This window comes from Virgisporangium ochraceum (assembly GCF_016863655.1).
In the GTDB taxonomy this organism is placed as follows: Bacteria; Actinomycetota; Actinomycetes; order Mycobacteriales; family Micromonosporaceae; genus Virgisporangium; species Virgisporangium ochraceum.
Window position 1 is genome coordinate 1 of sequence record NZ_BOPH01000043.1, and the last position, 57,671, is coordinate 57,671.

Sequence of the window (57,671 nt, forward strand, 5' to 3'; positions counted from 1 at the left end):
GGGGGGGGAGCCAGTGGCGGGCGGCCCGGGGCAGGTCGCCGGCGCCGGCCAGCACCCGGGCGGTGGCGGCGTGCCGGCGGGCCCGGCGGGTCGGCGGGATGCCGTCGTGCACGGCGTCGCGGACCAGCGCGTGCGAGAACCGGAACCGTTCCGGCCCGGTCTCCACGACCAGACCCTCGGCGAGCGCCGGCTCCAGGCGGTCGAGCGCGTCGTCCTCCGTGCCGCCGGCCACGGCCGCCAGCACGCCGAGCTCGAACTCGCGGCCCACCACGGCGGCCGCCCGGAGCAGCTCGCGGGTCGGCTCGGGCAGCGTCGCGGACCGCGCGGTGACCACGTCGGCGACCGCGGCGGGCACCTCGTCGGGACGGTCGAGCCGGGCCAGCTCGGTGAGCAGGAAGGCGTTTCCGCCGGTCCGGTCGTGCAGCGACGCCGCGTCGCCGGCACGCCCGCCGGCCGCCCGCACCAGCTCGCGCACCTCGCCCATGTCCAGCCCGGCCAGGTCGAGGCGGGTGCCGCCGTAGCGGGCCAGCGTCTCCAGGATCTCGGCCAGCGCGCCGGTCGGCTCGGGCCGGGCGCGGCGCGTCCCCAACAGCGCGATGCGACCGGATCCGGTGGCCACGACGTGCCGCAGCAGCTTCAGCGAGGAGGCGTCGGCCCAGTGCAGGTCGTCCAGGATCAGAAGGAGCGGGCGGACGGTCGAGGCGTGCGCCAGCGCCGAGGTGACGTCCTGCCACAACGCGAAGGAGCTGTCGGCGGCCGGCAGCGGGATCCGCAGGGCGTCCAGCACGGCGAGCCAGGGCCACAGTGGTGGAGCGCCGTCGTCCTGCGAACAACGACCCACCGCGACCGCGAACCCGCGCGTGGCGGCCCGGGCCGCCATGGCCTGGCCCAGCCGGGTCTTGCCGATTCCCGGCTCGCCGACGAGCATCGCCGCCGCGACCGCGCCGCCGTCGGCCCGCTCCAGGACCGCGTCGAGGGCGGCCAGCTCGGCCACCCGGCCGATGAGCGGCAGTTCGGCGGGACGGGGCGCAGCAGGCGCGACGCGTGCCGTCCTGGTCACCGACGCGTCCTGGCGCAGCACGGCCAGCTCGAGGTCGCGCAGCACCGGGCCGGGTTCGATGCCGAGCTCCCCGTCGAGGCGGGCCCGCATCTCCCGGAGCAGCTCCAACGCCCGTCCCTGCTGACCCGCACCGGCGTGCGCCGCCACCAGCAGCGCGCACAGCGACTCCCGCAGCGGGTGCTCGACGGCATCCACGGCCAGCTCCGCGGCCACGGCCGCGTGTTCGCCGGCGGCCAGCCGCAGCCGCGCCCGGTCCTCGACCGCGACCAGGCGCAGCTCGCCGAGGCGCACGCGTTCGGCGGTGACGGCGTCGCCGTCCGGTAGGTCCGCGAACGGTGTGCCGCCCCACAGCTCGAGCGCGGTGTCGAGGTCGGCGCGCAGGGCCTCGGGCGGCGCCGAGTCCAGCCCCCGGTGGGCGCCCTCGACCAGTTCGGCGAACCGCGTCACGTCGACCGGCGCCGTCAGCCGGTACCCGAGCGACGTGGTCACCAGCACCGACGCCTCGGCGCGCGCGGCCCGGTCGGGTTCGAGCGCGCGGCGCAGGTGCGCCACGTACGTCTGGAGGGACGCCCCGGCGGCCGGCGGCGCGCCGTCGCCCCACATCAACCCGATGAGCGTGTCGGCGGAGACCGGGCGGCCCGCGTGCAGGGCGAGCGCGGCCAGCAGTGCACGGTGTTTCGGCGCGCCGAGCGGAACCGGCCGACCGGCGCGCGTCACCCGGGCCGGACCCAGGACGGCGACCTGCACGGGCCGACCTTAAGCGGGCCGGGCCGGACGGCGTCACCGCCGAACGCCCGATATCACGGCTCGCCGTTCAGGTCGTCTGCCGGTCACCGTCGTGGAGGCCGGCCAGTGCGCGGTCGATCCACTCGGCCATCAGCGCGCGCTCCGCGTCGGTGAGGCCCGGGAGCCCGGGCAGCACGGTCGCGAACGTCACCGCCACCGCGCCGGCGTCGTTCGCCGGCGCGACCGGCGCACGGGTCAGGATGCTCGCGGTCACGGCGTCGAACATCTGCTCGGAGAGGTCGGGGTCGCGCTGCTCCGGCGGCATGCCGAGCAGCGTGCGCACCGTGCCGGAGCCGGCCGCGTGGATCATCGCGACGGCCCGCGACTCGTCGACGCGCAGCAGCCCCGCCGCGGCCAGCCGGTGCACCTTCGCGCGCAGCACCTCGATGCCGGCGGCGGTGGCCGGTGACCGCTCGGCCCGGTCCGGGGTGTTCATCAGCGCGTACAGCCAGGGGTTGGCCAGCCCGAACTCCACCTGGGCCTGCCAGCCCGCGCGCAGGTCGGCCACCGGGTCGGCCACCGGGTCGGCGTCGGGACCGGCGGCCGACTTGGCGGCTACGTAGGTGGCCATGACGTGCTCCGCGACGGCGTCGACCAGACCGTCCTTGTCGCCGAACAGGCGGTAGATGGTCGGCGCCTGGACCCGCGCGGCCTCCGCGACGGCGCGCGTGGTCACCGCGCGGGGGCCCTGCTCCCGCAGGATCCGCGCGGCCGCGGCGATGATCCGCGTGCGGGTGTCGACTCCTTCCGGCGAAGCCATGTAGCGATGATAACAGCCCGTTGTTATCGGCAGAATATCTACGCTACCGTCGAGGTGTTAGCAACGGAAACATGGAGGAGCAGTCATGATCGTCATCACCGGCGCCAGCGGCAGGCTCGGCTCCCGGATCGTCGACCGGTTGCTGTCGCGGGTGCCCGCGTCGACCGTCGGGGTGAGCGTCACCGACGTGGCGAAGGCCGCGCACCTCGAAGCGCGCGGCGTCCGGGTGCGGCACGGCGACTTCACCGACCCGGCCACGCTGGCGCACGCCTTCGAGGGCGCCGACCGGGTGCTCGTCGTCTCCGCGGCGATCGCCGGCGCGGGCGGCGCGTCCGCCAATATCGCCGCCATCGACGCGGCGCGCGCGGCCGGAGCGGGCCGCATCCTCTACACCAGCCACCAGGGCGCCTCGGCGGACTCGCTGTTCCCGGCGATGGTCACCCACGCCCGCACCGAGGAGCACCTGGCCGGCACCGGCGTCCCGTACCTGTGTCTCCGCAACGGCTTCTACGCGAGCACGCTCGACCCGCACCTCGACGCGGCCGTCGCCACCGGCCGGCTCGTCGCGCCCGAGGACGGCCCGGTCTCGTGGACCGGCCACGACGATCTCGCCGACGCGGCCGCGGCTCTCCTCGTCGGCGGCGAGCCGGGCGTCACGCCGCCGCTCACCGCTCCCGACATGCTGGACCTGGCGGCGGTCGCGGCCATTCTCAGCGGGATCACCGGGCGCGAGATCACCCGCGTGGTCACCGGTGACGAGGAGTGGGTGGAGGCGTCGGTCGCGCGCGGCATGCCGAGGGCCTACGCCGAGTTCGGCCTCGGCGTCTACCGGGCCGCACGCCGGGGCGAGTTCGCGGTCACCGATCCCACGCTCGAGACGCTGATCGGACGCCCGGCCGAGTCCGTCCGCACCAGGCTCGAGCGGACCGTTGCCGGGTGACCGGTGGGCCGCCGGACGTCACCCGAACTTCGTCCACTGCCCTTCGGACACCACCTCGACGGAGCCGTCGACCACCGTGATGGCCGTCTGTTCGTCGATGGCGTAGGCCGGGACGCCGAGGTCGGCCGCCCACCGCTCGGCGTCGGCCGGGGTGTTGGTGGGGAACAGGTTCAGGTGCGGGAAGATCGAGAAGTCGACCACCCCCAACGCCCGGTCGTCCGGTGCCGACGGCCATTCGACGAAGTACGACCCGATCCGGGGTGTCATCACCATGCTGCCCGCGCTCACCCCGACCCAGACGGTGTCGGGCAGGGAGGGCAGCAGTTCGGCCAGCCCGGACTCCCGCATCCAGTGACACAGGTAGGTCGCGTCGCCACCGTCGACCAGCAGCACGTCGGCCTCGCGCACCCAGGGAACCCACCGCTCCGCGCCGATGCTGGGCAGGGCCGTGAGTTCGAGAACCCCGAGCGACGCCCAGCCCAGTCCGGTCAGGTGCCGCCAGTCCGACGCGGGGTCGGCGGCCACGAGACCCTGCACCGATGCCGGTCCGCACATCGGGTGACCCCACTGCGCCGTCGGGACGCAGAGGGCGCGGGCCTCGGAGACGGGCTTGCCGAGAAGCCGCACGAGCGCCGAGTGGATGCTGGGGTTCGTGACGCCGCCGGACGTCAGGAGAAGCTTCACGATGTCTCCATGGTGGTGAGCCGGAGTTGACCAGGTAGCCCGGATGGAGGCCCTTGCATGCGGGGTCGCCGCAGCAGCGACCATATCGGTCGCCCGCCCGACCCGGCGCCGGACCACGGGTCACCGCGACACCGCGGACCCCCGGTAGCGTGCCGCCGTGTCCTCCGATCATCACGCCCTGCCCGACCTCCCGAGAGCGCCCGCGCTCAGGGACGCCGGTCCCCACATCCGTGGAACCAACAGCCTGGCCGTGGCGTCGTTCGTCTGTGCGCTCGTGGGATGCACGGGCCTCGGCGTGCCACTGGCGATCGCCTTCGGGCACATCGCACTGGTCCAGATCCGACGCTACGGGCAGGAGGGCACGGGGCTCGCGGTCACCGGCCTGGTCGTCGGATACATCAGTCTGGCGTTCTGGATCCTCATCGTCATTCTCATGCGCACCAGCCCGGGCTGACCCACTCCCGCAGTATTCCCGCCCTTCAACCTTTCCGGCGGCTCGCGCATCTATCTGGTGACGGGGTCGCTGGCGGAAGGCGCGAGGTGAGCAGACAGTCGATGGCGGAGTTCGTCCGGATGCGGTACGCGGAGCTGGCCCGCACGGCGTACCTGCTGACGGGTTCGCCGGAAGCGGCGGAGGACCTGCTGCAGTCGTGCCTGATGCGGGCGGTGCCGCGGTGGGACCGGATCGACGATCCGGTCGCGTATCTGCGCCGGGCGATGGTCAACGAGCGGACGGGCCGGTGGCGGCGCCTGCGTCGGGAGCTGCTGCGGTCGGATCCGCCCGATCGCGTCATGCCCGACGCCACCGTGCCCGTGGCCGAGCGGGTCGCGGTGCTCGCCGCCCTGCGGACCCTGCCCGAACGGATGCGGGCCGTCCTGGTGCTGCGGTACTGGGAGGACCTGTCCGAGCAGACCACCGCCGACCTGCTCGGGTGCTCGGTGGGGACGGTCAAGAGCCAGGCGTCGCGCGGGCTGGTGCGGCTGCGCACGGCGCTGGCCGACTCGTTGGGCGAGGCCCTGAACGAGACCTTCGCGCCCGGAGGAGGAACGCGATGACCGACCTCGACCGCACCGCCGACGAGCAGTTGGCGCGGCGCCTGTTCGAGCGGACGGCGAGAACCATGGTGCCGGCCCCGGCCCCGATGACCCGGCTGACGGCGCGCCGGCGCCGGTTCCGCGCCCGCCGGCTGATCGGCACCGCGTCGGTGCTCGTCGTCCTGCTCGGCGGCGGCGCATTGGCCCAGACCGCGGCCCCCCACCTCCCGATCCCCGGTCCCTTCAGGATTCCGAGCGAGGGCGACGTTCCCGGACAGGAGATCCGGTCGGAGTGGACCCGGCGGCTCATCGAGTCACCCACCCGCGGCAACCTCGCGACGGACCGCGCGCTCGTCGACACCGTCACGGCCGCCTTCGGCAGGCACTGGTACGGCACGGGCACGCGACGCCCGGACCGCGCCCGGATCTCGCGCGATCTGGACCGCGTGCGGCTGCTGTTCCTGCACGAGGCCGGCCGGCAACGACAGGCGGTGGCGGTGTTCTACAACGACACCCACGCCGCCGTCGTGTCCCTGATCGGCGCCGCGGACGCCGACCCGGATCGGATGGTCGCCACCGCGGACACCTACAGCGGCGGTGTGGCCGCGGAGCCGTTCCTCCTCCTGAACGAGGCGCCGGTCGCCGACAGCGTCGTGGCGCTGGCCCCGGCCGGATGCGACATCGCCGTCTCCGACGCGGTCGACGTCGACCCCGGCGGTGCGGCCCACCGGAACTGGACCGGGCTCGGTGACTGGACGATCCGACCGGCAGGCTCCGGACAGGACTGGTGGCAGGTCACCTGCGACGGCCGGGTCCAGTACCGCCAGCCGGTGTCGCGCTACCCGGAGGTCGCACCCGACCCGGCGACCCCGACCACGCCGCAACGCGGGACGGTCGAGCCGGCCATGGCGGCCCGCGCGGCCGGAGCGTGGCGGATCAGCGGGCACGGCCTCGGCTCCACCGCGGTCCTGTTGTGGGGCGGAGTGCCGCCCGGTGGCACAGAGCCGGTCGTGGTCGTCGCCACCCCGACCGCCGGCGGCGGCGTCGCGGTACTCGCCCTCACCGGCGACGGCAGCTTCCCGGTCTTCGCCGACGGACCCGCCTCGCGCCGCATCGAGGGTCCCCCGGACACCGAAACCGACACGGCGGTGACCACCGGTACCGCGACGGCCGGAATCACCGTCGTCCGGCTCCCGGACCCGTCCGGCGCGGTCAGCGACCGGCTCCTCGTCATCGCCCCGCCGGACGCCCGGTCGCTCCGGTCGACGGCCGCCGCCGATCCGGTACCCCTCGTCGACGGCGTCGCGGTACTCACCGCACCCCGACCACTCCACGCCCAGATCGACGCGGTCAGCGACGGCGCGGTGCTGGCGTCGATCCGGTTGCAGGAGCCCACCTCGGGCCCGTCCCGCTTCGGCATCGAGCTGATCGACCGCTGGTAAGGGTGACGCTCAAGACTGCTCGGGAACGGTGCCGGCGGCCACGGCGGCGCCGAGTTCGGCGCGCGAACGGATGCCCAGCTTGCGGTAGACCCGCGCGAGGTGAGCCTCCACCGTCTTCGGGCTGATCGCCATCGCGGCGGCGACCTGCCGGTTGGTCGCCCCGGAGGCGGCCAGCCGGGCCACCCGGACCTCGCTCGGCGTCAGCTCCGCACCGCCGGCGTGCCGCAGCCCCAGCCGGGCCCGTTCCTCTGCCGTGCGCCGGGCCCAGGCCGGCGCGCCGAGACGGGTGAACGTCTCCTCCGCCGCCTCCAGCGCCACCGCGGCGTCGGTGTTCCGGCGCGCCCGGCGCAACAGGGCGCCCCGGGTCAGCAGCGTGCGCGCCCGGTCGAACGGCAGCGCGTCCGGCGGCGGCTCGGCCAGGTCGAGCGCGGCGGCGACGTCGCCGCGGGCGAAGGCGACCTCGGCGGCGGCCCGGCACCACGCCGCCCGCAGCCACGGCCGGGGAACCACCGCGAGCCGTCGCGCCACGACGTCCAGCGCGGTCGCGGCCGCGTCCGGGTCGGTGACGGCCAGCGCCTCCATCCGCTCGGCCATCGGATCCAGGCGGCCCACCGGCTCGACCATGCCGATGGCCGACAGGTGACCGGCGCTCTCGGCGGTGATCCGCAGGACGGCGTCGCGGTCGCCGGCCGACGAGGCCACGAACGCCGCCACGGCCAGGTACGCCGTCGCCAGCAGGCGGTCGTCGGCCGCGGCGAGGGCGGCGGCGCGGGCCTCGACCACCGGGCCCACCTCGGCCAGCCGGCCCTCGTAGGCGTCGAGCAGGAGCCGCTGCCTGATGCTGGGATCGGCGGTGCTGTCGCCGAGCAGCCGCGCCGAGCGCACCGCCGCCTCCGCGTGCTCGCGAGCGGCGGCCCAGTTCCCCGCGTGCAGCTCGGTCTCCGCGAGCCGGGTCAGCAGATCCGACTCGGCCGACAGGTCGCCCCGCGCGCGGTCGCGCCGCAGCAGGGTCCGGAACCGCTCACGCGCGTCGTCGACCCGGTCGAGCGCGAGGTACCAGATCCCCGGGATCGTGCTCTGGTCGGGCGAGCCGGCCGGGCTCTCCAGGCTGAGAGCGCGGGTCAGGAGGTCGGGCCTGGGCTCCCGGCCCAGCGTCACCTCGCTGTAGAAGGCGTTGCAGAGCGCCCCGGACAGCGCGTCGCGGTCGGTCGTGCCGTCCAGCGCGACGATCGCGCGCAGGCTGTAGTCCAGTGCCAGCGGGGCGTCGTCGTCGCAGAAGATGGCCAGGCGGTAGTAGATCCGCCCGAGCAGCACCGCGACGGTGGCGGCGTCGTCGGCCGCGGCCCGCAGGTCGTCACGGGCCGCGGTCACGTCGCCGCGGTACCAGGCCGCGGTGCCGCGCAGCAGCAGCGCCTCGGCCCGCAGCGGCCCCGGTTCCAGATCGGCCAGGACGCCGTCGACGGTCTCGGCCGCCGCGGCGGCGTCGCCGAGGTTGACGAGGCAGTCGGCCAGCCGCACGGCGTGGCGGGGCCGGTCCGGCGCGCCCCGTTCCAGCGCGAGGGCGAGCAGTTCGGCGGCCACGCCGTAGGCGCCGCGCAGCCGCGCGTCCCCGGCCGCCGTCACGAGGCTGCGGGCCACCCGCTCGTCCGGGCCGACCGTGCCGAGCGCGAGGTGCCGGGCCCGCGCCTCCGGCTCGGGTTCCACCTCGGCGAGGCGACGGTGCAGGGCCCGCCGGTCTGCCGGCGTCCCCTGCCGGTAGACCACCGAGGCGACGAGCGGATGGTCGAAGCCGAGCCGGCCATCGGCGGCGACCGTCAGCAGGCCCGCCGCTTCCACGCCCGCCAGGGCCTCGTCGGCCCGGTCGTGCGCCGCCCGCAACCGCTGCACCGTCGGCACCGCCAGGGTGGCCGCGACCCGCAGCACGTCGTGCTCCTCGGGCCGCAGCGCGTCGAGCCGGTCGGTCACGAACGACGTCAGCGGCTGCGGCAGCGGGGCCGCGTCGCCGCGGTCGCGTTGGGCCCGGGCGACCTGCAGCGCGTAGTACGGGTTGCCGCCGCTGATCGCGTGGATCTGCGCGACCTCGCTGCGGCCGAACCGGCCGCCGAGCCGCTCGGTGAGCAGTTCGTGCACGGTGTCCGGATCGAGGCCGCCGAGCCACAGCCGGCCCACCGTGGCGGGCGGGAGCTGCCGGTCGAGGTCCCACGGCAGGTCACCCGGCCGGGTCGACCGCCGGGCCAGCAGCACCCGTACCGGCGCGTCGGCCAGCCGCCGGACCGCCCCGCCGACCACCTCGGCGGTCGGCGCGTCGAGCCAGGGCAGGTCGTCGACCACGAGCAGCGCCGCGCCGGACAGGCAGGCGACCGTCGCCAGGGTCACCGCATGCGCGTCCAACGGGGTCTCCGCCTCCACCCGACGCAGCGCGACCTCCAGCGCGTGCCGCTGCACCGACGGCAGCTCGGGCAAGGGCCCGTCGAGCAGATCGGCCAGCCCGGCGTAGGCGAAGCGCGCCTCGGTCTGGGTCGGCCGGGCGCGGTGCACCCGCAGGCCGGCCGCCGTGGCCGCCCCGACCGCCGCGGCCAGCAGCGTCGACTTGCCGACACCGGCCTCACCCTCCACGAGCAGCACTCGCGTCCGCCCGTCGAGCAGTGCGGACACCGCGGCCCACTCGTCGCGGCGGCCCACCAACGTGGGGGGCGGGGTGTGCGGCATAGGGAAACACCTGATGGTTGGGTGACCTGGGCTCCATACGTTACGTGCATGACTGATGACACCTTCGACCCGACCCCGCCGCCCGACCTCCGCACCGAGGAGACCGGCTTCGCCACCCACGACGTCTCCTACCACGAGGGCCAGCGCAGAGACACCTTCGACTTCGACGGTGACGGCAACGTCGACCTCCTCACCATCGACCGGGACGACGACGGCCAGGCCGAGATCATCGCCCGCGACCGCGACGACGACGGCCGGTTCGACGAGCTTCAGTACGACTGGAACGAGACCGGCACCGCCGAGTTCACCGCGCGCGACACCGACGACGACGGCCGCTACGACACCTTCTCCCACGACACCAACGAGAACGGCCACCCGGAGCGGGTCGAGGTCGACACCGACGGCAACGGCCAGGTCGACCACTGGGAGTACGACCGGAACGACGACGGCCGGGTCGACGACATCTACGACGACACGAACGGCGACGGCCGGCCCGACCGGCACACCACCACGCACGTCCGATCGAGGCTGTGAAGGGAACGACCATGACCGACCACATCGACCTCGACGGCTACGACCGCGACCTGTTCGTCGACGACCGGCCCGGCGTCAGCGACCACGTCGACCCGGACCCGCCGCCCCGCCTCGTCCCCGAGATCGACGAATACGACACCAACGGCGACGGCAGCGTCGACGTGGTCACCGTCGACACCGACGACGACGGCAGGGCCGACATCTGGCAGTACGACCTCGACGGCAACGGCGTGATCGACATGACCGGCTACGACCTGAACGGCGACGGCAGGATCGACCAGAAGGAGTACGACCACGACGAGGACGGCCGCGTCGACGTCGTGCGCGTCGACCTGAACCACGACGGGCGGCCCGAGCTCGTCCAGTACGACTCCGACGGCGACGGCGCGCTCGACCGTCTCCTCCGCGACACCGACGGCGACGGCATCCTCGACCGGAGCGACCCGATCCACGACACCTCGCACACCGTGCCGCACTGGGGCCCCAACGCCCGGTACGGCGGCGCCTGAGCCCGTCGACCCGGCGCGCGATGCCGCCACGCCGGCCCCGGTCGGAGGTGGCGGCGTCCCGCCCGCGCCGGATGTCGGCCACCGCTGGACAACGCTCCGACCCGGCGATGAGAGAGCGCTCTCCAAGCGGAATCAGGGTGACCGGTCAAGCGGGCCGATGTCAAGCGATCGTCGTCGAACGATGCGACTTCTATCGAGACTGAATGAAAGTACGGGACATCCGCATCCGACTATTGACTGCGACATCGACGCCGGTGCACGATGCGACCAGTTTCGTTGGCGTGATCGGCGCACGCCTGTCTGCAACTCGTACGACAGGAAGCGAGATCACCACGATGTTCCGACGATTGACGTTCTGCCTTGCCCTGCTCCTGGCCACTGTCGGCGTCACTGTCGGCGTCACCGTGGTGCCGGCGCGGGCCGCGGCGGACTTCACCGTGCTGGTCTTCAGCAAGACGGCAGGGTTCCGGCACGACTCGATCCCGGCCGGCATCGCCGCGATCCAGCAGCTCGGCGCCCAGAACAACTTCACCGTCGAGACCACCGAGGACGCCGCCCAGTTCAACGCCACCAACCTGGCCCGCTTCCAGGCGGTCATCTGGCTCTCCACGACCGCGGACGTGCTCAACGCCAGCCAGCAGACGGCCTTCGAGCAGTACATCCGTGGAGGCGGCGGGTACATCGGTGTCCACGCCGCGTCCGACACCGAGTACGACTGGCCGTGGTACGGCAACCTGGTCGGCGCGTACTTCGCCAGCCATCCGGCGAACCAGAACGCGACGGTCCGGATCGAGGACACCACGCACCCGTCGACCGCCGGCATTCCGGTCACCTGGAACCGGTACGACGAGTGGTACAACTACCGCACCAACCCGCGCGCGCAGGTGCACGTTCTGGCCACGTTGGACGAGAGCACGTACACCGGTGGTTCGATGGGCGGGGACCACCCGATCGCGTGGTGCCGCGGCTACGACGGCGGCCGCTCCTGGTACACCGGCATGGGCCACACCATCGAGAGCTACGCCGAGGCGAACTTCCGCACGCACCTGCTCGGTGGCATCCGGTACGCGGCGCAGGGAACCGGCAACTGCTCGACCGGCCAGCCACCGCAGGCCGGCTACAACCAGGTGACCCTCGCCAAGGGCGTGGGCGAGGTCGGCGAGCCGATGGGGCTGACCGTGCTGCCCAACCGCGGCGCCCTGCACACCTCGCGCGACGGCACGGTCCGGTACACGGACCCGGCCGGCAACACCAAGGTGGCGCTGACCATCCCGGTGTACACCCACGACGAGGAGGGCCTGCAGAGCATCAAGGCCGACCCGAACTTCGCCACCAACCGGTGGGTGTACGTGTACTACGCCCCACCGCTGTCCACCCCGGCCGGCGACGCGCCGGCGACCGGCACCGCGGCCCAGTTCGCGCCGTTCAACGGGGTGAACCGGCTGTCCCGGTTCACGGTCAACGCGGACTTCACCCTCGACCCCAACTCCGCCGTCACGATCCTGGACGTGCCGACCAGCCGTGGCATGTGCTGCCACGTGGGCGGTGACATCGACTTCGACGCCGCGGGCAACCTCTACCTGTCGACCGGCGACGACACGAACCCGTTCGACTCCAGCGGATACACGCCGATCGACGAGCGGACCGACCGCAACCCGGCCTTCGACGCCCAGCGCACCTCGGGCAGCACCAACGACCTGCGCGGCAAGGTGCTGCGGATCCGGCCGAACAGCGGCGGCGGGTACAGCATCCCGGCGGGCAACATGTTCGCGGCCGGCACCGCCAACACCCGTCCCGAGATCTACGCGATGGGCTTCCGCAACCCGTTCCGGATGAGCGTGGACAAGGCGACCGGCGCCGTCTACCTCGGCGACTACGGACCGGACGCCGGCACCGCCAGCGCCACCCGTGGGCCGGCCGGCACCGTCTCGTTCGAGCGGATCACCCAGCCAGGCAACTTCGGCTGGCCGTACTGCTCGAACTACAACACGCCGTACATCGACTTCACGTTCCCGTCGGGTCCGTCGGGCGCGGCGTTCAACTGCACCGGTGGACCGGTGAACAACTCGCGCAACAACACCGGTCTGACGCAGCTGCCACCGTCACAGGCGGCCTGGCTGCCCTACGGCGGCGGGCAGGACCCGCCGGCCCTGTGCTGCGGGAGCCTGTCGCCGATGGGCGGGGTGGTCTACAACTACAACGCCGCGCTGGCCTCCGACGTGAAGTTCCCGGCGTCGATGAACGGCCGGGTGTTCCTGGGCGAGTTCGGCCGGCGCTGGATCAAAGCGGCCACCGTGACCGGCTCCGGCGGGGTCGGTGCGATCGACGCGTTCCCGGCGTACACCGGCACACAGGTGATGGACCTGGAGTTCGGGCCGGACGGCGCGCTCTACGTGCTCGACTACGGCACCGGCTGGTTCGGCGGTGACGCGAACTCGGCGCTGTACCGGATCGAGTACAACAGCGGCGGCGGACGGTCGCCGGTGGCGTCGGCGTCGGCGACACCGACGAGTGGGAACGCGCCGTTGACCGTGCAGTTCAGCTCGGCCGGATCCAGCGACCCGGACGGCGATCCGATCACGTACGCGTGGGACTTCACCACAAACGGCAGTACGGACTCGACGGCGGCGAACCCGTCGTTCACGTACACGTCCAACGGTGACTTCACCGCGACGTTGACGGTGCGGGACAGCACCGGCCGCACCGCGACGGCGAGCGTGGTGATCGGTGTGGGCCGGCCGACGGTCACGCTCAACCAGCCGCTCAACGGGAGGATGTTCACCTTCGGCGACGCCATTCCGTTCCAGGTGACCGTGAGTGATCCGAGCGGGGCGGCCGTGGACTGCGCACGGGTGCGGGTGAGCTACATCCTCGGTCACGACAGCCACGGTCACGAATTGTCCAGCGCGACCGGGTGCTCAGGCACCATACAGACCCCGGTCGACGGTGAGCACGACGCCAACGCCAACATCTTCGGCGTCGTGGTCGCCGCGTACACACCCGTCGGCTCGACCACGCCGGTGACCTCACCGCAGGCGGTCCTGCAGCCACGCACCCGCCAGGCCGAGCACTACAGCGGCCAGCAGGGCACCACCGTCGTGGCCAAGCCGTCCGCCAACGGCGGCAGCGCGGTCGGGTACATCGAGAACGGCGACTGGATCTCGTTCACGCCGTACAACCTCAGCGGTGTCACGTCGTTCACCGCGCGGGTGGCGTCGGCCGGCACCGGCGGCACGATCACGCTGCGGACCGGGTCGGCGACCGGTCCGGTGGTCGGCACGGCGACCGTCGCGCCCACCGGTGGCTGGGAGACCTGGGCCGACGTCACCGGCACCGTCACGCCGCCGACCGGCACACACACCCTGTTCCTCGTGTTCACCGGCGGCGCCGGGTCGCTGTTCGACATCGACGCGTTCACGCTCGGCTCCGGCACGCCGCCGCAGTCGGGGAACCTGGCGCTGAACAAGCCGGCGACGGCGTCCAGTGTGGAGTCCGCGGCCTACCCGGCGTCCGCCGCGGTGGACGCGTCGGCGACGACCCGGTGGGCCAGCGCGTTCTCCGATCCACAGTGGATCCAGGTCGACCTCGGCGCGACCTACAGCATCGACCGGGTGAGACTGGTGTGGGAGGCCGCATACGGCTCGGCGTACCAGATCCAGACCTCCACCGACGGCACCACCTGGACCACCGTCCGATCGGTCACCGGCGGAAACGGAGGAGAGGACGACAACACCGGCCTGACCGCGACGGGCCGCTACGTCCGCATCAACGGCACCACCCGCGCCACCGCGTGGGGATACTCACTGTTCACCTTCGAGGTCTACGGCAGGTGACGGCACGGCGGCCCGGGAGCGGCAACGCACCCGGGCCGCCACCGCCTCTCCCCGGTGGATCGGGAGGCGCCGGTCGGCGGCCGGTAGGGTGCCGGTCGTGGACGGGTTCGAGGGGTTCATGCGCACCGCGACGGGTCACGATCCCTACCCGTACCAGGCGCGGCTGGCCACCGACGGGCTGCCCGAACTGCTCACCGCGCCGACGGGTGCCGGCAAGAGCGTCGCGGGCGTGCTGCCCTGGCTCTACCGGCGGCTGGTCACCGCGCCGGAGACCACGCCACGCCGGCTGGTGTACGTACTGCCGCAGCACAGCCTCCACGACCAGCTGTACGAGCGGATCGGGCGGTGGCTCGACCGGCTCGGCCGCGCCGACGAGGTCGGCCTGCACAACGTCTCCGACGGCGGGTGGCGGCGTCACCCCGAACGCACCGCGATCCTCGTGGGCACCCATGACCTGATGCTCAGCCGCGCCCTGATGCGCGGGTTCGGCGACGCGACGGTGATGGCTCCCGTCTCGTTCGCGTTGCTCCACACCGACACCCAGTGGGTCTTCGACGGGATGGACCCGCACGGGCCGGCGCTCCCGGTGGGCGTCGAGCTCCAGCGGCTCCGCGACGAGGTCGGCACGCCGTCGCCGACCGCCACGATGTGGATGTCGCCGGAGCTGTCCCTTCCACGGGTCCGCACCACCCGGCTCGACATCGACCCCGCCCGCTACATCGGCGGGCTCGTCGACGCGTTGACCGCCGCGCATGTTCCGGGCACACAGACCATCGCCGTGCTCAACACGGTGGAGCGGGCGCGGGCGCTCTACGCCGCGCTGCGGCAGCACGGACGGGACGCGCTGCTGATCCATCCGCGGTTCCGGCCCGCGGACCGTCGGCGCCTGCTGTCCGAACTCGACGAGACCGGGACGGACCGGATCGTCGTCTCGGCGCGGGCGCTGGAGGCCGGGATCGACGTCTCCAGCCGCACCCTCCTGACAGAGGTCGCCAACGTGACCTCGATCGTGCAGCGGGCCGGGCGCTGCAACCGCTACGGCGAGCACCCCGAGGGCGGAGACCTGCTCTGGTGCGAACCGCCGACCGGCGGAGACCCGGACGCGACGCGCTGGCTCCTCGCTCCGGAGAGGCAACCGGCCCGCCCGGCCGCACCGGTCCGGCCGGCCCTGCGCCTGCCCGAGCTGTTGGAGCTGTTCGACACCGGCGGGCCCGACATCGACGTCAGCCCCTGGATCTGCGACGAGGCCGACGTCACGACGACGGTCGCCTGGCGCGACGGCGAGCCCTCCGACGAGAGCCCCGGACCCGGCTGGAGCGAGCTCTGCCAGGTCCCGCTCGCCGACCTGCGGCAGCGGGACCACGCCTGGGTCCGGGACCGGGTGGACGGCCACTGGCGGCCGGCGCTGGCCGGGGACCTCCGACCCGGTGTGACCGTGGTGCTGGAGGCCGGCCACGGCGGCTACCTGCCCGACGAGGGCTGGGCGCCGGAGAGCCGCGCGCCGGTGGCGGACCTGGCACCGCCCGCCCGCACCCACACCGTCGCCTGCGTGGCGTGGGTCGGCCTCGACCGGCACCTCATGGAGACCGAGGAGGAGGCGCGCCTGCTCCTCGACGCCCTGCCCGGCCTCCCCACCCGGCAGCGGGACGCGGTGACCCGGGCCGCCCGGTACCACGACCTCGGCAAGTGCCACGAGGTGTTCCAGGAGATGCTGCGCGCGAGCGGCGGCGACTTCCCCGACGGCCTGCTGGCCAAGTCCCGGGCCCCGTACAACACGGGCCGCTCCCGCCGGCCGTACTTCAGGCACGAGCTGGTCAGCGCCCTGATGCTCCCGGACGAACCGCCGCTGGTCACCTACCTGGTCGGCGCACACCACGGCACGGTACGGATCACCGTCCGTTCTGTAGGGGAAGAGGCGCCGTTCCTCCGGGGCGTACGCGACGGCGACCGCACCCCGCCGGTCGCGCTGTCCACCGGCGAGCGCTTCCCCGCCCGGTCCCTCCGCACCGACATCTTCACGACCGGCTCCTGGACCGCACGCGCGGAGGCCCTCCGCGACGACCTCGGCCCCTTCCGGCTCGCCTATCTCGAGACCCTGGTCCGCGTCGCCGACTGGCGCTCCAGCGCCCGCCACGACGGCCCGGTCCCCACCGCTCCGGCCACCGTGGGGACGCCCGACCGGCCCGACTCATCCGGCACCGCCGTGGTCGACGAGATGGCGGAGCCAGGTCAGTAGGCGGGCGAAGTCGGCGTCCCGGACGGACGCGGGATGGTGGGCGAACCGGCCGGCCGCCTCGCTGGCGGCGCCCACTCACCGGACCCGCGGTGCCTGTGCCGGTTCACCCGCCACGTGCGCAGGATCCATCCGGTGCCGGCGTACGGCGTCGACCCGTTCCCGGGTCCGCGCCGCCGGACACGCGGACCTGCCGGCCGACCTCGTCACGCGGCTGAGCACCGACCCGGACCGGCTGGTGCGGGTGGCCGTCTCGATGCGTCCGGGGCTCACCGACGCGCAACGCGCGGCCGTCGACCACGAGGTCCCGCCGGGTGACCGGCTGGTGCCGGCGGAGTGGGCCCGGACGACAGTCGACCCCGCCGTCCAGCGGGCGTGCGCCACGTCTGTCCACATTGGACTTCACCGCAGCGTCGCGATGAACCGGAACCTGGCGGTCGACCAGCCTCAGGCGCGACCCGCTCGGCTACCTGGCCGACTCGCCGAACGCCCGGCTGCGCGGCTTCGCCGTCCTCGATCCACGCGTTCCGGCGGCGGTGATCGAACGGCTCGGCACCGACCCGGACCCTGGTCGTGCGCGGCCGGGTCGCGCCGGACGGCCGGCTGTCGACCGAACGCGTGCTCGCTCTCTTCGCGGAGCCGGAGCTGACCGGACGGGCCGCGGCGAACCCACGGTTGCCGGTCGACACGCAGGAACGCATCCTCCACGACGCCCGCGCCGAGCTGACCGACGACCCACCACCCACCGGGCACCTGTTCCTCGGCAGGTGGTGAAGCGGTAGATACGACGCTGGACCGCCGCACACCGTGGTCATACGATCACATGGACCATCGACCACCCTAGCTGAGGGCGCGGGCCTGTCCTCGACCCACGCGGAGGAGATGCGCGGACCATGCCGCACCTGGACAGCACCACCGGGAAAGCACACCGGATCCTGCTCCGAAAGGCGTTGGTTCTCGCCGTGGTCGCCGCGGTGGCCGCCGGTTGCGACTCCGGTGGGTCGGGCACCGCGGAAGGACAGTCGGCGCAGCGGTCGGCCGGCGCCGCCGACTCCCTCAAGGGCGTCTGCCCCGACACGGTGGTGGTGCAGAAGAACTGGTGGCCACAGGCCGAATACGGCTTCCTGTTCCGGTTGCTGGGCAAAGAGCTGAAGATCGACAAAGACAGGAAGACCGTCTCCGCGCCGCTCGTCGCCGGCGGCGCCGACACGGGCGTGCGGCTGGAGCTGCGGTCGGGTGGACCGGCGAACAACTTCACCCCGGCATCGAAGCTGCTCTACACCGACGACACGGTGACGATCGCCGGTTCCGACATCGACCAGGCGGCCGAGTTCAGCAAGGACTCCCCCGTCCAGGGCATCTTCGCCGGGGCGGAGAAGTCTCCGCTGGTCCTCATGTGGGATCCCGCGACGTACCCGAACTTCAGGACCGTCGCCGACATCGGAAAGTCCGACGCCCGGGTGCTGACGTTCCAGGGCGCCACCTACGTCGAGTACCTGACGGGGTCGAACATCCTGCGCAAGGCGCAGGTGGAGGGTTCGTACGACGGAACGCCGGGCCGTTTCGTCGCGGAGAAGGGGAAGGTCGTCCAGCAGGGCTACCTGACCAACGAGGTGTACGCGTACGAGCAGGAGATACCGCAGTGGAAGAAGAAGGTCGGGTGGACGCTGGTCAACGACTCCGGGTATCCCAACTACCCGGAGGTGCTGACCGTACGTCCGGACCGTAAGGCCCAGCTGGCGCCGTGTCTGAAGAAGCTGGTGCCGATGCTCCAGCGGGCGACGATCGAGTACGCCGGCGACCCGCAGCCGACGAACGAGCTCCTCTCCCGCCTGACCCAGGACTTCGGCGCGTACCCGTACAGCACGGCGCGGGCCGGGTACGCCGTCAAGGCCATGCGGGACAACGGCATCCTGGGCAACGGGTCGAACTCGACGCTCGGAGACTTCGACCGGGCGCGGGTACAGCGCATCGTTGACGTCGTCACGCCGATCTTCGCGAGCCGGAACAAGCCCACCCGCGACGGGTTGAAGGCCGAGGACCTGTTCACCAACGAGTTCATCGACACGTCGATCGGTCTGACGTGACCGCGCTGTTCGACCCGATCGCGGAGCTGTACGAGCGGTACGCCGACATCAACGACGCGCTTTTCCGCCCGTACCTGGAAAAGGCGCTTCCGGACGCCGCCACCAGGTCCGTCGATCTGGGGTGCGGTTCCGGCCGGTTCACCGGTCTGTTGGCAGACCGGTCGGCGCAGGTGCTCGGTGTCGACATCGCCGAACGCGAAATCGCCATCGCCGCGGAGAAGCGGAGCCGGCCGAACATCGAGTACCGGGTCGGCGACCTGCTCGAAGTGACGGCCGAAAAGGACGGTCCTTTCGACGTCGTGTTCTCGGTCAACACGATGTTCCATCTCTTCGCCGGTCACGACGTCGACACGGTGATCGGTCACGTCCGGTCGTTGGTGGCACCGGGTGGCGCCGCGGTGATCGTCGACGTCGTCACGCCGGGACCGCGGGCGATCCTGTTCCACCGGTGGTGGGGGGTCACCGACGCGGTGCGGACCCTCCGGCGCCGGCGGTCGGTCGCCGACGCCTGGACGGTGCTGCGCCTGCGGCAGCACCCGACGTGGATGCGACACGCCCGCGTCAACCAGCCGCTCACCAGGCCCGACTTCCACCGGTACTACTCGGCGCACTTTCCCGGCGCCACGTTCGTCGACGACCTCGACCCGTTCATCTGCGCCCTGTCGTGGCGCTCCCCCGCGGGCACCGGCGACGGGACCTGATCAGCCCCAACCGCTCCCGCCGCGGGCCGACTCGTGCCAGCGGCCGACGAACCACCGTGACAGCAACCCGAACGCCCAGAACACGACCAGACCGAACAACGACGACAGGATGACCGCGGCGAACAGCTGTTCCGACTGCAGCCGCTGCCGGTACAGCTCGATCAGGATGCCGATGCCCGGCTGGCCCTGCTTGAAGAAGAAGTCGCCGACGATCGCGCCGATCACCGACAGGCCCGCCGCGATGCGCAGCCCGGTGAGGATGCTCGGCAGCGCCGCCGGAAACTGGAGCTTGAGCAGGCGGGCCACCCGGCCGGCGCCGTTCTGCGTGAACAGGTCGTGGTGCTGGTCGGCGACCGACCGCAGCCCGAACAACGTATTGGCGATGATCGGGAACAGCGCGATCAGCACGCATACCAGCACCCGGCTGAAGAACCCGAACCCGAACCAGAAGCCGAACATCGGCGCCAGCGCCAGGATCGGCACGGTCTGCAGCACGACCGCGTACGGATAGAGCGAGCGTTCCAGCCACCTCGCCTGGCTCATGACGACCGCCGCGGTCACGCCGACGGCGGTGGCCACGGCGAGGCCGAGCATCGCCACCCCCGCCGACAGCCGCAGCGCCCGGAGCAGCTCGGACAGGTTGTAGCGGTCGAGGAAACCCACCCTGACGACGTCGTGGGGCGGCGGCAGCAGGAACCGCTCGTCGGGCGACAGGACGAGCAGGCTCACCGCGTACCAGGCGCCGATGGCCAGACCGAACACGACCACCGGCGGGGCCGCCCGGCGTACCGCTCTCACGACATGCTCCCGCGCAGGTGCCCCTCGATCTCCAGGGCGATCGACGCGTAGCGCGCCTGCGCCCCGCGGGGGAAGTCACCCGGCACCGCGACGTCGGCCACGATCCGGCCGCCGCGGGGCGACATGACGAGCACCCGGCTGGACAGGAAGACCGCTTCGGAGACGGCGTGCGTCACGAACACCGCCGCGAACCGGCGGGCCGCGTACAGGGCCTGCAGCTCGTCGCCGAGCCGCTCCCGGGTGATCGCGTCGAGCGCGCCGAACGGCTCGTCGAACAGGAACAGCGACGGGGACATGGTGAGCGCCCGGGCCAGCGAGACCCGCATCCTCATGCCTCCGGACAGCTGCCGCGGGCGGTAGCCGGCGAACTCCTCCAGGCCCACCATCGCGATGGCCTCGGTCGCCCGGCGGCGCCGTTCGGACCGCGGCAGACCGCGCAGCTCGGCCGGCAGCTCGACGTTGCGCCGGACCGTGCGCCAGGGCAGCAGCGTGGGGTCCTGGAACACGAAGCCGACGTCGTCGGTGTCGCAGACGACGTCGCCGCTCGTGGGCCGGGTCAGCCCGGAGATGACCCGGAGCAGCGTGCTCTTGCCGCATCCGGACGGTCCGACGACGCTGACGAACTCACCCCGCTCGACGGTCAACGACAGGTCGTCCAGGGCGGTGGTGCCGTGGTCGAACGTCTTGCGGACGTGGCGCAGCCGCAGGGCCGGAGCCGTCAAGGCTTCCTCGCGACCCCGCAGAACACGTCGACCTCGGCCGGGGGCTGCGCGCCGTCCGCGAGTCGCGGCCGCCACCGCGGGCTCGACACCACCCCGGGTTCGACGAGGTCGAGGCCCTCGAAGTACCCCGCGATCTCCTCCGGACTCCGCGAGATGTACGGCGTTCCGATCTCGATCGAGGTCCGGGTCGCCGCGTTGCGCCCGTCGGGGTCGATGACGTTCGCACCGTCGTTGACGACGAGGAAGCTCCCGGACGGCAACGCCGCCATGAACTCGCGGACGACGGCCCGGGCACGGTCGTAGTCGACGACGTTGCCGAGGATGCCGAGCATCATCAACGCCACCGGCTCGGTGAGATCCAACGTGCGGGCCGCCTGGCGGAGAATCTCCGCCGGATCGTTGACATCCGCCTCGACGTAGTTGGTGGCGCCCTCCGGACTGCTGGTCAGCAGCGCCCGCGCGTACACCAGGACGAGCGGGTCGTTGTCGACGTACACCACCCGCGACGAGGGTGCGACGGCCTGCGCCACCTCGTGCGTGTTGTCGGCGGTCGGCAGACCCGTGCCGACGTCGAGGAACTGCCGGATGCCCGCGTCCTCGGCGAGGTACCGCACCGCACGCACATGGAACCGCCGCGACTCGCGGGCGATGGTCACGATGTCAGGGAAGACCTCCCTGATCCGGTCGCCGACGGCCCGGTCGCACTCGAAGTTGTCCTTGCCACCGAGCCAGTAGTTCCAGACCCGGGCGTTGTGCGGAGTCGAGGAGTTCAGCGCCGGTTCAGGACCGGCCGGGGACGGGACTGGCAACGACGGATACTCCCCTCGGTGCGGCTGCGCGGGGCGGAGGCTCCGCCGAATCGTAGTGTCCGCCCGCGGACGTCGCCACCCGCCCTCCCCCCGCGCCGGCGCACCGACCGCCGAACCGGCGCGTGGCGGCGGGGCATCGACGCCGGTCAGCGCGGTGCGGGGATCGGTTCCACGCCCGGGGGCAGGTTGCCGCCGTGGAGCTGGGTGATCAGCGTGTCGCGCAGGGCCCGGGCGCTGTGCGGCAGCGCGAGGTCGCGGCGGTGGGCCAGCGCGACCGTGCGTCGCAGCCCCGGGGCGGCGAACGGGGTGACGTGCAGGCGGGGGCGGCCGGCGACCACGATGCCGGGGACGACGGCGGCGCCGAGGCCGGCCTCGACGAGGCTCAGCACGGCGTCCATCTCGCCGCCCTCGACGGCGAAGGTCGGGGTGAAACCGGCCTGGCGACAGGCGTCCAGGGTGGCGTCGCGCAGGTCGTAGCCGGCGCGGAACATGACCAGCTGGTGGTCGGCCAGGTCGGTGACCCGGATGGTGCCGCCCACGCCGGGCAGGGGTCCGAGGGACGCGACGACCAGGTTCTCGCGGAGCAGCGGCTCGGCGGTCAGGCCGGCACCGTCCAGGTCGGGACCGGCGTTCGGGAGCACGACGAGGGCCAGGTCGAGTGCGCCGCGGGCCAGGTCGCGCACCAGGTCCTGTGATCCACTTTCCTCGATGTGGATCTCGACGCCGGGATGGTCGGCGTGGAAGCGGCGCAGCAGCGGCGGCACCAGCGACACGCACAGGCTCGGCGTGGCGCCGAGCCGGATCCGGCCGCGGCGCAGGCCGATGAGGTTCTGCACCTCGCGGTGGGCGGTGTCGAGGTCGGCGAGGATCCGGGTGGCGATCGGCAGCAGCACCTCGCCGGCCGGGGTCAGGGCGACGGCGGTCCCGCGCTCGAACAGGGCCGCGCCGAGGTCGGCCTCCAGCGCGTGGATCTGCTTGCTCAGCGACGGCTGCGTGATACCGACCCGGTCGGCAGCCCGGGTGAAGTGCCGCAGCTCGGCGACGGCCACGAACGATCGCAGCTGGGGAACCTGCATAGCCTGAGGCTATCGCACGGGCGAACAAGATGCATTGGACGAATCAGCGGTGCGTGCCTACCGTCGCAGGATGGCCATTGCGACCGCTCCCCTGCGCAGCTCCGTCGGCCTGAAGATCATCATGGCGGTGACCGGCGGGCTGCTCGTGCTGTTCCTGGTCGCCCACATGGTCGGCAACCTCAAGGTCTTCGTCGGGGAGTCCTCGTTCGACCACTACGCCCACTGGCTGCGGACCATCGGCGCGCCGGTGCTGCCCGCGTCGGCGTTCCTGTGGATCCAGCGCGTCGGGCTCCTCGTCGCGGTCGGCGCGCACCTCTGGTCGGCGACCGTGCTGACGGTGCGGGCGCGCCGGGCCCGCCCGGTGCGGTACGCCCACCGGCGGCCGGTGCAGGGCTCCTACTCCGCGCGCACCATGCGGTGGGGCGGGGTGATCATCGGCCTGTTCGTGGTCTACCACGTCCTCGACCTGACCGTCGGCACGCTGAACCCCGTCGCCGACCCGTCCCGGCCGTACGCGAACGTCGTCGCCGACTTCGCGCCGGAGCGGTGGCCGGTGACGCTGCTGTACACGCTGGCGGTCGTCGCGCTCGGCTTCCACCTGGCGCACGGCATCGACAGCGCGGTCCGCACGCTCGGGGGACGGCGCGGCGCACACGGGTTCGCCGTCGCCGTCTCCGCCCTGGTGTGCGCCGGCTTCCTGTCCGTCCCGTTCGCGGTCCTCACCGGAGTGGTCTCATGAGCCTGTACGTCGACGGCGACCCGATCGCCGACACCGCGACCCCCGACGGACCGATCGCCGACCGCTGGGAGCGCCGGCGGTTCACCGCCCGGCTGGTGAACCCCGCCAACCGGCGCCGGCTCTCGGTCATCGTGGTCGGCACGGGCCTCGCGGGCGGGTCCGCCGCGGCGACGCTCGGCGAGCTCGGCTACCGCGTCCGGTCGTACTGCTACCAGGACAGCCCGCGTCGTGCGCACTCGATCGCGGCGCAGGGCGGCATCAACGCCGCGAAGAACTACCGCAACGACGGGGACTCGGTGCGGCGGCTGTTCCACGACACCGTCAAGGGCGGCGACTTCCGCTCGCGGGAGTCCAACGTGCACCGGCTCGCCGAGATCTCGGTGGAGATCATCGACCAGTGCGTGGCGCAGGGCGTGCCGTTCGCCCGGGAGTACGGCGGGCTGCTCGACACCCGGTCGTTCGGTGGGGCGCAGGTCTCCCGCACGTTCTACGCCCGCGGGCAGACCGGCCAGCAGCTCCTCCTCGGCGCGTACCAGGCGCTGGAGCGCCAGGTCGCGGCCGGCACGGTCGAGGTGCACACCCGTCACGAGATGCTCGACCTGGTCGTCGAGGACGGTCGCGCCCGCGGCATCGTGGTCCGCGACCTGGTGACCGGCGAGGTGTCCACCGACGTGGCCGACGCCGTCGTCCTCGCGACCGGTGGGTACGGCAACGTGTTCCACCTGTCGACGAACGCCAAGGGCTGCAACGTGACCGCGACGTGGCGGGCCCACCGCAGGGGCGCGCTGTTCGCGAACCCGTGCTTCACGCAGATCCACCCGACGTGCATCCCGGTCTCCGGGTCGCACCAGTCGAAGCTCACGCTGATGAGCGAGTCGCTGCGCAACGACGGGCGCGTGTGGGTCCCGTCGAAGCCCGGCGACGGCCGCGACCCGCGCGACATCCCCGAGCACGAGCGCGACTACTACCTCGAACGGATCTACCCCGCGTTCGGCAACCTCGTGCCGCGCGACATCGCGTCGCGGGCCGCCAAGCACGTGTGCGACGAGGGCCGCGGCGTCGGCCCTGGCGGGCTCGGGGTGTACCTCGACTTCGCCGACGCGATCGGACGGCTCGGCCGGGCCGCGGTGGAGGCGAGATACGGCAACCTGTTCGAGATGTACGAGCGGATCACCGGCGAGGACCCGTACACGGTACCGATGCGGATCTATCCCGCCGTGCACTACACGATGGGAGGGCTCTGGGTCGACTACGACCTGCAGTCCACGGTCCCCGGGCTGTTCGTCATCGGCGAGGCCAACTTCTCCGACCACGGCGCCAACCGGCTCGGCGCGTCGGCGCTGATGCAGGGCCTCGCCGACGGCTACTTCGTGCTGCCGAACACGATCGGCGAGTACCTCGCCGACGGGCCGTTCCCGGCCGTCGCTCCGTCCACACTGGACGGTGCGCGGTCCGCCGTGACCGACCGGATCTCCGCCCTGCTCGCCGTCGACGGCGACCGGACCGTGGACTCGTTCCACCGGGAACTGGGCCGGGTCATGTGGGACCACTGCGGGATGGAGCGCACCGACGCCGGCCTGCGCACGGCGATCGAGCGGGTCCGCGCCCTGCGCGAGGAGTTCTGGACGCGCGTCCGGGTACCGGGATCGGCCGACGACCTCAACCAGAGCCTGGAGAAGGCCGGCCGGGTCGCCGACTTCCTCGAGCTGGCCGAGCTGATGTGCGTCGACGCCCTGCACCGCACCGAGTCGTGCGGTGGCCACTTCCGTGCCGAGAGCCAGACCGACGACGGCGAGGCCCGACGCGACGACGACCGGTTCAGCTACGTCGCCGCGTGGGAGTTCGCCGGAACCGGCGCACCCGTGCTGCACCGCGAGGCGCTCACCTTCGACCACGTCCACCCGACCCGGCGGAGCTACAAGTGAACCTGACCCTGCGCGTGTGGCGGCAGAAGGGCCCTGACGACAAGGGCCGCATGGTGTCCTACGACGTGCCGGACGTCTCGCCCGACATGTCGTTCCTCGAACTGCTCGACACGCTGAACGAGCGGCTGGTCCTGCGCGGCGAGGAGCCGGTCGCGTTCGACCACGACTGCCGCGAGGGCATCTGCGGCGCCTGCGGCGTCGTCATCGACGGCGTGGCCCACGGCCCCCGGAAGGCCACCGCCGCCTGCCAGCTGCACCTGCGGCACTTCCGTGACGGCGACACCATCGACGTCGAACCCTGGCGGGCCAGGGCGTTTCCGGTGGTCAAGGACCTGGTCGTCGACCGTGGCGCGTTCGACCGCATCATCCAGGCCGGCGGCTTCATCTCCGCGCCGACGGGCTCCGCCCCCGACGCACACGCCACGCCGGTGCCGAAGGACGACGCCGACCGCGCGTTCGAGTCGGCCGCCTGCATCGGGTGCGGCGCCTGCGTGGCGGCGTGCCCGAACGGCTCCGCGATGCTGTTCACCGCCGCGAAGGTCTCCCACCTCGGCCACCTGCCCCAGGGCCAGCCCGAACGGCGCTCGCGCGTGCTGGGCATGGTCGGTGCCCACGACGCCGAGGGGTTCGGCGGCTGCACCAACACCGGTGAGTGCACCGCCGTCTGCCCCAAGGGGATCCCGCTGTCGACGATCGCCGACCTGAACCGCGACTTCCGCGCGGCGGTCCGCTCCGCTCCCCCGATCCCCTCAGGTCGGCCCTCCCCCGGCCGATCGGGAACCCGGAGCTGACCAAGGGGAGATCGTCGTGAAGTACAGGCTTGTGACGCGCAGTGACTTCGACGGCCTGGTGTGCGCCACGCTTCTGAACCACCTGGACATGATCGACGAGATCGTCTTCGTGCATCCGAAGGACATGCAGGACGGCAAGGTCAAGATCACCCAGAACGACATCATCACGAACCTGCCGTACGTTCCCGGCGCGCACATGGTGTTCGACCACCACCACTCGGAGACGGTCCGCGTCGGCCCGCAGGCGAACCACATCATCGACCCGACAGCGCCGTCCGCCGCACGCGTCATCTACAACGAGTTCGGCGGTGCCGAGTTCTTCACCGACGTGCCGCTCGACCTCATGGAGGCCGTCGACAAGGCCGACTCGGCGCAGTACACCGTGGAGGAGATCCTCGACCCCACCGGCTGGACGCTGCTGAACTTCCTCATGGACAGCCGCACCGGGCTCGGGCGCTTCCGCGACTTCACCATCTCCAACTTCGAGCTGATGATGAAGCTCATCCACGCCTGCCACCAACTGGAGAGCGTCGACGAGATCCTGGCGATGAAGGACGTGCGCGAGCGGGCCGACCTGTTCCACGCGCACACCGAGCCGTTCATCGACCAGCTGCGACGGGTGAGCACCGTGCACGACGACGTCGTCGTGGTGGACCTGCGCGACGAGGACACCATCTACGCGGGCAACCGCTTCATGGTCTACGCGCTCTACCCCGGGGCCCGGGTCTCGATCCACGCATTGTGGGGCAGGAACCGGCAGAACACGGTGTTCGCGGTCGGAAAGTCCATTGTGGACCGGACCTCGCCGGTCGACATCGGCTCGATCATGCTCGAGTACGGCGGCGGAGGCCACCTCGCGGCCGGCACCTGCCAGGTCGACAACGACGACGCCGAACGAGTGCTCGCCGAGCTCATCCAGTCGCTGGCCCAGCCCCGCGTCCCGGCCTGACCCCCGCCGCGGCGGCGACCGCGCGGTGGCGCCGCGGCAGTTCCGGCGCGAAATTCGTTGACGTCGTTTTCGGCTACTCACGGTATCGTCCGTAGGGGTGGAGGATCCGCGTCCGTGACCGTCCGGGGCTTGGGCGGGCACCCTACGGTCGCGCACGCGCGAGGTTCACCGACGCTCACCGCGGGACAGGGGGGCGACGTGAACAGGGAAAACGCGCACAGCGTCGCCGCCGACGACAGGGGGGCGACGCCGCTCGCCCGTCCCCCGGATCCGCGCCAGCCCTTCGACACGCCGCACCGCCACCACGCCGCCCGTCACGCGCGGCCCCGGCTCACCGAGGGATCGGTTGTGCGCCGCCGGCTGACCGACCTCGTCGACGCCGGCGTGCGCCGGCTCGTCACGGTGGTCTGCGCCGGACCGGGGTGGGGCAAGACCGAACTCGCGGCGTCGTGGGCACCGACCTCGACGGACCCGGTGGCGTGGTTGACGGTCCGTCCCGACGACAACGACCGCACCCGGTTCTGGGCGCACGTGGTCGCGGCTCTGGACGGCCTCGACGCCATCGCCCCGGGCAGCACCCTGGCCAGGCTGGAACCGTCGACCGGCGTCACCGACGGGACGCTCGTCCGGATCCTGGACGGGCTCGACGAGCTCACGAAGCCCGTCGTCCTCGTCCTGGACGACTTCCACGAGCTGCGCCGCCGCCGGGTCCTCGACGACCTCGACGACCTGCTGCTCTACCCGCCGGAGGGGCTCCGGCTCCTCCTGCTCACCCGGTCCGAGCCCGCGCTGCGGCTGCACCGGCTGCGCCTCGCCGGGGACATCGCCGAGATCCGGGCGCCCGACCTCGCGTTCCGGGAGGACGAGGCGACGCTGCTGTTCGCCCACCGGGAGCTGCGGGTGACCTGCGACGACCTGGCCCACGTGCTCGAACGCACCGAGGGGTGGGCGGCCGGTCTGCAGCTCGCCGCCGCGTCCCTCGCGGGCGGCCGGCGCGGGAGACCGGTCGACGGGCTCGCCGGCGACGACGGCGTCACCGACTACCTGACCCGCGAGGTGCTGACCGACCTGCCCCCGAACGTCCGGCGCTTCCTGATGCGCACGAGCGTCTTCGACGAGGTGTGCGCCGACCTGGCCACGGCGGTCACCGGCGAACCGTACAGCCAGCGGATCCTCGAGGACCTGGAGCGGGCGAACGCCTTCGTCCAGGGGCTCGGCTCGTCACCCCGGTGGTTCCGGTACCACCCGCTGCTGCGCGACGTCCTGCGGCACGAGCTCGCCGTCGAGTCGCCCGGCGCTGTTCCGGAGCTGCACCGGCAGGCGGCGCGGTGGTACCACGGGCAGAACGCCGTGATCGAGTCGCTGCGGCACGCGGCCGCCGCCCGCGACTGGATCCACCTCGGCCGGCTGGCGGTCATGTGGCTGCCCGTCGTGGTCTCGGCCGACCGCGCGGCATTCGTCGCCGTGCTCCGGCAGATCCCGCCCAACGAGATGTCGACGAGCGTGGAGCTGCTGCTGTCGGCCATGCTGGTGCAGTACACCGCCGGCGACTACGCCGACGTGCCGCGGCGCATCGCGCAGGCGCGCGACCTGCTCGGCCGCCCGTCGGGCCGGGGCACGCTCGCCGTCGAGGTGGCCCTGCTGACGATCGAGGCGGCGATCACCGCCCGGCGGCGGGGCGACATGCCGGCCCTGGTCGACGCCGCGACCGGCACCCTCGCCCGGCTGGCACACGCCCGCTTCGCGGAGCTGCCCGCGCTGCTGCAGTACCGGGCCATCGCGCTGTGCCACAAGGGCATGGGCCTGCTCTGGAGCGGCCACCCCGGCCGGGCCGACCGGTACCTGTGGGCCGCCCTGACCGCGTCCCGCGGGGTGGGCCTGGTCCTGGTCGAGATCAACGCGCTCGGATACCTGGCGCTGCTGGCGGTGACCCGCGGCTCGGTCAGCGAGGCGTACGAACACGCGGCCCACGCCGTCGACCTGGCCGACCGTCGCGGCGCCCGGGGCGCGACACAGGCCGTCCCGGCGCACCTCGCGCTGGCCCTGGCGGAGCTGGAACACACGAACCGGCCGGAGGCGGAGCGGGCGTTCCAGGAGGGCTTCGACGCGCACCGCGGCGAGCCCGATGTGACCCATGTGCTGCTGTCGTCGCTGGTCAGGGCGCGTCTGCTGGTGGCCGGCGGAGACCTCGACGCCGCCCGCGGTGAGCTGCGCCGGGCCCGGTCCGGCGCGGCCGCGACGATGGTAGCGCCGGCCCTGGACCGGTGGCACCGCCTCACCGAGTCCGAGGTCGACCTGCTCTCCGGCCACGCCGAGGCCGTCGTCGCGCGGTACGGACGCCACACCGACAGCCTCCTGCCGTCCGAGACGGTGTGCCTGGCCCGGGCGGAACTGGCGATCGGCGGCCTCGACCTGGCGGAGGCCCTCGCCGCCCGGGCCCGCGCCGCCGCGCCCGCCGGCCTGGTCGCGGTGTGGTCGTGGGCGGTCACCGCGCTCGTCGCCGACGCGCAGGGCCACGGGAACCGGTCGGCCGACGCGCTGGCGAACGCGGTGCGCATCGCGCAGCGGGAAGGTGCCCGCCGCCCGCTCGTGAGCCTCGGCGAGCGGCGGTTGACCGCCCTCCTGGAGCGGCAGCGCTGGCTGTTCCGCGAGAACGCGAACTTCGTCGCCGACGTGCTGGCGGAGTCCACGACCGCCCGCCCGGCGCCGGCCGTCTCCCCGCAGACCGACCTCAGCGACCGCGAACTGGAGGTCCTGCGGTACCTGCCGACCGTGCTCACGGCCGCGGAGATCGCGGTCGAGCTGCGCGTGTCGGTCAACACGGTCAAGGCGCACCTGCGGGCGATCTACCGCAAGCTCGACGTCACCCGCCGCCGCGAGGCGGTCGTCCGCGCCCGCGAGCTGGGCCTGATCTGACCCCTGCCGCGCCGCGTCCTCGCGGCAGGCGCGGCCCGGGAGGGACGGGTCAGCCGCCGGAGACCGGCATCACCCCGACCGCGTGCTGGACACCCACCACGAACTCGAGCGCGCTCAACGCGTTCCACGTCTCCGGCCCGACGATGCCGTCGACCCCGATCCGGGCCCACGTCTGGAACGCGCGCACCGACGTCTCGGTGTTGCCGCCGAAGTCGCCGTCGACGCCCTGCGGGGTGGTCCTCCAGAGGTCGTACGCGCCCATCGTCAGGATCGTCTGCAGGTTCCTCACGACGTCGCCCTTCGAGCCCCGCTGCAGCACCGGCATCGGCAGCCCGGTCGGCAGCGCCTGCCAGGTGGCCTCGTCGACGACGCCGGTCACCGGAAGGCCGGCCTGCTTCTGGAAGTCCTTCGTGGCGGCCTCGGTGAGCGGCCCGAACTCGCCGTCGACCGCCAGACCGAGGTTGGGTGTGCGACGCAGGGCCCGCTGCGCCTGCGCGACGGCGTCGCCTTCGTCGCCGTTCTTCACGGTCGGCATGCCGGGGTTGGCCATGGTCAGCCTCCGTTCGGGGTGGGTGGGGGTTCGGGAGGAGCCGAAGCGACCGCCAGGCGCGTCGTCCGCGAGGCGCCGATCACCTCGACCCCTTCGGTGCCGGTGAAGCCGACAAGATCCAGCTGGACGCTGTACTCCGCCGACCCGTCGCCGGCACCGGGATCCGTGACCGTGCCGACGACCTGGATGCCGTGGTACTGCGGCCGGCTGACGTACGTCAGCGGAACCAGCGTCACCTCGGTGCCCGCCGTCGGACGCGTCCCGCTGACGACGAGGGTCGGTCGGGGCGGATAGATCATCAGCGAGATGATGTCGACGCGGTCGAAGTCGATGAGCCGGCCGGGTTCCATCGCGTCACTCACGCATAGATGCATACCGTTGTCCGGGCCGCCGGGCAATCCTTTGTCAGATCGGCGCCACGGCGAGGACGTGCGCGGCCCACGGCGCCAGGTCGACGAACAGACCGGCGGACGCGAGGTCGTCACCGTCGCGGTCGTAGACGGCGCCGTCGAGCAGGTCGGTGAGCCGCCACCGCCGGCCCCGCACCGCGGTCCACGGCAGCGCGACGCGGCCCTGCGACCGGTGCGCCGCGAGGTTCACGGCGACCACGTGGCGCGGCACGGCGTCGTGCCAGGCCCAGGCGAGCACGTCGCGGTGGGTCGGGTTGTCCGGCCAGCCGTCGACGTCGAGCAGCGTCCAGTCGCCCCGACGGACGGCGACGGCCGCCGGCACCAGCCGGTGGTAGAACCCGCGCAGGTCGTCGTCGGCCGGCTCGTCCGGGCGCCGCCCGAGAAACACCGGCAGGTGGGTCCGCCGGCCCTCGAACTGCCCCTCGTGCCACAGCGTGGCTCCGGGCAGCGTCGCGACCGCGACGGCGGCCGCGCGGTCGCGGCCGCCGGGCAGCGCCGTCGCCGCGCGCGGCTCGTCGTGGTTCTCGATGAAACGGATCAGCTTGCGCTGGTAGTCGGGTCCGGCTCCGAGGTGACCGCGCACAGCGGCCGCGTCCTCGTGTGCGAGCCGGTCGTAGAGCCGCTTGTCGTAGCAGAACTGGAAGCCCTGCTGCTGCAGCGTCCACTCCAGGTCCCAGTAGGCCTCGGCGATGAGGACGGCGTCGGGGTGGCGACCGCGCACCGCCGCCACGACCGTGGGCCAGAACTCCTCGGCCGGCGCGTCGCCGACGTAGGCGCCCCAGGTCTTGCCGAACACGTCGTTGGTGACGAGCATCGCCATGTCGCAGCGGACGCCGTCGCACTGGTCGAGGATGTCGGCGAGCGTGTCGACGGTCGCCTGGCGCAGCTCGGGGCGGAACGCGTTGAGCTGGACGACATCCGGCCACGGCGGGAAGAACGGGTCGCGGCCCCGGGCGATCACGTGGCCGCCCACCGCGATCCAGCCGGCCGGGTCGCGGGCGAGGTCGTCGGCGTCACCCGACACGAACCACTCCGGGTGCCCGGTGACGGCCGGATGGTCGGGCGCCACGTGGTTCGGCACGTAGTCGAGGACCAGGTGCAGCCCGCACCGCGCCAGCTCGTGCCGCGCCGCCGCCAGCCCGGCCGGGCCGCCGAGGCGCCCGTCGACGACGTACCGGCGCACGCAGTACGGCGAGCCGACCACGTCGCCGGGCGCGAGGTCCGGCAGCGCGCGCCGGAACGCGTCCCGGAGCCCGGGGTTCCGCAGGGCGATGTCCAGCCCGGCCGGGCTGCGCTCCCAGACGCCCATGAGCCACACCGCGTCGGTGCCCGGCGGCGCGAGCGCGTCCCAGACCTCCGGTGGCACGTCGGCGAGCGTCACCGGCGCGCCGAGCCGCCGCCCCAGATCCTCCAGCCACGGCCAGGTGTCGACCTCGTAGATCACGGGACGGTCGGGCCAGCCGGTCATCATGACTCCTGTGGGGTGCGCTTCCGACGGACGCCGGGCAGTCCCTCCGCGAGCAGGGCCGGTCCGGTGAGACCGGCGAACAGGTTCGGGAACACCGCCACCAGCCCGGTCCACCCGGTCTGATGCGAGGCACCCAGCCCCGCGCCGTTGTCACCGTGAAAATACTCGGAGAACGTCACGAGGTCGCGCCAGTGCCGGTCCTCGGCGAACACGGACTGGCCGCCGTGACACGGGCGGTGGCCGCCGGCGTCCGGAAGGAAGATCCGGGTCAGCCGGTCGGAGATCTCCCGGGCCACCTCGAACAGCGTCAGCTCGCGGCCCGACCCGGTGGGGCACTCGACGGTGAACCGGTCGCCGTAGGCGACGTACAGGTTCAGCAGCGCGCGGATCATCAGCGCGTTCATCGGGAACCACACCGGGCCGCGCCAGTTCGAGTTCCCGCCGAACATGGCGGTGTCGGACTCGGCCGGCAGGTAGGAGACCCGGTACCGCCGGCCATCGACCTCCAGGCAGTACGGATGCTCAGCGTGGTGACGCGACAGCGAGCGGATCCCGTACGGGCTGAGAAACTCGTCCTCGTCGAGCAGGTGCGCGAGGATCCGGCGCAGCCGTTGCTCGTCGAAGAGGGCCAGCACGTGGTGGCCCCGTTCACCCTTGAACCGGCCCGGGGTCAGCACCGACCCGACGCTCGGGTGCCGGGCGACGAACGCCCGCACCTCCTCCAGCAGCTCGGGGTAGCGCTCGGTGATCCGCGGGCTGAACACCGTCGCCGCCGCGAGCGGCAGGAGCCCGACCATCGAGCGCACCCGCATCCGGGTGGCACTGCCGTCGGGCAGGCGGAGCAGGTCGTAGAAGAAGCCGTCCTCCTCGTCCCACATGCTCTCGGCCTTGCCCACCGACCGGTTGACCGCGACCGCGATCCACGCGAAGTGCTCGAAGAACGTCAGCGCCTGTTCCAGGTAGGTCCGGTCCTCGGCGGCCAGCTCCAGCGCGATCTGGAGCATGTTCTGGCTGTAGAAGGCCATCCACGCGGTGCCGTCGGCCTGGTCGAGGTGGCCGCCGGTGGGCAACGGCGCGCTGCGGTCGAAGACGCCGATGTTGTCCAGGCCGAGGAAGCCGCCCTGGAAGACGTTGCGGCCGTCGACGTCCTTGCGGTTGACCCACCAGGTGAAGTTCTTCGCCAGCTTGTGGAACGCGGTCTCCAGCCAGGCGCGGTCACCGCGGCCGGTGGTGGCCTTCTCCAGCTCGTACACCAGGTACGTCGCCCACGCGTGCACGGGCGGGTTGACGTCGCCGAAGTTCCACTCGTACGCCGGGATCTGGCCGTTGGGGTGCATGAAGCGCCGGCTCAGCAACAGGTTCAGCTGGTGTTTGGCGAACGTGACGTCGACGAGCCCGAGAACCACCGCGTGGAAGGCGAGGTCCCAGGCGGCGAACCACGGGTACTCCCAGGTGTCGGGCATCGCGATGATGTCGTCGCTGACCAGGTGGAACCAGTCGCCGTTGCGGACGTCGCGGGCGTCGAGCGCGTCGACGCCGTGCCCGGTGAGCCAGCGCTCGACGTCGTAGCCGAAGTACTGCTTGCTCCACAGCATCCCGGCGAGCGCCTGGCGCACGACCGACCGTTCGGCGTCGCCGAGCTCCGGAGCGAGCAGGCCCGCGTAGAACTCGTCGGCCTCGGCGTGACGCCGCTCGACGATCCGGTCGAACGCGGCGGTCGAGAAGCCGGCCGTCGGCGCGCGGACGGCGGCGATGCCGGCCTCCGCCGGATCGTCGGTCAGCCGCACCCGCACCGTGCTCGACCCGCCGGGTGGCAGCAGCAGCGGGATGTCGACGGCGACCTTCGTCCCGGTTCCGTGCGGGTTCACCGCACCGGTACAACCCCGCACGACGTACGCGTCGACGCCGTCCTTGACGTACGGGGACGCGTTCGGGGTGCCGAAGAGCCGCTCGGTGTTGGTGTCGTTGTCGGTGAACAGCAGCCGTTCGGCGCCCAGGCACAGCAGCCACCGGTCACCGATCCGCTCGTGCGTCGCGGCGACGACGGTGGCGTCGGGGAACCCGGTCACCTCGCGCAGCTGCGGCCGGGCCGACCCGTCGTTCCAGGTGTTGCGGAACCACAGCGTCGGCAGCAGGCGCAGCTCGGCCTCCTCCGGTCCCCGGTTGTACGCCGTGATCCGCAGCAGCACGTCCTCGGGTGCGGCCTTGGCGTACTCGACCACCACGTCGAAGTAGCGGCTGTCGGCGAGCACACCGGTGTCGAGCAGTTCGTACTCGAACTCGTGGCGGCCGCGGGCCCGGTTGGTGGCGGCCAGGTCGTCGTACGGGAACGCGCGCTGCGGGTACTTGTACAGCATCCGCATGTACGAGTGGGTCGGCGTGTTGTCCTGGAAGAAGTAGTACTCCTTGACGTCCTCGCCGTGGTTGCCCTCGGCGTTGGTGACGCCGAAGAAGCGCTCCTTGAGGATCGGGTCGCGGCCGTTCCACATGGCGACGGCCAGGCAGAGGTGCTGCCCGTCGTCGCTGATGCCGGCGATGCCGTCCTCGCCCCACCGGTAGGCGCGGGAGCGGGCCTGGTCGTGGCTGACGTAGCCCCACGCGTCGCCGCCGGCGCTGTAGTCCTCCCGGACGGTGCCCCACTGCCGGTCGCTCAGGTACGGGCCCCATCGACGCCACGGCGCACCGGTCGCGTCGGCTTCCAGGAGACGGCGGCGTTCGGCGTCAGGCGCGAGGTCGCTCATGTCGAGACATGCTCCGACGGCACGCCGGCGAGCACGTCATCCGTACGGGATGACGCGGCGGGGCGATCACGGTGGCGCGGACCGGTCCGGGGTGGCCACGACCCGGATCACCGTGGTCCGGGCCAGCTTGTCGTGCACGCCCTGGCGGCGGCGGTCGACGAGCGACCACACCGCGCCGATCGGCACGTACGCCAGCAGCATCGCCCGGACGACCGACGAGACCCACCCGACCGGCCGGCCGTTCACGCGCACGACCCGCACCCCGAGCAGCGCCATGCCGGGCGTCCGGCCGGCGAGTCCCCAGAAGACCAGGCTGTAGACGGCCAGGAACGCCGGCGTGAGCAGCACGAGGAACGGCAGGACGGCCCGCACGAGGTCCCGCGGCTCGGCGACGAGGCCGACGCTCACCAGCGCGAGCACGGCCGCCGTGCCGCTGACGCACGCCGTGACGACGACGAGGTCGACCACGTAGGCGACGGCCCGGCTGACGAGCCCCGCGTACTCGCGGTGCGAGGGCCCGGTCACGGCGGCTCGGAGATCTGTACCGCGCCGTCGTCCGGTGACGGCACGGGGTCCGGATCCGGTGCCGGTGCGGGCTTTCGCCGCAGGATCCGGGACGTCCACCGGTCGACGGTCGCGTCGCCGATCGTCGCGCTCGACCGGATGTGGGCGACGACGTCGTCGACGATGCCCTCCCGCTGCCCCCGCACCAGCGACCGCACCCGGTCGGGCTCGGCCTCCAGCATCGCGAGGACGTCGTCGAGGACGCTGCTGACCAGGGGACGCAGCACCCGGTTGATCTGCAGGTCGATCACCCGGTTGACGATGGGTGACGTGGCGACCGCCGTTCCGGCGGCGTCGAGGACGCCCTCGGCCCAGCGCCGGCTCCGCTCCCGCTGTTCCGTGCCCCGCTGTGCGACGTCGGCGAGCCGGTCGCGGGCCTGCCCGCCGAGGCGCGCCGCCCGGTCCGGTCCGTCCGAGGCGGTCCGGGTCGCGGCGCGCCGCGCGGCACCGACGAGCGCGGCGGCGGCGCCCGCGGCACCGATGGTCGCACCCACCGCGAGGTCCGGCAGGAACCACTCCCGCGTCCCGGATCCCGCTGTCGCCCCCGGCGGTGGTGGCGGCGGCGGTAGCGGTTCCGGTGGGAGTGGCGGCGGCGGGAGCGCGGGCGTCGTGGCGGGAACGGCCGGCGGTGCCGGTTCCGACAGGTCCGTCCGCACCTCGACCACCTCGGGGTGCGCGCCGTTGTCCGCGGTGGGTGCCACGGCACGCCGTGGCCGGACCGGTCCGATAGCCATCGGGTGCCGCCTTCCCTGGGTCGACTGCCGGCACCATGGCACCGGCGGATCCGCGTCGCTTCATCCGGCGCGGGTGAGGCAACCGGTCAGATGCCGAGCAGCTTCGCCTTGGCCGCCGCGAACTCCTGGTCGTCGAGGACCCCGCGGTCGTGCAGCTCGGTCAGCTCGGCCAGCTGCGTGGAGAGGTCGTTCTGGGCCGGCGGTGGCGGCGGCGGGTAGCCCGGCGGCGGGTACTGGCCGCCGTAGCCCCGCGGCGGATACGGTGCGGACCCGTGCGCCTGTGCGCGTACCGCCTGCCGCCGGGTGACCCGGTTCGACACGGCGGTGGCGGTCCCCGCGACGACCGCGGTGCGGGCGATGCCCCGGAGAAGTCCCATCACTCCCCCTTACGCGCCGAGCGGCCGGCTGCCGAGAACCGCGAGGGCCTCGGCGACCGCCTGGGAGGGGACGCGCGCGATGTCGACGAGCTCGCCACCGGCCCGGCGGGCCGCACCGGCGAACCGCGCCGCCCACGTGTTCTCGAAGACGAGCAGCAGCGCCGACGTGTTGGGCTCCAGCGTGCCGCCGACCTCGTCGACGTCCTCGGCGTCGAGCAGGCCGACGCCGGGGCTGCCGTCGACCACGACGAACGCGGGCCGCATGTCCGGCCCCAGGTCGCCGATCTCGAGGGAGCTCACGGTCCCGTCCTCGGAACGGGAGACGAACAGCGCGTCGAGGATGCGCACGGTGCCGGCCTGGGCGAGGTCGAGCAGGGCCGGCGCGACCTCGCCGGTGAACTTGTTGCCGGTGAACCTGATGACCGCCAGATCGACCGGTCCGACGTCGGTCAACGTCTCGTCCATGTGGATGCCCTCCATCGTGGGTTGTGTGCGGCGCCGGCCGGCCGCCCGGATCGCGGCCATGGCGGCCCAGAGGATCGCGACGGTGGCACCGATCCTGGCGACGGCCACCGCCGTGTCGCGCCGGCTGACTCTGGTGCGTTGACGCTGGAACATCGGGTGCCCGTGCCTTCCGTGTGGATGCGACCGCTCCATCCGAGGATTCGTGCTCGACCCGGCCAGTTCCTCATTCGCTGGTGATGAACGGCGGTGTCACAACGGTGGTGTCACAAACGGCGGGTCCCCGGCGTCCCATGCCCGAACCTTCCTTTTATGTCGAGGTGGAGCGATGGACAAGCGCAGGCACGAGACGTCGCTGCCGGCCAGGACCGCCGGCGGGCTCGACGACCGGCTGCGGGGTGCGACCACCCTGCGCCGGGTGCTGAACAAGGTGTTCCCGGACCACTGGTCGTTCCTGCTCGGCGAGATCGCGTTGTACGCGTTCGTGGTGCTGCTTCTCACGGGCACGTACCTGGCGCTGTTCTTCGACCCCTCGATGGAGGAGGTCGTCTACGACGGCGCCTACACCCCGCTGCGCGGCATCGACATGTCGCGGGCCTACGAGTCGGCCCTCGAGCTGTCGTTCGAGGTCCGCGGCGGCCTGTTCATGCGGCAGATGCACCACTGGTCGGCGCTGCTGTTCATGGCCGCGATCGTGCTGCACATGCTGCGGGTGTTCTTCACCGGCGCGTTCCGCAAGCCGCGCGAGCTGACCTGGATCGTCGGCTCCCTCATGTTCTGGCTGGGCTTCCTGGCCGGGTTCACGGGCTACTCGCTGCCCGACGACGGCCTGTCCGGCACGGGGCTGCGGATCGCCCACGCGATCATGCTGTCGATCCCGGTGATCGGCTCGTGGGTGGCCGGTTCGCTGTTCGGCGGCGAGTTCCCGGGCACGAGCATCCTGAGCATCTTCTTCATCGCGCACGTGCTGCTGATCCCCGGCACGCTCGTGGCGCTGATCACCGTGCACCTGGGCCTGCTGGTCAAGCAGAAACACACCCAGTTCCCGGGACCGGGGCGCACGGAGCACAACGTGGTCGGCGTGCGCATGTTCCCCGGGTTCGCGCTGAAGTCCGGCGGGTTCTTCCTGTTCGTCTTCGCGACGATCGCGCTGCTCGGCGGCCTGTTCCAGATCAACCCGATCTGGATCTTCGGGCCGTACCAGGCGTCGGTGGTGTCGGCGGCGAGCCAACCGGACTGGTACGTCATGTTCCTCGACGGTTCCACCCGGCTGTTCCCGCCGTGGGAGATCCGGGTGCTCGGGTACACCGTGCCGCCGCTGTTCTGGCCGACGGTCGTGCTGCCCGGCGTGCTCGCCACGGTCCACGCGCTCTACCCGATCATCGACCGGCGGTTCACGAAGGACCAGCGGGCCCACCACCTGCTGCAGCGGCCGCGGGACGCGCCCGCCCGCACCGGCCTCGGCGCGATGGCGGTGTCGTTCTACCTCGTGCTGACGCTGTCGGGCGCCAACGACGTGATCGCCGAGAAGTTCCACATCAGCCTGAACGCGATGACCTGGGCGGGCCGGATCGGCCTGCTCGTGGTGCCGCCGCTGGGCTACTACGTGGCGTACCGGATCGCGCTGGCACTCCAGCAGCACGACCGCGAGGTGCTGGCCCACGGCGTCGAGACCGGCATCATCCGGCGGCTGCCCGACGGTGGGTTCGTCGAGGTCCATCAGCCGCTGGGCCCGGCGGGCGACGGTCGGTTGGAGTACGTGGGCACGCCGGTCCCGAAGAAGCTGAACCGCGTGGGCGCGCTGCTGCCGACGGTCAAGGGGTTCTTCTACCCGATCGAGAGGCCGGCGCCGCCGGCACAGCTCAGTGAGGCCCCGGCGCGCGAGGAGGTCCGGACGGGCGGGAGCTGACCAGCCCCGTCTGGTACGCGATCACGACGAGCTGCGCCCGGTCGCGCGCGCCGAGCTTCACCATCGCGTGGCTGACGTGGGTGCGCGCGGTGGCCGGGCTGAGGAACAGCTCGGCGCCGATCTCGGCGTTGCTGAGCCCCTGCCCGACCAGCGCCAGCACCTCGCGTTCGCGCTGGGTGAGGACCGCGAGCCGGTCCTCCGCCACCATCGTGGCGGCGCGTTCCGCGGTGAACTGGGCGATGAGCCGGCGGGTGATGCGCGGCGCCAGCAGCGCCTCCCCGGCGGCGACCACCCGGATCGCGTGCAGGAGCTCGGCCGGGCCGGCGTCCTTGAGCAGGAAGCCGCTCGCGCCGGCCTGCAGCGCCTCGAAGACGTAGGCGTCGGTGTCGTACGTGGTCAGGATCAGGACGCGGACGTGTTCCAGGCCCCGCGTCCCGACGATCCGGCCGGTGGCCTGGATCCCGTCGACCTCCGGCATCCGGATGTCCATGAGGACGACGTCGGGTCTGGTGCGCCGGGCCTGCTCGACCGCCTGCGCGCCGTTGGCGGCCTCCCCCACCACCGAGATGTCGTCCTCGGCGTCGAGCAGCACCTTGAACCCCGACCGGACCAGCACCTGGTCGTCGGCGAGCAGCACGCCGATCGGCGGCACCGGGCTCACACCTGCACCGGCTCGACCGGCACCAGCGGCAGCCGGGCGGTGACCTGGAACCCGCCGGACGGTCGCTGTCCGGCGGTCAGCTCGCCACCGAGCAGTGCACAGCGCTCACGCATGCCGGTGATCCCGCGGCCGTCGACCGACGGCGGGCGGACCTGCGGGTCGTCGTCGCCGGCGGCCCGGCAGCCCTCGTCGGTCACCCTGATCTCCAGCGCGTCGCTGCCGTGGTCGAGCGCGATCGTCACGCGGGTCGGCCCGACGTGCCGGATCACGTTCGTGATCGACTCCTGCACGATCCGGTAGGCGGTGTGGTCGACCGCGCTCGGCACCGGCGCGGTCGACGGCGTCGCGTCGACCGTGACGTCGAGCCCCGCCTCCCGGGCCATCGCGGTGAGCGCGTCGACCTGGTCGAGGCCGGGATGCGGCACCCGCCCGTCGTCGGAGTCGCGGAGCACACCGAGCACGGCCCGCATCTCGTGCAGCGCCTGCGCGCTGGTCTCCTCGATCGTCACCAGCGCCTCGCGCGCCCCTTCCGGCCGCTTGTCGAGCAGGTACGCGGTGACGCCGGCATGCACGTTGATGATCGCGATGGCGTGCGCGACGGTGTCGTGCACCTCGCGGGCGATCCGCAGCCGCTCGGCGTCGACCCGCAGCCGCGCCTCGTCCTCGCGGGTCCGTTCGGCCTGCCGGGCCCGCTCCAGCGCGTCGACCGCGGCGACCCGCCGCGACCGGGCCGACTCGCCCAGCGCGGCGGCCATCACCGACGCCGAGATCCGGAAGAACACCCATCCCAGGGTGGGCCCGGGACCGGTGTCGGCCAGGGCGACGAGCCAGCCGAGGGTCAGCACGGTGATCCCCGCGCCGGCGATCCGCACCGACCGCCGCCCGTCGCCGTACGCGGTGACCGTGTACAGGGACACGAACAACGCGATCCAGCCGGGACCGTCGGAGAAGCCGACCACGTAGTACGCCAGGCTGCAGGCAGCGGTCGTCACGAACACCGCCACCGGCCACCGACGGCGCGCGACCAGCGCCAGGCCGCTGACGACCAGCAGGACGTAACCGAGGTGGCCGAGGTCGGTCAGCGGCCGCGACCCCTCCTCGGCCGGCTTCGCGAGCGTCCCCTGCACCTGCATGGCGGCCACGACGAGCGCGAGCAGGGCGTCCTGCGCCCAGACCGGCACCGCTCGGCGTTCCATGTGGCGATGATAGGTGTCCCGGGCGGGCCGCCGGCTACGTCGACGGGCGTAAAGACGGCCCCGCCGGCTACGCAGATCTGAGTAGGCACCGCCATCCGCCGTGTGACGACGTACCCCGTCCCGCGCCGCGACCATCGCTTCCGTGACTCCATCAGAAGCTGACACCCAGCGACCCGGGCCGCTCGGCCGGCTCGGCGGCCTCGCCTTCCGTCGACGCGGACGGGTCCTGCTCGCCTGGGCCGTGGCGCTCGCCGCCACCTTCGCGCTGTCGGCCGCGTTCGGCGGCGAACCGGCCACCGACTCCGCCACCCCCGGCTCGGACTCCGAGCGCGCACAGCACCTGTTGAGCGAGCGCTTCCCGGCCCAGGCCGGCGACACGGTGCGGGTGGTCGTGCGCGCCGACGACGTCACCGGCGCCGACGTGCGCGCCGACGTCGACGCGCTCCTCGACCGGCTCGGCGGCATGCCGCACGTCACCGCCGTCGAGGACCCCTACGCCACCGCCGGCTCGGTCACCCCGGACCGCCGGACGCTCGTCGCCCGCGTCTACCTCGACGTCATCAACCCGAACGACATGCCGGTCGAGGACACCACCCGCATGCTGGAGGCGGCCGAGAGCAGCGGGCTGACCGTGGCCCTCGGCGGCCGCGCCATCCAGCTCGCCGAGTCGGGCCAGCCCGGGTCGGAGCTGCTCGGGCTGCTGGCGGCCGCGGTGATCCTGCTCGTCATGTTCGGCTCGGTGGTCGCCGCCGGGCTCCCGCTGGCGATGGCGATCGGCGGGCTGGCGCTCAGCTCCGGCCTGATCGGTCTCGCCGCCGCGGTGGTCGACGTGCCCGACTTCGCGCCGATCATCGGCGTGACGCTGGGCATCGCGCTCGGCATCGACTACGCGCTGCTGATGGTCACGCGGTTCCGCGAGTGGCGCGCGGCCGGCCTCGACCCGGAGGCCGCGACGGTGGCGACGCTCGACACCGCCGGCCGGGCCGTCCTCGTGGCCGGGGGCACGGTCATGGTCAGCATGGCGGGGTTGTTCGTGGTCGGGCTGTCGGTGATGAACGGCACCGCCGTCGTCACGATGATCGCGACGCTCGTGGTGATGGCCGCCGCCATGACCCTGTTCCCCGCGTTGCTGGGCTACCTGGGACGGTGGATCGACCGGCTCCGGGTACCGCTGGGGCGGCGTCGCGCCACCGGCACCCCGTCGGCCGGCTGGACCCGGTGGAGCGGGCTGATCCAGCGGCACAGCGGGCTCGCCACGGTGGTCAGCGTCGGTCTGCTGCTGCTCCTCGCCGCGCCGTTCCTCGGGGTGCACTTCGCCCTGCCCGACGCCGGCAACGATCCGGTGGACACGTCGAACCGGCGGGCGTACGACCTGCTCGCCGAGGGCTTCGGCCCGGGCGCGAACGGCCCGCTGCTCGTCGTGGTCGACGCGCCCGGCGGCGACAGCGCCGCCGTGCAGGGGCTCCGGTCGGACCTCGTCGGGACCGGCGGGGTCGCGTCCGTGTCGCCGGCGCGGTTCGACCCGGCGGGACGCACGGCGCTGATCACCGTGGTGCCCACCACCGGCCCCCAGGAGGCGGCCACCGAGGACCTCGTCCGGACCGTCCGCGACGACGTCGTCCCGGGCAACGGCACCCGGGCGTACGTCGGTGGCGCGACCGCGGCGACGATCGACGTCAGCGCGTCGATCGTGGACCGCCTTCCGCTGCTCATCGGCGGCGTGGTCGTCCTGTCGATGCTCCTGCTGCTGCTGGCGTTCCGCAGCGTGGTCATCGCGGTGACCGCGGCCGTGATGAACCTGCTGTCGGTGGCCGCCGCCTACGGGGTGGTGGCGTACGTCCTCGACGGCGGCTGGGCCGGCCGGCTGGTCGGCATCGACACCGCGACCCCGATGGCCGCGTTCGTCCCGGTGATCATGTTCGCGCTGCTGTTCGGCCTGTCGATGGACTACGAGGTCTTCCTGATCAGCCGGATGCGCGAGGCGTGGGTGCGCACGCGGGACAACGGCGCGGCCATCGTCACCGGCCTCGCGCGGACCGGACGGGTGATCACCGCCGCCGCCGCGATCATGATCGTGGTGTTCGCCGCGATCATCCCGAACGACCGGGTCTTCATCAAGGTGTTCGGGGTCGGCATGGTCGCGGCCATCCTCGTCGACGCCACGATCATCCGGATGCTGCTCGTCCCGGCGGTGATGCACCTGCTCGGCCGCCACAACTGGTACCTGCCCCGCTTCCTGGCGCGGCGCCTGCCGCAGCTGCACGTCGAAGGACCGCCCTCCGCGTCCCGGAAGGACGCCGAGCTGGTCTCCGCACACCCGAGCTGAAGGAGCACGACCGTGCGCAAGATGTTCGCCGTCCTCGCCACCATGCTGGTGATCGTGCTGGTGGCACAGTTCTTCCTCGCCGCGAGCGGCGCGTTCGACCCGGCACCGCGCGAGGAGGCGTTCCGGGCGCACCGCGCCCTCGGATACGCGACGGTCCTCGTGGCGCTCGTCCTGACGATCGTCGCCGCGTCGACGCGGACACCCGGCCGGCTCGTCGGGCTGACCGCGCTCATCGCCGGACTCGGCGTCGTCCAGGGCCTCATCCGGGCCGTCGCCGCCGCGTTCGACGACCGGGCCGGCATGCTGGTCTTCGGGCTGCACGCGGTCAACGCCCTGGTGATGTTCGGGCTGGCCCTCACGGTGGCCCGGCGGGCGTGGGCGAGGCCGGCGGGGGTCGCGGACCCGGCACCGGCCGCCCGGGTGTCATGACGACCGGCCAGCTGATCGTCGTCGACCACGCGGTGGCGCTGCTGAGCGTCGTCGCGTGGTCGGCGGCCGGTGCCACCGCGGCCCTGCGGCGTACCCGGCCGGCGCTCGGGCTTCTCGTGGTGGCCGTCGTGGTGACGCTCGCGCGGGTCGGCACCGTCGCGGTCCTGGCCGGCCGCGGCTGGTGGTTCGTCCGGGAGAAGGTGCTGCTGGGCCTTCCCCTGCTGGTCACGGTCGGCGCGGCGGCCGTCGCGGTCGCCGGCGCGCACCTGCGGACGGGACGGCATACGCACCGGACCGCGGTGGTCCTGCTGCTCGGCACCGGGTACGCGGCGCTGGCCGGGCTGCTGACCACGCTCGTGGCCGGTTACCCGCTGACCGTGAGCACCGGGCTGATCGCGATCGCCGCCGTCGGTGGGGCCGCCCTGCTGACCGCGCGGGTCCTGGACAACCCGCCCGCGCCCACCGGGGAGCCCACGATCGAGCGCCGTCGGTTTCTCGGCGCGGCGGGCGGCGCCGTCGTGGCCGGTGCCGGTACCACCGGGGTCGGCCTGCTGTTCCTTCCCTCGGAACCCGCCGCGGTCGACGGCGGCGGTACCGGGCAGACCGTGTCGGTGGCCGACCTGCGGGGCGCCGGCGAGCCGGCACCCGGCGGCGAGGTCCGGCGGTACACGCTCACCGCGCGGGTCGCCACGGTGCGGCTTCCGACCGGGCGCGAGGTCGAGGCATGGACGTTCGACGGTCGGGTCCCCGGTCCCCCGGTCACGGCCACCGAGGGCGACGTCATCGAGGTGACGCTGCGCAACACCGACATCGGCGACGGGGTGACGCTGCACTGGCACGGCTACGACGTGCCCTGCGGCGAGGACGGCGCACCGGGCGTCACCCAGGACGTGGTGCGTCCGGGTGGTGAGTTCGTCTACCGCTTCCGCGCCGACCAGACCGGAACCTACTGGTACCACACCCATCAGGCGTCGCATCGCGGTGTGCGCCGCGGCCTGTTCGGCACGCTCGTCGTGACGCCGCGGGACCGGCCGGCCGACGACGCGCGGCGGCTGGACCTGACGCTGCCCGTGCACACGTACGACGACACCACGGTTCTCGCCGATCCCGACGGCCGTACGGAGCACACCGCGGCGGTCGACACCCCGGTGCGGCTGCGGGTGGTCAACACCGACTCCGTGCCGCACCGGCTCGCCCTGGCCGGTACGCCCTTCCGGGTGGCGGCCGTCGACGGGCGCGACCTCAACCGGCCGGGCGAGGTGGTCCGGACCGCGCTGCGGCTACCCGCCGGCGGCCGGTACGACCTCGTGTTCGTCATGCCGGACCGGCCGGTGACGCTCGTCGTCGACGACGCGGACGCCGTGCACGTGCGTCCCGGCGGTGACGCCGGCGGCCCGGTCGAGGACCCGTCCGGGTGGCCGGAGCTCGACCTGCTGCGTTACGGAGTGCCGGCCGCCGTGCCGTTCGACGCCGACGGCGGCGACGTCACCCGTCACTTCACGATGGTGCTGGACCGGGGCGTCGCCATGGTCGACGGCAGCCCGGCGTTCGCGCAGACCGTGAACGGCCGGGGTCACCCGTCGGTGCCGGACCAGCTCGTGGCCGAGGGGGACCTGGTGCGGTTCACCGTGGTCAACCGGAGCCTGGAGACGCACCCGTGGCACCTGCACGGGCATCCCGTGCTGGTGCTGTCGAGGAACGGGACGCGGGCCGCCGGGAGTCCACTGTGGATGGACACGTTCGACGTCCGTCCCGGCGAGGTGTGGCGGGTCGCGTTCCGCGCGACGAACCCGGGCGTCTGGATGAACCACTGCCACAACCTCGCCCACGCGCACGAGGGGATGATGCTGCGGCTGCGCTACCACGGCGTCACCACGCCGTTCCACGGCGCGCACACCGGCGCCTGACCGGGCCCCCCGCCGGCGCGGCGGAGCGCCCGGCCCGACGGGGTGCCGGCACCACGGGGGCCGGCACCCCGTCACGGGTCACCGCATGTTGGCCACCACGAACGGGCCGTGGCCGCGCAGGTAGTTGTTCCAGCCCCCGGTCACCGGTGCGCCCGGCGACAGGAGGTTGGTGGTGTCGGTGCCGACGTCCAGCTTCCACGCGGTCCACGAGATGTTGTTGCTTCTCATCCAGTCGATCCACGCCTGTGCCTCGGACTGGCAGATTCTGCCGTCGAGGCCGCCGTCGGCGTGGCTGGCGCCCCATTCCGTGACGAACAGCGCGAGGCCCGCCCGGATGGCGGCGTCGCCCTTGTCGCGCAGGAACTGGGTGTGGGTGCACGAGTAGAAGTGCAGCGTGTACATGAGGTTCGTGCCGGAGAGCGGGCTCTGCGCCGCCACGTCGACGTCCTGCGACCAGGTCGGGGTGCCGAGCACGATGATGTTGTCGGGGTCGTTGGCGCGGATGGCCGAGACGACCGCCTGGTGGTACGGCTTGATCACGTTGGTCCAGCTGACCTGCAGCGGCTCGTTGTACGGCTCCCAGATGACGTTGGGCAGGTTGCCGTAGCGGCGGGCGAGGTCGCTGAAGAACGACACGGCCTGCGCCTGGTGGTTCTGGGCCTCGTGGTCGTGCCAGTCGACGATCACGTACACCCCGGCGGTCACCGCGTTCCGGATGATCGTCTCCACCTGGTTGCGGGCCTTCGTGGGGTCGCTCAGGTACGCACCGGCCGGCTCCACACCCATCGCGGCGCGGATGACCGGCAGGTTCCAGTTGTCGCGCATCCAGGTGAGCGCCTGCAGGTTCTCGGCGTACGGCTGCGTCTCCCAGTTGAGCCACATGCTGCTGATCCCGCGCAACTGCACCCGCGCGCCGCTCTGGTTGCACAGGCCCGAGCCGCAGACGCGCAGCTGACCGTTGCGGGCCACCGGCGTGTTACCGGTGGGCGGCTGGCTCGACGCCGAGGACGAGGGCGAGCCCGGCGCCGAGGACGACGGCGGCGTGGTCGGGCCGCCCGAGCACGACTGGCCGTTCACGGTGCAGTTGACGGGGCTGCCCGTGCCGGACGCGATGAACCCGAACGACGCGGAGGCGTTGGGTGCGAGGGTCCCGTTCCAGTTGACGTTCGTGAAGCTGTACCGCTGGCCGGACACGGACTGCTGCGCGTTCCACACCTGGGTGATGGAGGTGCCGGCCGGCAGGTCGAACTCGACCCGCCAGGACGTGATCTGGCTCGAGCTGTTGTTCGTGACGGTGATCTGGCCCTGGTAGCCGTTGCCCCAGTTGCTGACGTTGGTGAAGGTGGCGGTGGCGGCGCTGGCCGGAGCGGCGTTGAGTGCCACGACGGCGACCGCGGCGACGACCACGGCGAGCACCGAGAGGACTTTCAATCTCATACGTGGATGGCCTTCTCGTTGGGCGGGCGGGCGCATGGGAGCGCTCCCATGGTCATCCAACTATGGACTTTGATCGATGTTCTACGCAAGTCGGGCCGGCTACTGACGGCGGAGGAACTGCAGCACCGCCAGCACCCGCCGGTGCTCCCGCTCGCCCGGTTCCAGGCCCAGCTTGGTGAAGACGCTCCGCACGTACCCCTCGATCGTCTTCGGGCTGACGAACAGCTCGCTGGCCAGCGCCGCGTTCGTCAGTCCCCGCGCCATCAACGCGAGCACCTCGCGCTCGCGGTCGGTGAGGTCGGCGAGCGGGTCGCGCTCGCGGCGGCGGCCGACCAGCCGCGCCACCAGCTCCGGGTCGATGACGACCGCACCGGCCGCGACCCTGCGGATGTCGGCGGCGAACGTGCCGAGGTCGGACACGCGGTCCTTGAGCAGGTAGCCGACCGCGCCGTCGAACTCGTTCATCAGCCGCAGGGCGTGGTGGACCTCGACGTGCTGCGACAGCAGGATCAGGCCGACCCCGGGCGCGAACGACCGGATCTCGGCGGCGGCCTCGATACCCTCCGACGCGTTGCCCGGCGGCATCCGCAGGTCGGTGATGGCGACGGCGGGCGGGTCGCGGCGTACCAGGCTGACCAGTTCGGCGCCGTCGCGCGCCTGCCCGGTCACCTCGAAGCCCATCTCGGTGAGGATGCGCGCCATGCCCTCCCGGAACAGCAGCGCGTCGTCGGCGACGATCACCCGCATGGCAGCAGGGTCCCGAGTCGCGTTCCGCCGGTGGCGGGGCTGTCGAGCTCGAGCCGGGCGCCCAGCGCGGCCACCCGGTCGGCGAGCCCCTGCAGCCCGCCGCCCGGCGCGGGAACGGCACCGCCGCGGCCGTCGTCGGTCACCACGATCCGCAGCCCGTCGGCGCCGGCGTCGACCTCGACGGTCACCACGGTGGCCGCGGAGTGCCGCGCCGCGTTCGTGACCGCCTCGCTGACGAGGTAGTACGCCGTCGCCTCGATCTCGCGCGGCAGCCTGGCGCCGACGTCGACCCGCAGCCGCACCGGGATCGCCGACCGGTCGGCCACCGTCGCCAGGGCGGTCTCCAGCCCGTCCTGCGTGAGCACGGCCGGGTGCAGGCCGCGGGCCAGCTCGCGGAGGTCGGCCGTGGCCTCGAGCAGCTGGGTGCGGGCGCCCGCCGCCCGGGCGGCGAGGTCGCCGTCGCCGTGCGCCTTCGCCTGCTCCGCGAGCGCGCCGAGCTCCAGGCCGAGCGTCACCAGGCGCAGCTGCACGCCGTCGTGCAGGTCGCGCTCCAGCCGCCGCCGGGCCGCGTCCTCGGCGGAGACGATGCGCCGCGCGGCCGCCCGCAGCTGCCGGGCCTGCTCCTGCTGCAGGATCACGAGGCCGGTCTGCGCGACCAGGTCGGTCAGCAGCCGCTCCTCGGCCGCCGTCAGGGGTTCGCCCGGCGGTTTCCGCACGGCGACCGCGCCGCGGGTGGTGCCCTGATCGACGATCGGCCGCACCCGCCAGTGCGGTCCGCGGTGAAGGTCGCTCAGGTCGGTGGGTTCGAGGGGACCGGCGGAGCGCGGCCACCGCGCCCGCTGCTCCATGCGCCCGTCGTCGCCGACCCACACGGCCACCTCCCGCGCGCCGACCGCGCTCGCGACGGTGGCCGCGATGCCGTCGAGCAGGTCCTCCGGCGCCTCGGTGAGCTGGGCCGACAACCGCGACAACGCCTCGTACGGCGTCGCCCGCGGCCCGTAGACGAGCCGGTCGGCCAGCCGCTGCGCCCGTCGCCGCAACGGCTCGAACCCGACGGCGACGACGGCGGTCGCGAGCAGCGACAGCCAGCCCTCCTCCACCGGTACGAGCGCGCCGACGCCGACCACGAGCGCGACGTAGCCGGCGGTGACCAGCAGCACCATCGCGCCGACGACGATGGTCCGGTTGATGACCGGATCGATGTCGTAGAGCCGGTGCCGCAGGATCCCGAACCCGGCGGCGACCGGGACGAGCGGCAGGGCGAGCAGCCCCGGCACCGGGCTGCCCAGGGTCGCCATGCCGGCCACCAGGATCAGGATCGCCATCACCACCGCGTACGCCAGCCACCGCATCCGGCGCGCCTCGTCGCCGCCGGCCCGGCGCAGCCGCACCACGATCGCCGCCGTACCGAGCGCCTGGATCAGCGCGTAACCGGGCTGCAGGTACGCCCAGACCCGGTCGGCGGCCGCGGCACCGGGCAGGTCGAACGGGTGCGGGGCGGCCAGCCCGATCCGGTCGTACTCGGTGGGCCACAGCGCGGAGACCACCGCCATCGCCGCGGCGACCGCGGCCATGGCCCCGGCCGCGACGAGCCACCGCCGCGACAGCAGCCGGCCGTCGGGGAAGGCCATCAGCGTCCAGGCGAACAGCGCGATCGCGACCGGCACCGGCCACACGCCGACCCAGCCCAGCCACGACGCCGCCGGGAGCGCACCGTCGTGCAGCCCGTACTGCCGGCCGAAGAACATCACGGCGTGCACCACGCCGGTGGCCACGAACAGCCAGCCCTCGCGGTGCCGGGGCCGCATCCGCACGACGTAGAGGCCGACCGCGGTCCACGACGCCGCGATCAGCCCGTTGTGCGCGTTGGCGAGGTGGAACCCGAGGTACCAGCCGTAGGTGACGAGCACGGCGACCGCCAGCGCCACCACGCCGAGCCCGAGTTCGCGCGCCGCCGGCGGGGCCTCGTCGTACGCGTTCGCCGTTGCGGCCACACCGGAATGGTGGCACAGCCGCCACCGCCGCGGACCAGGGTTAACCCTGCGGACGAGCAGGGTGTGCACGGATCCGCGCGGCATACCGGACGGGCCACCGTTGAGCCCTCGACACAGCCAGGGAGGCACAGAATGAGCACAACGGTCACGTCCCGACCCACCGGTACCCGGATCGGCGGCGTCTGCCTGGTACTGGGCGGCATCACGTTCGTCGCCGGCGGCGCCACCCATCCGAGCGGCGACGGCACGGGCAACAAGATCCAGCAACTGCACGGGATGCTCGTGGATCCCGGCTGGTACCCCTCGCACCTGCTGCTGCTGGCATCGATGGCCCTGTTCGCCGCCGGCATCGCCGCGATCTCCCGCCGCGACGACCTCGACGAGCGGGTCGCCCGGGCGGCGCGGATCGTCGCCGGCATCGGGGTGGTGGCCACCGCCAGCATGGCCGTGCACCTGTTCGCGGCGCTGGGAGCCGACTCCCTCGCGGCGGGCCGGCCGACGACGGTCTCCACGCTGCAGACGTGGAACGAGACGATCGTGAACACGCTCTGGGCACTGAGCATCGTGTACCTCGCGGTCGTCGGCGGCCTCAGCCGGACCGTCGGCAACCGGGTCACGCTCGTCCTCGGCGTCGCCGGCGGGCTGGCCTACGCGCTCGCGTCGGCCACCATCGCGTTCACCGACACGTTCGACGCGCTGTTCCCGGTGGGCTCGTTGATCGGGCTCTGGGCGGTCGGGGTCGGGGTGCGCGCCCTGGTACGCAGGTAGCGCGGGGTGGTCAGACGACCGGTTGCCGCAGGATCGTGCGGCGCCGGTCGGGAGCCACCTTGCGGAAGTCGCTGAGGTAGATCTCGTGGTGCCTGCCGGCCAGGCGCAGCCCCCGTTCCGGGATGACCTCGTGGTGCATGCGCGCGAGCACGTCGGCCTCGTCGTCGTACGAGCCGACGTGCAGCGTCTGCACGCAGCGCCCCTCCGAGAGCGTCTCGACGCGGACGTCGTCGAGGCGGGCCGGCCGGCGCGGGGTGGCGGCCCGCTCGACGGCGGTCGCCACCATCGCCGGGTCGATCCAGTCGGGCACCATGAGCAGCAGCGTCCAGTTCCACCGCGACTTGTCACGGGCGGCGGTGAACGCGTCCATGTCTTCGGCCCACCACAATCCTTCCAGGGGCGGCACGACGTAGTCGCGCCCGAGGTCGCGTCTGCTGGCGAACTTCAGCTTGTACGCCACCGGGTAGAGCGCCTCGACCGCACCGGTGAAGGCCGGGTCGGTGTTGGGGTCGCCGTGGCCGTCGACCATCAGGTACCGCGTGTCGGGGACGTCGACGGTCCGGAACTGGCCCCGTAGCGCCCGGTACGGGTCCCAGGTCTTCCTGAAGTCAGTCTTGTCGGTCACCGTTCACCCGGACCCGCTCCGCGAGCCACTGCCTTTCCGCCTCCATGAGGCCGAGGGAGTACGAGAACACCTCCCGTGCCGCGAGCGGGAGCGGCGCCTGCGCCCGCTCCGCCTCCCGCACCGCGGCGGTCCGGGCGTCGAGCTGGGTCAGCCGGGTGCGCAGCGCCCGCGCGTACCCGTCCGCCGGCAACAGCGACAGGTTGGCGAGGCCCACCAGCACCGGGTGCGGCACCGGCCGCGCCCCGGCGATGTAGGCCAGCGCGGCGCGCGCCGCGGCCGCGCGGCCGTCGTCGGTGGCGTGGAAGACCCGACGGGACCGCGTGGCGGCGGGAGCCTCGGGAACGTGCAGCAGGCCGCGCTGCTCGAGCTTCGTGAGCAGGTAGTAGATCGACGAGAAACCGATGTCGGTCCACTGCCGGATGCCGCGCCGCTCGATCACCTGCTCCAGGTCGTACCCGTGCTGCGGCCGCTCGACGAGCAGACCGAGGACGGTCAGCTCCGCAGGAGTCAGTTCCGCTGGGGTCAGCTCCACGCCGCTATTCTAGCACTAGAATAGCCGCCGTTCGGAGGGCCCACCTCGGCCGGACGGCCCGCCGCGGGCCGAAGGTCGGCGACGCGCACCGCCCGCCGCAGCAGCCACCGCCCGAGCGCGATGTACGCGTCGGACTCGCGCACCGAGAAGAACTGGTTGAGCGTGGAGTGGCGGGGAAACGGTCCGGCGCCGCGGCCCAGCGCCACGATGTCGGTCGGCATCTCGTCGACGATGAAGGTGCGCATCAGCACCAGCCACCGCGGCGGCGTCCTGCGTGAACAGTCGTCCGGGAACCGGTAGCGGATCCGCTTGACCGGCTCCTCGCTGGTCAGCAGCTCCGCGTCGGCGTCGAACTCCACGCCCAGCTCCTGGCGGGCCAGCGACATCATGCGCAGCGTGTTGCTCAGCCGGGCGGAGTCGATCGACGCGTCGAGCGCGAAGACCACGGTGCAGCGGCGGCGCAGCAGCTCGACGATCCCCGAGTTGTCCCAGTGCCCGCCGTCGGAGATGAACAGCAGCCGGTGGCGCATCGACATCCGGCCCAGCGCCTCGCGCACGACCGCCAGCGGACCGGGTGCGCCGAGCCGGCGCCGCAGCCACGCGATCCGGCCCGCCGCACGGGACCGGCCGCGCTCCTCCCGGTCCCCCCGGATCTGGAACACGTTGGGGATCCACAACCCGAGCCGGAGGTTCAGCATCGCCAGCGCGAGGCGGCTGGTCTTCTGCGTGAAGCGGCCCATGTTCGGTGCGACCGCCGCGCCCGACGCGGCGATGAGCTCGGCGAGGGTGAGCTGACCGACGCGCTCCAGGAAGGGGCCGGTCGGTTCGTACCCGAGCGCCGGCGAGCCCACCTGCGTGGGCGAGAACGAGAACGACGCGCAGCCCTCGCCGAACGCCGACTCGCGCTCGCACAGGTTCACCGCGGCGCAGATCACGAGCTGCGGCACGCCGGGCGCCAGCAGGTCGGTCATCCGGTAGGTGTCGAGCCGGTGGCCGGCGCCGTCGCGGTCCGACCGCGTCACGTACGCCCGCGCCAGGCGGTCGGCGTACATGCCGTGCAGCGAGCTCGCGTTCGCGTCGACGAACGCCATGCAGGCGACCAGCACCACTCCCGCGACCGCGCCGGCGAGCAGCGCCGTGCCCGCCCCGCCGGCGGCCCACACCGTGACGAGGCCGAACAGCGACAGCGCCGCGAGCACGCACGAGGCGGTGAACAGGGTGCGGACGGCCGTCCGGACGCCCCGGCGCGCCCAGGTGCCGACCACCGCCCACTGCGTGCGCACCACGAGCGCCAGCGTCGACAGCACGAGGACCACGGCGACGGCCAGCTGGGCGGCGGTGGTGACCCACGTCGCCAGGCCGGTCTCCACCCAGGTCGTGACCGCCAGCAGGTCCGGTACGAGCCCGACGGCGCCGGCCAGCGCGCAGGCGCGGGCCGCCCAGCGGAGCGGGCGTCGCCGCCGGCCGGCGGCCCCGAGCGCGAACGCGGCGACCAGCAGCAGCGCGACCGCGGCCCGGCGCTGCGTGCCGTAGGGACCCGCGACGCCGTCGGCGGTGGCCCGCAGCAGCCCGAGGGTGTCGAGCAGCAGCCCGGCGACGGTCGCGGCGACGACGATCGCGGCGACCGGTGGCAGCAGGTTGAGGGCGAGGCCGCGCAGGTAGGTCGCGAGCCCGGACAGCAGGTCGCCCAGGCCGTCGGCGAGGTAGCGCAGGTTGCGCCGCAGGTGCTCCTCCTCGGGTGACCCGCGCGACCAGGCCCCGCGGTCGTCCGCGCCCGCGCGCGACGCGAGGAACGCGGCGGCGATGTAGCTCCCACCGGACACCGCCGAGACGAACCGGGTCTCGCGGAGGATCCCCTCCTCCTCCGCCGCCTGCAGCGCGCCGAGCCCGAGGCACGCCGCCCGGACCCCACCGCCCGACAGCGCGAGACCGATCCGGTCGCCCTCCGGGCCCTCGTCGAGGTACGGGAACGTCATGCCGGCACCCACGTCGTCGGGGTGCCGGCCGGGTACACCGGCCGCGCGCCCATGTTCTCCAGCCGCACGTCGCGCGACTTGCACTCCCGCACGAACATCGGGTGCAGGCAGTAGACGTCCTCCGGCGCGAGGTTGAGACTGCCCTCGACGGTGTACTCGAACTCGGCGTTCAGGTAGTACCCGTCCTCCGACCGGAACCGGCCGATGATCCCCATCTGCGCGAGCATCTCGCGGACCTCCGGGTACTCCACCCCGTACGACCGCCGGATCCCGGCGCGGTTGCACATCTGGTGGAGGAAGGAGTCGTCGAACCGGAACGGGAGGTTCGGCAGCAGCCGGTGGGCGATGGCGCGGGCGTCGGGGAACTGGTGCCCGTAGGAGGCGAAGACCTCGGGGCACAGGATCGCCTCCACCTCGGCGACCGCGTCCAGCACCTCCTCCGGACGCACCGCCGGCGTGCCGCGGGCCACGATCGCCCGGTGCAGGGCCCGGTTCAGGATGTGGATGAACTGGCGCGGCAGGAGCTGGGTGTGCCGCAGCATGTACGAGACCGTCGGTTCGGTGACGCCGAGCCGGTTCACCACCGACCGCGGCAGCAGCGCCTGCAGCGGCTCGTCGCCGGACGTGAGCAGCTGCGGGTGCCGCTGCCGCAGGTATCCGGTCAGCCGTGCGTTCGCGGCGTGCAGGAGGTCGGCCGCCGACCACCGCAGCGTCATCGCCTGGGCGAAGTCCTTGAGCGGGTTGGCGCTGATGCGGTTGATGAGCGGCCACAGCTCGCTCGGGAAGCAGCACCGCAGCCGGTAGCCGCCGTTCGCGCCGCCGGTGCCGATCCGGCCGACCAGGTGGAACAGGCCGCGCAGCGTCGGGGTCAGCGTCTCGAGCCCGGGACCGATGTTCTCCAGCGAGTCGATGAGCACGCAGACGGTCGCGCGACGCGCCTTCATGATCTCGCGGGCGGCCCGGATGCAGTGGGTCCACGGGTGGTCGAGGACCCGGAACCGTTGGTACAGCTTGTCGGCGCCCAGGATCGGCTCGCCCGACCCGACCAGTTGGGCGAGCCGGTCGGCGAGGAGGTCGAGCACGATGTCGTCGCCGCGCAGCTCGCCGCTGGCCTCGTCGCGCACCGCCTCCCGCAACGGTTTGAGCTCCTCCCACAGGAAGGACAGCTCGGCGCGCGGGTCGTCGGGGTGGGGGCGGTCGAGCAGGCGCATGGCGACCGGTCCCCACAGCAGCAGGTTCCACACGTCCGCCACGCCCTCCTCGGTGAGGACGATGTCGCGCCGCAGCCGGTTCACCACGGCGCTCACCCGGGAGAAGATCGCGTCGGTGCGCAGCTGCACGCTGGTGCCGTACGGGGTCTGCTGCTGCCACAGCAGCAGCGAGGTCTTGCCCGACCCGCGCCGGCCGACGATGAACGTCGGCGACCGGCTCTTCAGCAGCCGGTTCGGGCTGGCGGTGGGGTCGTGGAGGAGGCTGAGCTCGTCGAGGTCGATCCCCGGCGGGATCGCTGTCGGGCCGAGCGGTTCCTCGTCGGTGAAGACGTCGGCCGCGGTGTGGGATGGCATGTGATCTCCCTGCTGCTCTCCCTGCTGCGGGTCACGGACCCCGGGTTCCGGCGGTCCACCAGGCAGAGAGCGGCCACGCGCGCGGAAAAATACCGTCGGACGCGGTTTGCGCGGTCCGCGCGATTTCCTCAGCCGGCGGGATACGCCCGCGTCTCGGCGGCCTTGACCGCCGCCCACACCTGGTGCCCGGGGCCGAGGTCGAGCTGCGTGGCGGCGCCCGGGGTGATGTCGGCGGCGACCGTGATCGGGCCGGTCAGCTGCACGCGCAGGTTGTCGCCGTGGCGCTGCAGGCCGGTGATCGTGGCGGGCCAGGTGTTGCGGGGGCTGCCGTCGGGGCGGCTGCGGTGCAGGGCGACGGCGGCCGGCGGGAACGCGACGAACGCGTCACCGTGCACGGTGTCGGCGACGGTGAGGGTCAGGTCGTCGATGCGCACCGTGTGGCCGTCGGCCGTTCCGCGGTAGAGGTTGAGGCCCACGAGCCTCGCCACGTAGTCGGTGCGGGGCCGTGCGGTGATGGTCGCCGCGTCACCCTCCTGCACGACGCGGCCGTCCTCGATGATGACGAGCCGGTCGGCGAGCACCAGCGCGTCGAGCGGGTCGTGGGTCACGAGCAGCGTGGCGCCGGGGTGTTCGGCGAGGTGGCGGTGGAGCTCGGCACGGGTGTCGAGCCGGGTGCGGGCGTCGAGCGCGGCGAGCGGCTCGTCGAGCAGCAGCAGATGTGGACGCACGGCCAGCGCCCGCGCGAGCGCGACCCGCTGCGCCTGCCCACCGGACAGGTGGCGGGGCCGGGCTGTCACGTGGTCTTCGAGGCCCACCCTCGTCAGCCATTCGGCCGCGGTCCGGCGGGCGGTGCGCCGGTCGGCGCCGTGCCGTCTCGGGCCGAACGCCACGTTGTCGAGCGCCGTCAGGTGCGGGAACAGCAGGTAGTCCTGGAACACCACACCGATCGGCCGCTTCTCGGCGGGTGTCCACAGTCGACGGTCGGGGCGGTCGACGTCCGTCCCGTCGATCGTGACGTGGCCGTCGGACAGCGGTTGGAGACCGGCGAGGGCACGCAGCGCGGTACTCTTGCCGGCGCCGTTGGGGCCCAGCAGCCCGACCACTTCACCCGCGGCGATGCGCAGCACCACGTCCAGTTCGAACGCGGCCCGGCGCACGACGAGCCGCGCGTCTACGACGTCAGCCATCGGTCTCGCAACGCCGCGAGGATGACCACCGACACCGTGAGCAGGATCAGGCTGAGCACGATCGCGGCGTCGAGGTCGGTCTCCAGCGCGAGGTAGACGGCCAGCGGCATCGTCTGGGTGCGGCCGGGGAAGTTGCCGGCGAACGTGATCGTCGCGCCGAACTCGCCGAGCGCACGCGCCCAGCACAGCACGGCGCCGGCCGCGACGCCCGGCGCCACCAAGGGCAGCGTCACGTGGGTGAACGTGACCCACCGTCCGGCGCCGAGCGTGGCCGCGGCCTCCTCGTAGCGGGTGTCGGCGCCGCGCAGGGCACCCTCGACCGCGATCACGAGGAACGGCATCGCCACGAACGCCTCGGCGAGCACGACCCCCGCGGTGGTGAACGGCAACGTGATCCCGAACGTCGCGTCGAGCCACTCCCCCACCAGCCCGCGGCGGCCGAACACCAGCAGCAGCGCCACGCCGCCGACCACCGGCGGCAGCACCAGCGGCACGGTCACCAGCGCCCGCACGAACCGGCGGCCGGGGAAGTCGGTGCGGGCCAGCACCCAGGCCAGCGGGACGCCGAGCACCAGGCACACGACGGTGGCGACGGTGGCGCTCTGCAGCGACAGCCACAGCGCGGTGCGCACCTCGGGCTCGGCGAGCCGTTGCGGCATCGTCGACCACGGCGCGCGGATCAGCAGCGCCGCCAACGGCAGCACCAGGAACACCAGCCCGATCGCCGCGGGAACCAGCAGCCCGACCGGCACCCGTTGTGTCCGCCGCACGTTACGGTGCCTGGAATCCGGCCTGCGTCAGCACCGACCGCCCCCGGTCGGAGAGAACATACTGGACGAACGCCCGCGCCCCGCCCTTGTTCGGTGCCCCTTTCAGCACGACGAGCGGGTAGTCGTTCACGGCCTTCGCCGACTCCGGGAACTCCACACCGTCCACATCGGACGATGCCGCCCGCACGTCGGTGCGGTACACCAGCGCGGCGTCGACCTCGCCGAGCTTCACCTTGGACAGGGCCGCTCTGACGTCCTGCTCCAGCGTCACCGGCGGCACCGTGACCCCGGCCTTCTT

General features: G+C 72.9%; 49 protein-coding genes (1 of these 49 running past the window's edge). 21 read left to right on the plus strand and 28 right to left on the minus strand.

All coding sequences use genetic code 11. The features are described from left to right. Both Voc01_RS17025 and Voc01_RS17030 read right to left on the minus strand, forming a co-directional pair. A partial coding sequence (locus Voc01_RS17025) for an ATP-binding protein (protein WP_203928420.1) occupies positions 1–1,807 on the minus strand: 1,807 nt, incomplete at its 3' end. Between the two features lie 67 nt (positions 1,808–1,874). Continuing rightward, positions 1,875–2,606, minus strand: a complete 732-nt coding sequence (locus Voc01_RS17030) for a TetR/AcrR family transcriptional regulator (RefSeq protein ID WP_203928421.1) — start codon at positions 2,604–2,606, stop codon at positions 1,875–1,877. A gap of 85 nt (positions 2,607–2,691) precedes the next feature. Between Voc01_RS17030 and Voc01_RS17035 the strand changes: the two genes are divergently transcribed. Next, a complete protein-coding gene (locus tag Voc01_RS17035; protein ID WP_203928422.1) occupies positions 2,692–3,546 on the plus strand; it encodes an NAD(P)H-binding protein in 855 nt (284 codons plus the stop codon). Between the two features lie 18 nt (positions 3,547–3,564). On the opposite strand, the gene Voc01_RS17040 is transcribed toward Voc01_RS17035, so the two are convergent. Beyond that, a complete protein-coding gene (locus tag Voc01_RS17040; RefSeq protein ID WP_203928423.1) occupies positions 3,565–4,230 on the minus strand; it encodes a Type 1 glutamine amidotransferase-like domain-containing protein in 666 nt (221 codons plus the stop codon). Positions 4,231–4,387: 157 nt separating this feature from the next. On the opposite strand from Voc01_RS17040, the gene Voc01_RS17045 reads away from it, so the two are divergent. The 3 genes from Voc01_RS17045 (at position 4,388) to Voc01_RS17055 (ending at position 6,707) form a co-directional block, all read left to right on the plus strand. Next, positions 4,388–4,684, plus strand: coding sequence for a DUF4190 domain-containing protein (locus Voc01_RS17045; RefSeq protein ID WP_203928424.1), 297 nt, complete (start codon positions 4,388–4,390; stop codon positions 4,682–4,684). A gap of 86 nt (positions 4,685–4,770) precedes the next feature. Beyond that, entirely contained in the window at positions 4,771–5,286 is a 516-nt protein-coding gene (locus tag Voc01_RS17050) for a SigE family RNA polymerase sigma factor (RefSeq protein ID WP_275423728.1), read from the plus strand. Then, positions 5,283–6,707: a hypothetical protein gene (locus Voc01_RS17055; RefSeq protein ID WP_203928426.1), complete on the plus strand. Its 1,425-nt coding sequence runs from the start codon at positions 5,283–5,285 to the stop codon at positions 6,705–6,707. Before Voc01_RS17050 ends, Voc01_RS17055 begins: the two co-directional genes overlap by 4 nt. Before the next feature lie 9 nt (positions 6,708–6,716). Here the strand turns inward: Voc01_RS17055 and Voc01_RS17060 are convergent, their stop codons facing one another. Then, positions 6,717–9,416 carry a LuxR C-terminal-related transcriptional regulator gene (locus tag Voc01_RS17060; RefSeq protein ID WP_203928427.1) on the minus strand — a complete coding sequence of 900 codons (2,700 nt, stop codon included), beginning with the start codon at positions 9,414–9,416 and terminating at the stop codon, positions 6,717–6,719. A gap of 48 nt (positions 9,417–9,464) precedes the next feature. On the opposite strand from Voc01_RS17060, the gene Voc01_RS17065 reads away from it, so the two are divergent. From Voc01_RS17065 to Voc01_RS17095, 7 genes are all read left to right on the plus strand, one after another. Then, entirely contained in the window at positions 9,465–9,950 is a 486-nt protein-coding gene (locus Voc01_RS17065) for a hypothetical protein (protein ID WP_203928428.1), read from the plus strand. 11 nt (positions 9,951–9,961) lie between these two features. Further along, positions 9,962–10,459, plus strand: coding sequence for a hypothetical protein (locus Voc01_RS17070; protein ID WP_203928429.1), 498 nt, complete (start codon positions 9,962–9,964; stop codon positions 10,457–10,459). Positions 10,460–10,794: 335 nt separating this feature from the next. After that, the gene (locus Voc01_RS17075; protein WP_239160257.1) at positions 10,795–14,292 is read left to right on the plus strand and encodes a ThuA domain-containing protein; all 3,498 of its coding nucleotides are present in this window, start codon (positions 10,795–10,797) and stop codon (positions 14,290–14,292) included. Between the two features lie 97 nt (positions 14,293–14,389). Beyond that, entirely contained in the window at positions 14,390–16,528 is a 2,139-nt protein-coding gene (locus Voc01_RS17080) for a CRISPR-associated endonuclease Cas3'' (protein WP_203928430.1), read from the plus strand. A 570-nt stretch (positions 16,529–17,098) separates the two neighbouring features. Continuing rightward, a complete protein-coding gene (locus Voc01_RS17085) occupies positions 17,099–17,299 on the plus strand; it encodes a hypothetical protein (RefSeq protein WP_203928431.1) in 201 nt (66 codons plus the stop codon). A 119-nt stretch (positions 17,300–17,418) separates the two neighbouring features. After that, on the plus strand, positions 17,419–18,612 hold the full coding sequence (locus tag Voc01_RS17090) for a hypothetical protein (RefSeq protein ID WP_203928432.1): 1,194 nt from the start codon (positions 17,419–17,421) through the stop codon (positions 18,610–18,612). Next, positions 18,609–19,313 (plus strand): class I SAM-dependent methyltransferase, encoded by a 705-nt coding sequence (locus Voc01_RS17095; RefSeq protein WP_203928433.1) that lies wholly within the window; start codon positions 18,609–18,611, stop codon positions 19,311–19,313. The genes Voc01_RS17090 and Voc01_RS17095 overlap by 4 nt, the downstream gene beginning before the upstream one ends. Here the strand turns inward: Voc01_RS17095 and Voc01_RS17100 are convergent, their stop codons facing one another. From Voc01_RS17100 to Voc01_RS17115, 4 genes are all read right to left on the minus strand, one after another. After that, on the minus strand, positions 19,314–20,111 hold the full coding sequence (locus Voc01_RS17100; RefSeq protein WP_203928434.1) for an ABC transporter permease: 798 nt from the start codon (positions 20,109–20,111) through the stop codon (positions 19,314–19,316). It lies immediately after the preceding gene. Continuing rightward, positions 20,108–20,833: an ABC transporter ATP-binding protein gene (locus Voc01_RS17105; protein WP_239160258.1), complete on the minus strand. Its 726-nt coding sequence runs from the start codon at positions 20,831–20,833 to the stop codon at positions 20,108–20,110. Before Voc01_RS17105 ends, Voc01_RS17100 begins: the two co-directional genes overlap by 4 nt. Next, on the minus strand, positions 20,830–21,642 hold the full coding sequence (locus tag Voc01_RS17110; protein ID WP_203928435.1) for an SAM-dependent methyltransferase: 813 nt from the start codon (positions 21,640–21,642) through the stop codon (positions 20,830–20,832). The genes Voc01_RS17105 and Voc01_RS17110 overlap by 4 nt, the downstream gene beginning before the upstream one ends. A 146-nt stretch (positions 21,643–21,788) precedes the next feature. Then, complete coding sequence (locus Voc01_RS17115; protein WP_203928436.1) at positions 21,789–22,718, minus strand: LysR family transcriptional regulator; 930 nt, start codon at positions 22,716–22,718, stop codon at positions 21,789–21,791. 70 nt (positions 22,719–22,788) lie between these two features. Here Voc01_RS17115 and Voc01_RS17120 point away from each other — a divergent pair, with 70 nt between their 5' ends. From Voc01_RS17120 to Voc01_RS17140, 5 genes are all read left to right on the plus strand, one after another. Beyond that, complete coding sequence (locus Voc01_RS17120; RefSeq protein ID WP_203928437.1) at positions 22,789–23,457, plus strand: succinate dehydrogenase cytochrome b subunit; 669 nt, start codon at positions 22,789–22,791, stop codon at positions 23,455–23,457. Then, a complete protein-coding gene (locus Voc01_RS17125; RefSeq protein WP_203928438.1) occupies positions 23,454–25,382 on the plus strand; it encodes a fumarate reductase/succinate dehydrogenase flavoprotein subunit in 1,929 nt (642 codons plus the stop codon). Before Voc01_RS17120 ends, Voc01_RS17125 begins: the two co-directional genes overlap by 4 nt. After that, on the plus strand, positions 25,379–26,173 hold the full coding sequence (locus Voc01_RS17130) for a succinate dehydrogenase/fumarate reductase iron-sulfur subunit (RefSeq protein WP_203928439.1): 795 nt from the start codon (positions 25,379–25,381) through the stop codon (positions 26,171–26,173). The genes Voc01_RS17125 and Voc01_RS17130 overlap by 4 nt, the downstream gene beginning before the upstream one ends. A 16-nt stretch (positions 26,174–26,189) precedes the next feature. Beyond that, complete coding sequence (locus Voc01_RS17135) at positions 26,190–27,122, plus strand: exopolyphosphatase (protein WP_203928440.1); 933 nt, start codon at positions 26,190–26,192, stop codon at positions 27,120–27,122. A 198-nt stretch (positions 27,123–27,320) separates the two neighbouring features. Continuing rightward, the gene (locus tag Voc01_RS17140) at positions 27,321–30,038 is read left to right on the plus strand and encodes a winged helix-turn-helix domain-containing protein (RefSeq protein ID WP_203928441.1); all 2,718 of its coding nucleotides are present in this window, start codon (positions 27,321–27,323) and stop codon (positions 30,036–30,038) included. Between the two features lie 49 nt (positions 30,039–30,087). Here the strand turns inward: Voc01_RS17140 and Voc01_RS17145 are convergent, their stop codons facing one another. From Voc01_RS17145 to Voc01_RS17175, 8 genes are all read right to left on the minus strand, one after another. Continuing rightward, entirely contained in the window at positions 30,088–30,588 is a 501-nt protein-coding gene (locus Voc01_RS17145) for a peptidoglycan-binding domain-containing protein (RefSeq protein ID WP_203928442.1), read from the minus strand. A 2-nt stretch (positions 30,589–30,590) separates the two neighbouring features. Further along, the gene (locus Voc01_RS17150; protein WP_203928443.1) at positions 30,591–30,950 is read right to left on the minus strand and encodes a hypothetical protein; all 360 of its coding nucleotides are present in this window, start codon (positions 30,948–30,950) and stop codon (positions 30,591–30,593) included. 43 nt (positions 30,951–30,993) lie between these two features. Continuing rightward, on the minus strand, positions 30,994–32,466 hold the full coding sequence (locus Voc01_RS17155) for an alpha-amylase family protein (RefSeq protein ID WP_203928444.1): 1,473 nt from the start codon (positions 32,464–32,466) through the stop codon (positions 30,994–30,996). Continuing rightward, positions 32,466–35,207: an MGH1-like glycoside hydrolase domain-containing protein gene (locus Voc01_RS17160; protein ID WP_203928445.1), complete on the minus strand. Its 2,742-nt coding sequence runs from the start codon at positions 35,205–35,207 to the stop codon at positions 32,466–32,468. The genes Voc01_RS17155 and Voc01_RS17160 overlap by 1 nt, the downstream gene beginning before the upstream one ends. Before the next feature lie 66 nt (positions 35,208–35,273). Continuing rightward, positions 35,274–35,732, minus strand: a complete 459-nt coding sequence (locus tag Voc01_RS53115) for an RDD family protein (protein WP_239160259.1) — start codon at positions 35,730–35,732, stop codon at positions 35,274–35,276. After that, entirely contained in the window at positions 35,729–36,505 is a 777-nt protein-coding gene (locus tag Voc01_RS53120) for a hypothetical protein (protein ID WP_239160260.1), read from the minus strand. Before Voc01_RS53120 ends, Voc01_RS53115 begins: the two co-directional genes overlap by 4 nt. A gap of 86 nt (positions 36,506–36,591) precedes the next feature. After that, the gene (locus Voc01_RS17170; protein WP_203928446.1) at positions 36,592–36,882 is read right to left on the minus strand and encodes an SHOCT domain-containing protein; all 291 of its coding nucleotides are present in this window, start codon (positions 36,880–36,882) and stop codon (positions 36,592–36,594) included. 9 nt (positions 36,883–36,891) lie between these two features. Then, entirely contained in the window at positions 36,892–37,500 is a 609-nt protein-coding gene (locus tag Voc01_RS17175; RefSeq protein ID WP_203928447.1) for a DUF6325 family protein, read from the minus strand. A gap of 172 nt (positions 37,501–37,672) precedes the next feature. Between Voc01_RS17175 and qcrB the strand changes: the two genes are divergently transcribed. Beyond that, positions 37,673–39,253: a cytochrome bc1 complex cytochrome b subunit gene (qcrB, locus tag Voc01_RS17180; protein ID WP_203928448.1), complete on the plus strand. Its 1,581-nt coding sequence runs from the start codon at positions 37,673–37,675 to the stop codon at positions 39,251–39,253. Here the strand turns inward: qcrB and Voc01_RS17185 are convergent. Together Voc01_RS17185 and Voc01_RS17190 are read right to left on the minus strand one after the other, a co-directional pair. Next, a complete protein-coding gene (locus Voc01_RS17185) occupies positions 39,207–39,914 on the minus strand; it encodes a response regulator (RefSeq protein ID WP_239160261.1) in 708 nt (235 codons plus the stop codon). The genes qcrB and Voc01_RS17185 overlap by 47 nt on opposite strands. Then, positions 39,911–41,110, minus strand: coding sequence for a sensor histidine kinase (locus tag Voc01_RS17190; RefSeq protein WP_203928449.1), 1,200 nt, complete (start codon positions 41,108–41,110; stop codon positions 39,911–39,913). The genes Voc01_RS17185 and Voc01_RS17190 overlap by 4 nt, the downstream gene beginning before the upstream one ends. Before the next feature lie 142 nt (positions 41,111–41,252). On the opposite strand from Voc01_RS17190, the gene Voc01_RS17195 reads away from it, so the two are divergent. The 3 genes from Voc01_RS17195 to Voc01_RS17205 are packed head-to-tail and all read left to right on the plus strand — an operon-like array spanning position 41,253 to position 45,772. After that, positions 41,253–43,436: an MMPL family transporter gene (locus tag Voc01_RS17195; RefSeq protein ID WP_203928450.1), complete on the plus strand. Its 2,184-nt coding sequence runs from the start codon at positions 41,253–41,255 to the stop codon at positions 43,434–43,436. 21 nt (positions 43,437–43,457) lie between these two features. Beyond that, positions 43,458–43,865, plus strand: coding sequence for a DUF6220 domain-containing protein (locus Voc01_RS17200; protein ID WP_239160276.1), 408 nt, complete (start codon positions 43,458–43,460; stop codon positions 43,863–43,865). Then, positions 43,862–45,772 (plus strand): multicopper oxidase family protein, encoded by a 1,911-nt coding sequence (locus Voc01_RS17205; RefSeq protein ID WP_203928452.1) that lies wholly within the window; start codon positions 43,862–43,864, stop codon positions 45,770–45,772. The genes Voc01_RS17200 and Voc01_RS17205 overlap by 4 nt, the downstream gene beginning before the upstream one ends. A 78-nt stretch (positions 45,773–45,850) precedes the next feature. On the opposite strand, the gene Voc01_RS17210 is transcribed toward Voc01_RS17205, so the two are convergent. The 3 genes from Voc01_RS17210 to Voc01_RS17220 form a co-directional block, all read right to left on the minus strand. Then, a complete protein-coding gene (locus Voc01_RS17210; protein ID WP_203928453.1) occupies positions 45,851–47,209 on the minus strand; it encodes a cellulase family glycosylhydrolase in 1,359 nt (452 codons plus the stop codon). Positions 47,210–47,308: 99 nt separating this feature from the next. Then, positions 47,309–47,956, minus strand: coding sequence for a response regulator transcription factor (locus Voc01_RS17215; protein ID WP_203928454.1), 648 nt, complete (start codon positions 47,954–47,956; stop codon positions 47,309–47,311). Further along, a complete protein-coding gene (locus Voc01_RS17220; protein WP_203928455.1) occupies positions 47,947–49,950 on the minus strand; it encodes a sensor histidine kinase in 2,004 nt (667 codons plus the stop codon). The genes Voc01_RS17215 and Voc01_RS17220 overlap by 10 nt, the downstream gene beginning before the upstream one ends. Positions 49,951–50,082: 132 nt before the next feature. Here Voc01_RS17220 and Voc01_RS17225 point away from each other — a divergent pair, with 132 nt between their 5' ends. Then, positions 50,083–50,718 carry a hypothetical protein gene (locus Voc01_RS17225; protein WP_203928456.1) on the plus strand — a complete coding sequence of 212 codons (636 nt, stop codon included), beginning with the start codon at positions 50,083–50,085 and terminating at the stop codon, positions 50,716–50,718. Between the two features lie 10 nt (positions 50,719–50,728). On the opposite strand, the gene Voc01_RS17230 is transcribed toward Voc01_RS17225, so the two are convergent. The 7 genes from Voc01_RS17230 to modA all read right to left on the minus strand — a co-directional run. Beyond that, positions 50,729–51,343 (minus strand): GyrI-like domain-containing protein, encoded by a 615-nt coding sequence (locus tag Voc01_RS17230; protein ID WP_203928457.1) that lies wholly within the window; start codon positions 51,341–51,343, stop codon positions 50,729–50,731. Further along, positions 51,327–51,869, minus strand: a complete 543-nt coding sequence (locus Voc01_RS17235; protein ID WP_203928573.1) for a PadR family transcriptional regulator — start codon at positions 51,867–51,869, stop codon at positions 51,327–51,329. Before Voc01_RS17235 ends, Voc01_RS17230 begins: the two co-directional genes overlap by 17 nt. After that, positions 51,866–53,851: a hypothetical protein gene (locus Voc01_RS17240; RefSeq protein ID WP_203928458.1), complete on the minus strand. Its 1,986-nt coding sequence runs from the start codon at positions 53,849–53,851 to the stop codon at positions 51,866–51,868. The genes Voc01_RS17235 and Voc01_RS17240 overlap by 4 nt, the downstream gene beginning before the upstream one ends. Further along, entirely contained in the window at positions 53,848–55,416 is a 1,569-nt protein-coding gene (locus Voc01_RS17245; RefSeq protein ID WP_203928459.1) for a P-loop ATPase, Sll1717 family, read from the minus strand. The genes Voc01_RS17240 and Voc01_RS17245 overlap by 4 nt, the downstream gene beginning before the upstream one ends. A 128-nt stretch (positions 55,417–55,544) precedes the next feature. Continuing rightward, the gene (locus Voc01_RS17250; RefSeq protein WP_203928460.1) at positions 55,545–56,603 is read right to left on the minus strand and encodes an ABC transporter ATP-binding protein; all 1,059 of its coding nucleotides are present in this window, start codon (positions 56,601–56,603) and stop codon (positions 55,545–55,547) included. Then, positions 56,588–57,373, minus strand: a complete 786-nt coding sequence (locus tag Voc01_RS17255; RefSeq protein WP_203928461.1) for an ABC transporter permease — start codon at positions 57,371–57,373, stop codon at positions 56,588–56,590. Before Voc01_RS17255 ends, Voc01_RS17250 begins: the two co-directional genes overlap by 16 nt. A gap of 1 nt (position 57,374) precedes the next feature. After that, positions 57,375–57,671 carry the 3' portion of a molybdate ABC transporter substrate-binding protein gene (gene modA / locus Voc01_RS17260; RefSeq protein ID WP_203928462.1) on the minus strand. The gene runs 450 nt beyond the window's last position, so only the last 297 of its 747 coding nucleotides appear in the window; its start codon lies beyond the right edge, outside the window; the stop codon is at positions 57,375–57,377.

What these genes read in the sequence shown, in the direction of transcription:
- Voc01_RS17250 (WP_203928460.1), bottom strand. Translation starts at nt 56,603, where the DNA reads ATGGCTGACGTCGTAGACGCGCGGCTCGTCGTGCGCCGGGCCGCGTTC.
- Voc01_RS17060 (WP_203928427.1), bottom strand. Translation starts at nt 9,416, where the DNA reads ATGCCGCACACCCCGCCCCCCACGTTGGTGGGCCGCCGCGACGAGTGG.
- Voc01_RS17160 (WP_203928445.1), bottom strand. Translation starts at nt 35,207, where the DNA reads ATGAGCGACCTCGCGCCTGACGCCGAACGCCGCCGTCTCCTGGAAGCC.
- Voc01_RS17070 (WP_203928429.1), top strand. Translation starts at nt 9,962, where the DNA reads ATGACCGACCACATCGACCTCGACGGCTACGACCGCGACCTGTTCGTC.
- Voc01_RS17075 (WP_239160257.1), top strand. Translation starts at nt 10,795, where the DNA reads ATGTTCCGACGATTGACGTTCTGCCTTGCCCTGCTCCTGGCCACTGTC.
- Voc01_RS17035 (WP_203928422.1), top strand. Translation starts at nt 2,692, where the DNA reads ATGATCGTCATCACCGGCGCCAGCGGCAGGCTCGGCTCCCGGATCGTC.
- Voc01_RS17215 (WP_203928454.1), bottom strand. Translation starts at nt 47,956, where the DNA reads ATGCGGGTGATCGTCGCCGACGACGCGCTGCTGTTCCGGGAGGGCATG.
- Voc01_RS17190 (WP_203928449.1), bottom strand. Translation starts at nt 41,110, where the DNA reads ATGGAACGCCGAGCGGTGCCGGTCTGGGCGCAGGACGCCCTGCTCGCG.
- Voc01_RS17145 (WP_203928442.1), bottom strand. Translation starts at nt 30,588, where the DNA reads ATGGCCAACCCCGGCATGCCGACCGTGAAGAACGGCGACGAAGGCGAC.
- Voc01_RS53120 (WP_239160260.1), bottom strand. Translation starts at nt 36,505, where the DNA reads ATGGCTATCGGACCGGTCCGGCCACGGCGTGCCGTGGCACCCACCGCG.
- Voc01_RS17240 (WP_203928458.1), bottom strand. Translation starts at nt 53,851, where the DNA reads ATGACGTTCCCGTACCTCGACGAGGGCCCGGAGGGCGACCGGATCGGT.
- Voc01_RS17225 (WP_203928456.1), top strand. Translation starts at nt 50,083, where the DNA reads ATGAGCACAACGGTCACGTCCCGACCCACCGGTACCCGGATCGGCGGC.
- Voc01_RS17055 (WP_203928426.1), top strand. Translation starts at nt 5,283, where the DNA reads ATGACCGACCTCGACCGCACCGCCGACGAGCAGTTGGCGCGGCGCCTG.
- qcrB (WP_203928448.1), top strand. Translation starts at nt 37,673, where the DNA reads ATGGACAAGCGCAGGCACGAGACGTCGCTGCCGGCCAGGACCGCCGGC.
- Voc01_RS17175 (WP_203928447.1), bottom strand. Translation starts at nt 37,500, where the DNA reads ATGTTCCAGCGTCAACGCACCAGAGTCAGCCGGCGCGACACGGCGGTG.
- Voc01_RS17205 (WP_203928452.1), top strand. Translation starts at nt 43,862, where the DNA reads ATGACGACCGGCCAGCTGATCGTCGTCGACCACGCGGTGGCGCTGCTG.
- Voc01_RS17030 (WP_203928421.1), bottom strand. Translation starts at nt 2,606, where the DNA reads ATGGCTTCGCCGGAAGGAGTCGACACCCGCACGCGGATCATCGCCGCG.
- Voc01_RS17170 (WP_203928446.1), bottom strand. Translation starts at nt 36,882, where the DNA reads ATGGGACTTCTCCGGGGCATCGCCCGCACCGCGGTCGTCGCGGGGACC.
- Voc01_RS17155 (WP_203928444.1), bottom strand. Translation starts at nt 32,466, where the DNA reads ATGACCGGCTGGCCCGACCGTCCCGTGATCTACGAGGTCGACACCTGG.
- Voc01_RS17200 (WP_239160276.1), top strand. Translation starts at nt 43,458, where the DNA reads ATGTTCGCCGTCCTCGCCACCATGCTGGTGATCGTGCTGGTGGCACAG.
- Voc01_RS17245 (WP_203928459.1), bottom strand. Translation starts at nt 55,416, where the DNA reads ATGCCATCCCACACCGCGGCCGACGTCTTCACCGACGAGGAACCGCTC.
- Voc01_RS17115 (WP_203928436.1), bottom strand. Translation starts at nt 22,718, where the DNA reads ATGCAGGTTCCCCAGCTGCGATCGTTCGTGGCCGTCGCCGAGCTGCGG.
- Voc01_RS17125 (WP_203928438.1), top strand. Translation starts at nt 23,454, where the DNA reads ATGAGCCTGTACGTCGACGGCGACCCGATCGCCGACACCGCGACCCCC.
- Voc01_RS17065 (WP_203928428.1), top strand. Translation starts at nt 9,465, where the DNA reads ATGACTGATGACACCTTCGACCCGACCCCGCCGCCCGACCTCCGCACC.
- Voc01_RS17090 (WP_203928432.1), top strand. Translation starts at nt 17,419, where the DNA reads ATGCCGCACCTGGACAGCACCACCGGGAAAGCACACCGGATCCTGCTC.
- Voc01_RS17120 (WP_203928437.1), top strand. Translation starts at nt 22,789, where the DNA reads ATGGCCATTGCGACCGCTCCCCTGCGCAGCTCCGTCGGCCTGAAGATC.
- Voc01_RS17210 (WP_203928453.1), bottom strand. Translation starts at nt 47,209, where the DNA reads ATGAGATTGAAAGTCCTCTCGGTGCTCGCCGTGGTCGTCGCCGCGGTC.